The following is a 55484-nucleotide window of genomic DNA, read 5'->3' on the forward strand; positions in this document are numbered from 1 at the left end:
GAACGCCGGGTCGCGGTACAGCGCGGCCAGTTCGCGCGCGGTGGCGTACAGCGCCTCGCTGCCGCTGGCGCATTGCGCCATCCGCGCGCGCTGGCGCTGCAGTTCCGCGTCCAGCGCGGCGCGCGCCTGCGCCTGTTGCGTCGCCGTTTGCGTCGCCCTGGCCTGCGCCTGCTGCTGCTCGCGCTGTTGCGCGAGCGCCGCATCGCGTTCGCGGCGCGCCTGCTCGAGCTGGCGCTGCAATGCGGCCACGCGGCCGGAATCGGCGCTGGCCGCGGGCGGCGCCGGTGCCGCCCGCAGCGCATCGCGCTCGCGTTCGGCGGCCGCGGTGGCCAGCTGCTGCTGGACCAGGTCCGCTTCGGCCTTGCGCAGCCGCGCGCTGGTGTCGCGCAAGGCATCGCGCAAGCGGGTCTGCGCGCTGTCCTGGGCGTGCAGCGGCGCGCCGGCGAGCAGCGCGGCGGCGAACAGGCCGCAGGCCAGGCGGGAAGGTCGCTGGCGCATGCTCAGAACTCCGCGCCGAGATCGAGCTGCAGCAGGTCCACCGCGAACGGCGCGCCGGAGATCTCGTTGGCGCTGAGCCAGCGCAGGCCGACCCAGGTGTTGCGCGCCAGCGCGTAGTTGCCGCCGACGATGAAGCCGCGCGCATTGGTGCCGCCGAGATGGAAATCCGAATCGGTGAACCCGTCCGGCACCGCGTCCGATTCCAGGTACTTGTAGCCGACGCTGACGTTCCAGTCGCCCGGCTGCGTCGGCTTGGGCTGGCCGACGGTGAAGTTCAGGTAGTAGCCCATGTCGCCGCCGTCGAACACGCCCTGGTCGCCGAGGTTGTTGACCGGGCCGAGCGAGCGCACGCGCGCGACGTTGTAGCGGGTGTTCTTGACCACGTCGGCCTCGATCAGCATCGCCACCGGTGCGAACTGGTCGAGCTGCAGCTGCGCGCGCAGGTCGGCGACGCCGAACTTGCTGGCGTAGCCGTAGTACTGCAGTTGCGGGCCGTTGGGATTGGCCGGATCGGCGACGATGTCGCGCAGCGCGAACAAGGTGTTGCCGAACTGCTGGAATTGCGGCCGCGATCCATCGGTGTCGCAGCTGTCGGCGGAGGTCGGCGCCAGGCACGGCGAGGAGCGCTTGCCCTCGAACTGGTCGTACTGGAAGTAGCCCAGGCCCACGCGCAGGGTGGTGGCGTCGGCCATGCGCCAGCGCACGCCCAGCTGCGCGCCGTACATCCACTTGTCGCGGCTGCGGGTCTTGCTGGTGCTGGTGGAACCGAAGTCGAAGTCGGTGTTGTAGACCGGGAACAGGCCGGCGCTGGCCCACGGCGCGAGATCGGCGTCGGCGTCGCTGTCGGCCAGGTCGTAGCGCGCGGCCACGCCGTCGAAGTTGAGGTCGTTGTCGAACACCAGCTCGCTGCTCCAGAACGGATTGGCGAAGCGGCCGAAGGACAGGGTCAGCGCGTCGAGCGGGGTCAGCTGCAGCGCGGCGCGGTCCAGCCACAGCGAATACTTGGACAGGTTGCCGTTGCCGCCGAGGGTCTGGTTGGTGGACACCGGGCTGCGGTCGCTGCCGGTGGCCAGGCGCAGGTCCGCGCTGACCCAGTCGGCGATCTGCGCGCTCACCCCGAGCCGCGCCCGCACGCGCATGCGGCTGCGGTTGCGCGTGGTGTTGAGGAACGGCGCGTTGGTGGTGCCCACCGTGTCGAAGCCGGAGCCGGCGTTGATGGCGCCGAAGTTGGGGAAGGACGCATAGTTGCCGTCGTCGTTGAACACGCCTTCGCCGCGCACGCGCACATCGCCGTACACGCGCACGCGCTGGGTCCATTCGGGCAGCGCGCCGGGCGCGGCCCAGCCTTCGGCCTTGGCCTGCGCGGTGACTTCCGCGCGCAGTTCGTCCTTGATCTGCTGGCGCACCGGTTCGGGCACGTATTGCACCACCACCGCGCCGGGCTGGGTCGCGTACGGCGCCGCGGCCGCTGTCGGCGCGGCCTCCGCGGTGGCCGAGGCTTCGCGGATCAGGTCGTCGGCCTGGGCGCGGGTCATCACGCCCTTGGCGACCAGCAGGTCGATCAGCCGCAGCGTGACCTGCGGATTGAGCTGCGCCGGCGCGGCCGTGGTCGTGGTCGCGGCGGACTGGGCCATGGCCGCGGCCGGTGCCAGCAGCAGCGCCAGCAGCGCCAGGCGCAACCGGGACGGACGGTGGAGAGGAGACGGAATGGTCATGCGGGGGTCCTTGGTGCGAAACACGGCGTCAGCCCGGCGCCAGCGCGCCGATGCGCAACTGGATGGGCTGGGGAAGGGAGGCGGGCGGCGGTTGCGGCAGCGGCTGGTTCTGCAGCGCGCGCACGATCGCCGCGTCCAGGTCCGGCTTGCCGGCCGACTGCAGGATCTGCAGGCGGCCGATGCTGCCGTCCGGGTTCAGCCACAGCGCCACGGTGGCGCTGTAGCGGCCCTTGCGGGTGCGCTCGTCGCGCTGCAGCAACTGCTGCACCGCGCGCTGCACGCTGGCCGCGTAGCCGCCGAACGGACTGCCGCCGCCGCCCTTGCCGCCGATGCGGGTGCCGCCGCCCTCGCCGGCCTGCAGGCCGAAGGCGTTGTCGCCGGGGCCGGCCGGCGCGGTCAGCGGATCGCCCGGTGGCGTGGGCTCGGTGTCCGGTTTTGGCTGCGGCGTGGGCTCGGCGGCCTGCAGCGGCTGCGGCCGTTCCTGCGGCTTGGGCGGTTCCGGCGTGGGCTTGGGGGGCGGCGGAGGCGGGGGCGGCGGCAGCATCACCTGGGTGATGCGCGGCGGCTGCGCGCGCGTGGGCGGCGCCTGCTGCGGGCGCAGCAGGAGCGAGACCAGGAAGCCGAGCAGCAGCAGCGCCAACAGCGCGGCGCCGACTTTCAGCCAGCGCCGCGGCGGCTCGGTGTCGTGCAGCGGATCCATCGCGTTCACTCAGCCGGCCGCCGGGCGTTGCGTGGCCAGACCGATCGAGGCGATGCCGAGCCGGCTGCACAGGTCCAGCACCGCCATCACCTTCTCGTACTGCACGGTGCGGTCGCCGCGCAGCATCACCGGCAACTCGGCGTCGCTGGCCAGCGCGTTGCGCAACTGCTGTTCCAGCTCGCTCATGCTCACCGGCACCGCGTCCAGGCTGACCTGGCCGTTGTTGTCGATCGCGATGACCTTGGTCTTGGGTTCGGACAGCGGCTTGGCCGCGCTGGCCTTGGGCAATTCCACCTTGATGCCCTGCACCGCGGCGGTGGTCATGATGATGAAGATCACCAACAGCACGTACGCCAGGTCCAGCATCGGCGTGATGTTGATGTCGTCGTAGGGCTTTTTGCCTTGGACCTTCATCGGCTCAGCCCCCGACCGCGCGCGCCGGCGCGTCGCCGGCATAGTCTTCGGCGATGCGCTTTTCCAGTTCGTCGACGAACACCTGCATGTCCGCCGAGACCGCCTCGGCCTGGCTGAGCAGGTAGTTGTAGCCGAACAGCGCGGGGATCGCGACGGCCAGGCCGGCGACCGTGGCCAGCAGCGCGGCGGCGATGCCGGGCGCGATCGCGTTGATGTTGACGTCGCCGGCGGCGGCGACCGCGGCGAAGGTGATCATGACCCCGACCACGGTGCCGAGCAGGCCCAGGAACGGGCCGCCGGAAATGGCGATGGTCAGCAGCACCATGCCCTTGTGGATGCGCTGGCCTTCGCGCACTGCGGCCGCGTCCAGGGCCGAGCGGATCGCCGCGATCGACTGCGTGCGGACCACATTGGTGCCGCTGGCCTGCAGGCGCTCGCGCAGTTCCTGTTGCCCCACCTGCAGCAGCCGTGCCAGGTTGGAGCGCACTCCGGCCGTGCTGCCGAGCTGTTGCCACTGCGGCGCGTGCAGCGGATGCGCGGCCACCTGTTGCCGGTAGGCATCGAGGAAGCGCGCGTTGGCGCCGGCGGTGGCGTTGAGGTACAGGCCCTTGCGCACCATCACCCACCAGCTGATCAGCGCCATCACCGCCAGGATGCCGATCACCGCCCACGCATCCGGGGTCAGCGCGGCGATCAGGATGCCGAAGTAGTTGTGGCCGCCGTCGCCCGCGCGCTGCTCCACCGGGTCGAAGCGCAGCAGCCGCGCGTCCACGCCCTGGCTGCGCGCCGCCGCCTCGATCGCGCCGACCGCGCGCGCGGTCTTGGCGACTTCGACCTCGTCGAGCAGGCCGATGAAGTTCGGATGCGCTGCGCCGGGTTCGCCGCCGAGCAGCACGCCGCCGGTGCTGGGCGGCAGCGCCACCGCGGCGGTGCCGACCGGCTGGCCGTTGACGAACAGGGTCGCGCTCTTGCCATCGCTGCGCAGCGCCACGTGCGCCCAGGCATCGGCCGGCAGCGCGGCGGGCGCGGCGATCTGCGCGGCCGTGCCGAACTCGGCCAGCACGCGGCCGCCGTCCAGGCGCAGGGTCAGCGCGCCGGGTAGTGCCAACAGCACGCCGGATGCGTCGGCGCCTGCCGGCTTGGCCCACAGCGACAGCGTCGCCGGCTGCGCCGCCGGCCAGGTCAACGAGGCCGAGGCCGGTACCGCCACCGGCGCGCGCCCGTCCAGGCGCAGGCCGGCGCCGATCAACGCCGCGTCGGCCAGGTTCGCCGGGGAGGTGGCGTTGTTGGCGTAGGCGGTGCTGTCGCTGCCGGCGGCCTGCGCGCTGGCGAAGTGGTAGACCGCGACGGTGTCGGCGTCGTAGCTGCCCTTGGCGTCGCTGCCGCCGCTGGCCTCGGGATTGCCGAAATACACGTACAGCGGCGTGCTCGCGTTGGCCGGCAGATCGGGCAGGTCGACCCAGGCCAGCGCCACCTGGTCGACCAGGCCGTCGTACTTCTCGAAGTGGTACTTCAGCGGCGTGCGGTCGTCGCCGGCGACGAAGCGCACATCGCTGCCGTCGGCCTTGGCATCGGCGAAGTTGAAGTTGCCCGAATGCAGGCGCACCAGCACCTGCGTGCGGCCGGACGGCTGGCTCAGCGCGGCTCCGGTGGAGGTGGTGTCGAGGGTGAGCTTGGCCCGGTAGTTCCACTTGCCGTCCCACCAGGTCGCGGCCGATGCCGGCAGCGCGAGCAGCAACAGGCCCAGGAACAAGAAAGTACGCAATCTGATCACGATCCACCCCGATTGATGTTTGAACGACGCCGGCTTCAGAACTCGCTCCATAGCCGGAACAGCACGTTGATGTCCTTCTGTTTGCGCCCGCCGGGACTGGACAGCGGCGCGGCCACTTCCAGCGCGCCGTTGAGATGCGCGAACGCCTTGAACGCGGCGCCCACGCCGGTCGCGACCAGCGTTTCGCTCACCGTCTGCTCGGGCAGCGGATCGTGGATGCGCGTATAGCCGGCATCGAGGAACGCGTGCACGCGCGCCTCCTGCACCGTGCGTCCGGCCGCGGAGGCGAACGAGGGGCTGCGCAGTTCGAACTGGCCGGCGGCGCCGTAGTCGCCCAGGGCCTGGCTCTCGGGATAGCCGCGCACGCTGTCCATGCCGCCGATGCTGAATTGCTCGTTGCTGATCAGCGGTTCGGACGCCAACTGCGTCTGCAGCCGCGCGGACCACTGGTAGTCGCCGGCGAACGTGCGCATGCGCGAGGCGTCGGTGCGCAGGTGGAAGAAGTTGGAGCGCGCCTTGTAGCGCTTGATGTCGAAGTGCGCGCTGTCGTCGCCGACGCCACGCACGTTCAGCGTCGCGGTCGCTTCGAACGTGTCGATGCCGCGCGGCCGCATCCAGGTGGCGCTGTAGCTGGCGCTGAGCGGCAGGTAGCGGATCGGCGCGGAACTGCGGTCGCCGCCGAACAAGGTGTCCTCCTTGAAGTCCTTGTAGTCCGCGCCCACGCTCAGGGTGTGGAAGAAGCCTGCGTCGCCAGGCAGGGAGCGGATCAGGCGCAGCCCCAACAGGCTGCCGTTGCCGATCACGTTGAAGCCGCCGATCGCGGCGACCTCGCTGTCGCTGCGCACGCTGTAGCCGAGCAGCGACCACGGCGAGGCGCCGAAGCGCGCCAGGTACGACGCGGAGAACACCCGCGCATCGGACGGCCGCTGCGGCGCGGTCTGCGCCGAGAGCGTGATGCTGTGCCCGCGTTGCCAGAGATTCTCGTAGCGGACCGAACCGCCCAGCCGCAGTTCCGAGGTGTTGGCGCTGTTGCGGTTGTTGAGTTCCACGCTGCCGTGCAGCGGCAGCGTGTCCTCCACGTTCAAATCCACGTCCACCGTGTTCGGTTGCGCGCCGGCCTTGACGTCCGGCGTGACCCGGCGATCGGGCCACTGGTTCAGCGCGACGATGTCGCGTTGCACCGCGTTGAAGTCGGGCACGCCGCCTTCCTTCAAAGACGGCGCGCCGCGCTCGACCGCATCGGGAGAGAAATAGGTGGCGCCGTTGACGCGCAGCCGGCCGATGCGCTGTTCGCTCACCTGCAGGGTGACCAGGCCGTTGCCGGCATTCTGTTCGGGCACGCTCACCGCGACCGTGGCCAGGCCCCTGTCGGCGTACAGCGCCTGCAGTGCGGCGCGCGCCGCTTCCACATCGGCCTCGCTGCGCTGCGGGCCGAGAAACGGATACACCGCGCGCTCGATGTCCGCCGCGCTCAATGCGCTGTTGCCGACCACTTGGTAGGCCATCACGTCGAACCGCGCCGCCGGCGCGTCCGCGGCGCAAGCGCATGGCACGCCGCACACGGCCAGGCCGAGTGCCGCGAAGAGTCGCAACTCCATCTGAAAATGTCCCCTGACGTCGGCGCGCGGCGCGATGCCGCGAATGAAGGCCGCCGCAATGGGGGCAGGACGTTAGGGGCGATAAATGACTATTCGCGAACGCATTTGTGACCGTGCATGTCACGGTTTTGCCATGCGGCCGGAGAAAATGCCGGCACCTGAAACATAAATGCGCGATGTGCCGCGGCACCGGTCCCGAAATGCGTGGTGCGGCGCGTTGCGCGCCGGTGTCAGTCGGTCGTGAATGGCTCAGCGGTGGCGACGGAACCGACGCGCTCGCGCCCGCACTTGTCTACCGAATCGTCCGCGCCGCGCGCGCGGGACTACAGCAACCCGTCGCGCTTGACCGCGAGATAGCGTTGCACCAGCGCGCCCGGCAGTTCTATCGCGGCCATCCCAATCTGCTGCCGGCCGCGTTCGACGACGGCAGCGCGTTGCCGCCGGGTTTGGTCCGCAAGCCGCTGCATTCGCGCGAGGGCGACGTCCCCCCGGTTTTGAGTAGCATGGCGATTTGGAGTCCAATCCCCAACGAGACGGAGATTGGACGTGAAGAAGCGCTTTTCCGAAGAGCAGATCATCGGCTTCCTGCGTGAGGCCGAAGCCGGCGTGGCGGTGAAGGACCTGTGCCGGCGGCACGGGTTCAGCGAGGCCTCCTACTACTTGTGGCGCAGCAAGTTCGGCGGCATGAGCGTGCCGGAGGCCAAGCGGCTCAAGGAGCTGGAGGCGGAGAACACGCGGCTGAAGAAGCTGCTGGCCGAGCAGATGTTCGAGAACGACGTCATCAAGGACGCCCTGCGAAAAAAGTGGTGACCGCACCGGCGCGCAGGACGCTGGTGCGGCACCTGGTAGAACGCGGGCTCACTGAGCGCCGGGCGCTGGCCGTGGTGCGGATGAGCGCCAGCGCGCTGCGCTACGTCCCGCGTGCGGATCGCAACGTCGAGCTGCGCGAGCGGATCCTGGCGCTGGCGCAGCGGCACAAGCGCTACGGCGTCGGGATGATCTATCTGAAACTGCGGCAGGAGCAGTGGCCGGTGAACTACAAGCGGGTAGAACGGCTGTATCAGCAGGCCAGGTTGCAGGTGCGCCGGCGCAAGCGGAAGAAGGTGCTGCTGGGCGAGCGGCAGCCGTTGCTTCGGCCTGAAGCCGCCAACCAGGTCTGGTCGATGGACTTCGTGTTCGACCGCACCGCCGAGGGCCGGGTGCTCAAGGCCCTGACCATCGTCGACGATGCCACGCACGAGGCGGTGGCGATCGAGGTGGAGCGGGCCATCTCCGGCCACGGCGTGGCCCGGGTGCTGGATCGGCTGGCGCTGACACGGGGTCTACCGCAGGTGATCCGCACAGACAACGGCAAGGAGTTCTGCGGCAAGACGATGGTGACGTGGGCCCACGAGCGCGGTGTGCAGCTGCGCTTGATCCAGCCAGGCAAGCCGAACCAGAACGCCTACATCGAGAGCTTCAACGGCCGCCTGCGCGACGAATGCCTCAACGAACACTGGTTCCCGACGCTGCTGCACGCTCGTACCGAGATCGAGACCTGGCGACGGGAATATAACGAGGATCGACCGAAGAAGATCTTGGGCGGCCTGACCCCGGCCGCCTATGCCCGCCAGCTAGCGGCCAAAGCCGCTACGATGGAACCCGGACTCTAAAGAGCCCCGCTACTGAAAGCGGGGGGACGTCGCATGGTCGGCAGCTGGATCGTCGGCGATGCGGCGTGCGGCATCGGCATCCGCGAGGACGATGGTCCGATCACCCGCGACAGCGCGCGCTTCGTGCCGCACGCCATCGTCGAAGCGGGGCGGCCGGGCGTGCTGTATGCCTGAATGCCTGTCGCATCCGGAGCCCGCAGTGACGGTTCATTGCCCGAACGTTCCACTCCGGGCCTAGGTAGCCAGCAAGTGTCTCTGGACCGACGTTCGCGTTGCCCCAGGCATTTTGAACGGCCTCCGGAATGCTGATAGTCGTTGCCGTGCTCGAGCGGGTGCGCCTCCCAAGCGGAACGAAAGGAAGGACAGGCCTCAACGATGTAGAGCATGGCTCGATCATGTTCGATGCGGCGAACGCTTGAATTAAGGGCACCTCTAATAGCCCCCAAAAGCTACACATAAGCACTCGCAAGTGACGGATGTGCTTAGCGCGTAGCTTTCGAAATCGAGGTTACTAGAGGCGCCTACTAGTCGCCGCCCGCGCCGCCACTGTACCCATCAACGCCGCTGCAACCACAGATGCCGATGCCCGGGCCGTCAGGAACGCCACCGTCGGATGGCAAGTAGAGTGGGTCAACTGTGCCGGGTGATGCGGGATCAGGTGCCTGAGTAGAAGCAAACACTGCACAGACGACTGCGCCAATGATTGGAACGAGCCAGATAAGACCGAACTGCCACAGTCGTTGCGATGATGAGAAAACAGGGACACGTAGCACCACCACAGATGCAATGATGTTGACAATTGTAATAACTACGATTGCTAGCAGCATCAGTTGCATGGAAATATCCGAAACCGCCTAACGCCTGAATTAGTTCGACCCGCGAAGCGGGTTCGGCTTGTGCCATCACGCGTCACCGTTGAACACGACGCTTATGTACACCTTGTCGATGGGATCCCAGTACGCTTGGAAGTAGCAAGGATCCCCGTCAAAAACCACCACCATTTGTGCGGCGGCATACTGTGGAGGCGCGTCACAGAAAGCATTAACGAGAATGACTTGTCTGCCGTGGAGCTCCTGATCTTGGTACTGGAAGGTGTAGCTCCCCCAGTCTTGGAAGGATTTTGTGTGCTTGAGAAGCCTCGCGCGATACATAAGGCTCTATCTGCGATTTGGCCTCGGCTATAACTGGGTCACTCGGTCGCCATGATCCGCCGGGAACGGCCAGCCAGCTGCCGATTGCAATTGCTAAAGCTGCGAGATAATCCATATGGCACTTAAAGCCTGAATTAAGCCGCGCCGCGAAGCGGCGTCGGCTTGAATGAATTGTTAGGTTTCAACTACTCATCCTGCCACGTGAGAGCTGGTGTGCGTTCCTGCCGTGGCAGCCAATACTCCAGTGCATCAAACGTCTGCTCAACCGAGACGCCAGAGATGTGGAAACCCCTATGTTCCAGCGCCCGCAGATTGCAAGAGCTTGGGCTGGTGGCTTCTATGATGAAGTTCCCGTAGTCCACGTCAGTTCCAAGGCATGCGATAACTATTGTGATGCCCGGTTGAAGATTGCTCTTTGCAAAAGCAAGAGCTTCGTCGGCCCTCACGGTGCGGAATGGTTCGCGGACGTGGGTTCCGTCTGCTGCCTCGATCTCGATTTCAAGGTGGGCTCCAGGATGCATGCTGTTGAAACCTAACACCTGAGTTAAGCCGCGCCGCGAAGCGGCATCGGCTTGGACGAATTGTTAGGGGCGTGAGTCATAAATGCTATAGCCCTAAGTAGTGGAAAGCGTTGTGATACCCGCCAACGTGCAGCGTGCTGTGGCTTGGCGCTCCCAGCACAAGCTTTGATCCGTCAATAGTGCCGACCCAACGGCCGCGTTCGTCTAATGCATCCGACGTTAGCGTTTGACGCGCAACCTTGAATGGGATGACGTATGCATCGTTCTGGGTATGCGAGCCATTGATGATTAGGCAAAAGTCATCGCCATAGCGCTTGACGTAGTCGGTGACCTTGCCAGATGTGAAATCGAACCATCGGTTAGGCGCGGTAGCGTTGCGCAAGTAGTGGCGTCGGCGAAGCTTGGTCAGATGCTCATCTATGATTGCCACAGAAATCTCCCCACACCCCTAACGCTGGAAATAAGCCGCGTGCCGAAGGCACGTCGGCTTGATTGACTTGTTAGGCGGCGCCCGCCTGATGTGGCTCCTGCAGAAGTCGCTTTGCTTCTTCATGAATCCCCTGAAGGATAGTTGCAATAGAGTTGAATGATAGAGCGTGCTTTCCGATGCAGATGCTTTTCTGGTCATCCCCATAGCTCAAAACAACCATCTCGCCCCCTCCGAACTCGTTCTTGTTTATGGCGTCACCAACGTGCTCAAAAGAGTTCCTTATATCGATAAGCCACCCAGCGTGGGCATCAATCAGTCGGCGCCTGATTCTATCTTGAGCAGGAGCGCTCAGATCTGCGCGCAAGTGCTGAAGCAAGTCCAAGGCTCGGCGTGTTGCGTTTAGACAGTTCTCCATATGGTCAGTGAATCCGAACAGATAGATGATTCTGCCACCGATCATTTCCTCGTAGCTGCGTCGCGACTCCGCGATCTGATCGAGCACTGCCTGCCTGGCCAATGAGTACTCATAGACAGCCTTATCGACTAGTCGAATGAGATTTCTTCGGATCAAGGCGGCATTCTGACTGAGTGTACCGTTGCCAATGAAAGCAGCTAGAAGAATGAGTCTGGGTTGCAGCCGCTCCAACTCCGGGTAGAGCGATGGCATGTGACATTCGGTGGGGACCATCGTCATGTGTGCCGCCTAACTACTATTGGACCGCCTAAAAGCGGTGTTGCACCAAGTATCGACTAACGCCGGAGGTCTGGAAAGGGGCGAATTCCTAACCCGTAACAATGACCTGTCAGATGGTAGTCGCCGGTCTCGGGGTCGATGCTGGTTGTGTTATCCGACGTTTGAGCGGGCGTATGAGTTACGCCCGTGACGATGCAGGCTTAACGGCGCGCCTGTCCTCCAAGCTGCTGGATCAGGTACGTGGTCGGCTGTGGCTTCGACATTGCAGCCTGCGCACCGAGCAGGCGTAGGTGGGCCGCATGCGGCGTTTCATTCTGGCCAACGGCAAGCGGGATTCAATGCAGAGCGGCCGGAGACATCGCCATGGGCCGTGGCGTCGCGCTACAGCAACCCGTCGCGCTTGACCGCGAGATAGCGCTGCACCAGCGCGCCGGGCAGTTCCTCGGCGGTGACGTCGAGCACCATCACGCCGTGGCTGCGCAGCGCCTCGTGGGCGTCGCCGCGCTGCTGCAGGTAGCGGGCCACCGCGCCGGCCTGCACCGCTTGCTGCAGGTCGTCCACCTCCTGCGCCAGCACTTGGTCCAATTCGCGCTCGCGCAGGCTGGCCACGCAGACCAGGTGGCGGCGTTGCAGCATCCGCACCGCGGCCAGCAGGTCCTCGATGTCCTCGTCGCGCACGTTGCTGACCAGCATCACCAGCGAGCGCCGGCGCTGGCGCAGCGACAGTTCGGTCGCCGCGGCCAGGTAGTCGGTGGCCACCGCCTGCGGCTGCAGGTCGTAGCTGGCGCGCAGCAGCGTATCGACGGTGCCCATGCCGCGCTGCGGCGCCACCCAGCGCGCGTCGCCGCCGCTGGCCATCAGCCCGACCGCGTCGCCCTGGCGCAGCGCCAGGTACGACACCACCAGCGCGGCGTTGAGCACGTGGTCGAAATGCGACAGGCCGCTCTCGCTGGCCATCATCCGCCGCCCGGTGTCGATCAGCATCAGCAGTTGCTGGTTCTTCTCGTCCTGGTACTCGCGCGAAATCAGCTTGCGCGCGCGCGAAGTGGCCTTCCAGTCGATCTGGCGCAGGCTGTCGCCGACCCGGTACTCGCGCATCTGGTGGAAATCGGTGCCTTCGCCGCGGCGCCGCTTCAGGTGCGCGCCGACCAGCCGCGAGGCCTGTTCGGCGCTGAACAGCGCGAAGCGGGTCAGCGGCGCGAAGTTCGGATACACGCGCACGGTCTGCACCGGGCCGGCCACGCGCCGCTGCCGCCACAGGCGCCAGGCCGAGTGCAGGCGCAGGTGGGTGCCGGCGAATTCGAAACGGCCGCGCGCGGTCGGGCGCAGCCGGTAGCTGAGGTGGGTCTCGGTGGCGGCGGGCAACAGCACCCGCCGCGGCAGGCCGTGCAGTTCCCAGCCGCTGGGCACCAGATCGAACACGTCCACGGTCTGCCGCTGCGCGCTGTCGATGCGCAGCCCGACCTCGCGTTCGATGCCCAGCGGCAGCGCCTCGGGCAGTTCGCGGCGCAGCTGCGGCGTGGGCCGCCGCCACAGCCGCCATGCGTCCACCGCGGCGGCCACGCCGATCGCCCCGCCCAGCGCCTGCCACGACCACAGCGGCAGCGCCTCCAGCGCCGTGGCCAGGCCGTACAGCGCCCACAGGCCGAGCAGGGCCAGCAGTGGCGGGGCGGGTCTCATTGCTGGAGGGCCGGGATTGGGGAATGGGGAATGGGGAATCGCAACAGCGGGGCGCGTGCGTCTGAAGGCGTAATGGGAGCGATCTGGAGACGAGCAGGAAGCGCTTGCATTGCCGGCAATGCAGGCTTTTCCCATTCCCGATTCCCCACTCCCGAATCCCGGCTCATTTCCGCGGCGCCTCCACCTTCGCCAGCAACGCGCCCAGCGCGTCGTCGGCGCTCTGGCCTTCGATCTGCAGTTCCGGCGCCAGGGCGATGCGGTGGCGCAGCGCCGGCTTGGCGATGTCGCGGATGTCGTCGGGGGTGACGAAGTCGCGGCCGGACAGCACCGCCTGCGCGCGCGCGGCGCGGATCAGCGCGATGCTGCCGCGCGGGCCGGCGCCGAGCGCGATGCCCGGCCAGCTGCGGGTGGCGGCGACGATGCGTACCGCGTAGTCGATCACCTGCGGGTCCACCACGATCGCCGCGGTGCCGCGCTGCATCGCCACCACGTCGTCGGCGCCGAGCACGCGCGGCACCTGCGACAGGTCGAAATCGCCGGCGCTGCGTCCGGTGGTCACCGCTTCGACCATGCTCTTTTCGTCCTCCAGCTGCGGATAGTCGATCAGGACCTTCAGCAGGAAACGGTCCAGCTGCGCTTCCGGCAGCGGATAGGTGCCTTCCTGTTCGACCGGGTTCTGCGTGGCCAGGGCCAGGAACGGCGGCGCCAGCGGGAACGCCTTGCCTTCGATGGTGACCTGGCCTTCCTGCATCACTTCCAGCAGCGCCGACTGGGTCTTGGCCGGAGCGCGGTTGATCTCGTCGGCCAGCAGCAGGTGGGTGAACACCGGGCCGCGGCGGATCTTGAAGCTCTCGGTCTTGGGGTCGTACACGGCGTGACCGCTGACGTCGCTGGGCATCAGGTCGGGGGTGAACTGCACGCGCGCGTAGTTCAGCTCCAGCGCCTGCGCCAGCGCGCGCACCAGCAGGGTCTTGCCGAGGCCGGGCACGCCTTCGATCAGCACGTGGCCGCCGGCCAGCAGCGCGATCAGGATCTGGTCGAGGACGTCGGGCTGGCCGATGAAGGCCTGGCCGACCGCGTTGCGGATCGCCTCGACGCGTTCGATCAGGCCGGGGCCGGCGAGCGGCGCGATGGAGTCGGCGGGTGCGGTGGTCATAACTGGTTTCTCATCTGGACGAGGAGGCGAATGCGATCGCGGAAGGCGGCGTGTTGCTTGGGCGCCGGCATCTGCAGCGCCTGTTCGACCTGGGCCGGCGGCAGCCGCAGGCGTTCGGCGATGGCGGCGGCCTGGGCCGCTCCCTCCAGCGCGGCGGCGAGCGGCGCGCGCCGCCGCAGCCGGGTCAGGAACGCCTGGCGCACCGCCGTGTACAGCAGCGACGCCTTGCCGTAGCGGAACAGGTGCTCGCCGCTGGCGCGCACGTGCTCCAGCAGCGAGCGGCGGTCGGCCGCCGGCGCGGCCAGCAGCGGGCCGAAGCGTTGCTTGCGCGACCACAGCCAGGCCAGCAGCATCAGCAGCGCCGGCAACCACGCCGGCCAGCCACGGGTGAACAGGGTGCGCCACAGCGACGGCAGCTCGGCGGAATAGATCAGGTGGATGGTGCCGCGGCCGTAGTTGGGTTCCAGGATCTGCCGCGTCAGCAGGCGGTTGGCGTGGTCGCGCAAACCGCCATAGCGCAGTACCTCCGAGTCCTTCAGCGGCGAGTCCTTGCCGAACAGGGCGCGCAGGCTGCCATCCTCGTTCTGCAGGAACTCCATGTCGGCCAGCACGTCCACGCTGCCGTCGCCATGCGGCAGGCGCGCGTACGCGTAGTCCTCGTCGCTGCCCCACCAGTTGAGCGCGGCGTCCTCGTCGATCTGGAAACGCCGGCCCTTGCAGAACAGCTTCGCGGGCTTCTCGCCGTCGGCCAGCGCCAGGCAATGGCCGGGCTTGCCGTCCTCCAGGGTGACGTCGAGCGCATCGAAGATCGGCAGCTTGGGCGCGTCCTCGCCGGCGGAGGGCGTGCGCAGGATCAGGTGCCCGCCCTGTTCGACCCAGGCCAGCAGCGCCTCGGTGTCGGGCTTGCTCAGCGCGCGCGGGTCGCCGAACAGCAGCACGCTGTCGTGGGGCTGCAGGCGCATCGCCGACAGGTCCAGGCGCTGCCGCGATTCGGCGCGCACGCCGTCGGCGCGCAGGGTCTGGCGCAAGGCGTACAACGGGTTGTACGCGGCCTCGCCGCGCGGCGGCAGCGCCAGTTCGCGTTCGGCGCGTTCGTAGCGGCCCAGGAACCAGGCGGTGAGCACGCCGACCACGACCACGCCGAGCAGGAAGATCAGCGCATTGCGGGTTCCGCTGTTCATGCGCGCCACCGGTACTGCTGGTGCAGTTCGTCGAGCAGGGCGTCGAAGGCGGCATCGTCGGGCATGCGGCCGGCGTACGCGGCGTACTGCCAGGTGCGCACCATGCGCGCGAACAGGGTGCGGTCGGTGTCCTCGGGCAGGCGCCGGGAGGCGCGCAGGCACTGCGCTTCGGTGGCGCCAGGCGGCAGCACCAGGTTGGCGCGTTCGCACAGGGTCTGCACGCTGGCGCGGTACAGCAGCGCCAGCGCGTCGCGCTGGCGGCCTTCGCGCCACAGGCGCCGCGCGATGGTGGGCACGTCGTCGGGCAGCGGTTCCGGGGCCAGCACCGGCGCATGCGCCACCGGCGCCGCCTCCGGCGCCCGACGCCGGCCGCTGCCGCGCATCCAGGGCAGCCAGCGCTTGACGGTCAGCAGCAGCACCACCACCAGGATCGCGGCCAGCAACCACAGGCCCCATTCGCCGATGAACGCGAACGCCTGGGCGATGCCGGCCAGCAGCGGCTTGCCCGCGTTCGACGCGTTCTTGGCGGCGTCGCCCTTGCGCTGCTCCTTCTCCTTTTCCTTCTTCTTCGCCTCTTCGGCGCGGTCGCGCTGCTTCCAGTAGCTGACGCTGCGCTTGCCCGACAGCAACGGATCGTCGTAGGCGCGGTCGGCGGCGCGGTCGAAGCGGGTGTCGGCGGCCGGCACGGTGTCGAAGATGTCGTCCAGCGCGACCGGTTTTTCGTCGTCGCTGTCACCGTGGGCGTCGTCGTCCTCGCCATCGGCTTGGTGCGCGTGCGGATCGGCCATCGCCGCGCGGTCGTGGCCGGTCTCGGCCGTGTCGGGCGCCGATGCGTCGGCTGCCACCGCGCCATCGCCGTCCGCCGCGGCGGTTTGCGCGCGCAGCGCCGCCCCGGGCGCGGCAAGCAACACCACCGCCAGCAGCAACGCCAGCATCGGCGTCGCGCTGCTGAGCCGGTCGCGCAGCCGCCGCAGCGCCATCTCCACGTCCCAGGCTTCCAGTTCGGTGCGGCGGTTGAGGTACAGGCCGAAGCCGGCGCCGACGAAGAACGGTTCGATCAGGGTCATCGCCAGCCAGCCGAAGGCATTCAGGCCGATGTCGGCCCAGGCCGGCGTCTCCTCGCCGATCAGCGCCCAGGCCGCGCGGGCGGTTTCCGGCAGCAGGTCCACCGGCACGAACATCGCGATCGCGGCGATGCAGGCCAGGCACAGCATCAGTTCGAAGTGCCAGCACACCACGGCCAGCAGCAGCGCATGCCCGTAGACCGCGCCGCCCAGGGTGCGGCGGCGCTGCCGCTGCTGGTCGGCGCTGGCGCCCTCGAGCAGTTCCAACGGCAGGAACACGGTGCGTGCCGGACTCAGCCGGCGCCAGGTCAGGTAGCCGAACATTGGCGCCCAGCCCCACCGCCATTGCGCGCGCAGCGTCTCGCCGATGCGCGGCGCGTCGCCGAACACGCCGCGCGAGATCACGAACAGCGGGATCCGGTCCAGCGCCGGCTTCAGCCACCACAGCGCCAGCCCCGCCAGCCACAGGTGGCCGATCGCCCAGGCGCCGAGGTTGAGCAGCGCGAACAGCGGCAGGGTGCACAGCAGCCACGGCTTCCAGATCGCGCCGGCATGGCGGCGCACCAGCGCGTTGCCCAGCTCCATCGCCTCCCAGGCCGAGCGCGCGCGCAGCACCACGTCCAGGCGTTCAATCCGCATCGCCGGCCTCCGCCACGCCCCGCCCGCCGCGCCACAGCCACAGCAGCACCAGCGTCCACAACAAGCCGGACACGCCGTACTTCACCGGTGCCGGCAGCGAACCGATCGAGGACCAGAACGCTTCGATGAAGGCGGCGACCAGCAGCATGAAGGCCACGCCCAGGCACAGCTTGGCGCCGATCAGGCCGCCTTCGACCAGCGCGTCGATGCGCCGGCGCCGGCCCGGCGCCAGCAGCTTCAGGCCCAGTTGCAGGCCGGCGCCGCCGGCGATGACGATCGCGGTCAGCTCGAACGGCGCGTGCCCGGCGACGAAGCGCCAGAAGGTGACGCCGTAGCCGATCTGGTGCAGGTGCCCGGCCACCGCGCCGATGGTGATGCCGTTGAACAGCAGCACCAGCACCGTGCCGAGCCCGGCCAGCAGGCCGCTGGCGAAGGTGCGCAGGCCGATGCTGATGTTGTTCATGATGTAGTGGCCGAACATCTCCCAGTCGCCGCCGCTGTCGCGGCCGAGCTTCTGAAAGGTGGAGGCGGGATCGTACATCCGCTCCATCTGCGCGACCTGCAGCGGATCCATCAGCCCGTTGATCAGCTCCGGACGGTACTGCAGCAGCACGAAGATGGTGACCAGCGGCACCACGAACAGCGCGGTGGCCGCGGCCATGCACCAGGCCTGGCTGCGCACCAGTTGCGGGAAGTCGGCAAACAGGAATTCGACCGCGCGCCGCCAGCGCGGCCGCGGCGGCCGGTACAGCGCGATATGGCCCTGCTGCATCAGTTGCTGCAGGCGCGCGGTGACCAGCGGGCTGTAGCCGCGCTTGCGCGCCAGCGCCAGCTGTTGGCACAGCCGCCGGTAGCGCGCCGGCACGTCCTCGTCGGCGAGCGGCGCCGGGCCGCCGGTGGCGTCGGTCGCGGCGTCGCGCTTGCGGCCGTGGGTCTGCAACCAGGTGTCGAAGGCCTGCCACTCGTGCTCGTAGCGGGCGATGAACTGTTCCTGCTTCATCGCCGCCCCAGCAGCCAGTTGGCCATCGCGTACAGCCGCAGCACGCCGGCCTGGCCGGGCGTCTGGGTCAGCGGCAGCGCCAGCGTGGCCAGTTCCAGCTGCCGCGCCGGAGGCAGCCGCGGCACGCGCTCGGCGAAGGCGATCAGGGCGGCCTGTTCGGCCGGCAGCAGGCCCAGCGGCGGCGCGACCGCGCTGGCGATCGGCGGCAGGGCCGCGTCGTGGCGCGGCGCCTGGTGGATCACCAGGGTGCCGGCGACCATGTCGCCCAGGCGCCGCGCATGCGCGTCGAACAGGCAGGCGATCAGGCCGACGGCGTAGCCGAACGGCAGCATGTCCACGGTGCGCAGCAGGTTGCGGGTGATCGCCGCCATCCAGCCGGCCGGCGCGCCGTCGCGCGCGACCACGCGCAGGCCCAGCGCCTTCTTGCCCAGGGTCTGCCCCAGCCAGCCTTCGAGCACGATCGGGTAGGCCCAGAACACCAGGAACATCGCCACCAGGTACAGGCCCTGGCCGAAGCCGCCGAGCAGGCCGAGCAGCATGCCCATCACGGTGAGCACGCTGAACCGCACCGCCAGGTCGATCAACCAGGCCAGCGCGCGCGGTACCGCGCCGGCGGCCGGCAGGTGCAACGGCACGCCTTCGGGCGTGATCACTTCACGGTAGGTGTCGAGCATGCCGCTCATCGCCGGGTCCCGGCGCGGCGCGCGTGCGCGCCTGCGATGTAAGGAGGCCGTCCTTGCGTCCGGCCGGCTGCCTGTGGCGGCATGCGTGCTCTCGATTGCGTCCTGCTCCGACCCGCGACTTTAGCCGGCGCGGCGGCAATTGCCCAGCCGCGCGGCCATTGCGCCATCGCCGCGCGCGCAGCGCTGTCGGCGTGGCGGCGGCGCCGGCCGGGGCCGCCGCGGCGGTGGTCAGCGCACCGTGCCGCCGTCGCGCTTGCGCCCGGAGAACAGCTTGCCGATGCCGCCGACCAGCGCCATCAGGCCCAGCGCCACCAGCTTCCAGGCCTTGGCCAGGATCAGGCCGAGCTTGGCGAACAGGCCGGCCTTGGCCGCCAGGCCGCCGCCGATCAGCGTGGCCAGGCCGTAGCTGGCGATCTTGTCGGTGGACGGGTTGTGATCGGCGTAACGCGCGCCGCTGTCGAATTCGGCCATCGGCAGCAAGCGCTGCATGCCCTCGCGCACCTGCGGCAGTTCGTCCATGCCGGCGATCGCGTTGAGGCTCAGGTAGCCGTGGCGGCCGAGCACGCGGATGTCGTAGTTGAGGGTGTGGCCGTCGTTGCCCTGGAACGCCAGTTCGCGCGCCCAGTACAGCTTCTTGCTGGCGGCGTCGTAGCGCGGCGGCACCGCCCAGCCGATCAGGTCCACGGTCTCGTAGCCGGCTTCCTTGCGCTGGGCGTTCTCCTCGCGGGTTTCCTTCTGCATGTCCGCGAGCATGTCCTTGTAGTCGATCTTGCTGGCGTCCTCGTCGGACACGTAGCCGTCGTCGGCATAGGTGACCACCACGGCCCAGCTGCCGTCCTCATCGAGCGCGGGCTGGCGCGGCACGATCAGGCCCAGCACGCTGTCGTCGGGCGGATTGCCCCACATGTCCTCCAGCACGCGGCGCGCGTCGGCCTTGGCCAGAAAGCGGAAATCCTGGGTCAGGTCGAAATGCACCTTGGCCGGCGGGATCTCGATATGCCCGTCCTGGAAATGCAGCGAGGCGACGAACTGTTCGGCGGTCATGCCGTCCTCGCCATCCTCGGCCATGGCCGGGGCGGCGCTGGCGCACAGCGCGAGCAGGAAGGCGGCCAGCAGGCCGCGCAGCGAAAGCGTCTTGATCATGTTCGAGTCCGTTCGGTGGCGTCCCCACGCCAGAGGGCGATAGTTTCGCGCAAAGCGCCACGCGGTGCCAGTCGCCGCGCGCGCGTGGCCGGCGCAGGCTACTGCGGCGCCGGCATGCCCAGGTACTGGTCCTTCAGCCGCACGTAGTGCTGCGCGGAGTAGTGCAGGCTCTCGATCTCCTTGTCGCTGAGCCTGCGCGCCGGCCGCGCCGGATTGCCCAGCCACAGCTCGGCCTCGCCCACCGTCTTGCCCGGCCCGACCACCGCGCCGGCGCCGACGAAGCCGTAGCGCTTGACCGTGGCGCCGTCGAGCACGCGCGAGCCCATGCCGATCATGCACAGGTCCTCGACCGTGCAGGCATGCAGGATCGCGCCGTGGCCGATGGTGACGTCGGTGCCGACCAGGGTCGGATAGCCGGCGTTGTTGTACGGGCTGTGGTGGCTGACGTGGATGATGCTGCCGTCCTGGATGTTGCTGCGCGCGCCGATGCGCACGTGGTTGACGTCGCCGCGGATCACCGTGCCCGGCCATACCGACACGTCGTCGTCCAGCACCACGTCGCCAATGAGCGTGCAGGCCGGGTCCACGTAGACGCGCGCGCCCAGGTGCGGCGTCTTGTCCAGGTACGGGCGGATCGGATGCACGGCGTTTCTCCTGCGAAGCCAGCGGGGCGGCGCCGGATAGCGGCGCGGCTGCCGATGATAGCGCCTGCCTGCCGGAGCCTTCCTGCCACCGCCCGGTGCGCGCCGCGCCACGGGGCGGACGCGCGAGTCCGCGTCCATGCCGAACCCGGGCCGAGCGCCGATGCTGCAATGCAACTTGCCATAATGATTATTGTAAATAACTATTAATACAGGTAACGGATATGCGCGGTGCCCGCTTCGGGCACCGCGCGCGGGGCGAAGCGGACCAGGGCGATGCACCGCCGGTCCGGCGCCACGTCTCCATGGCATGTGGTCGGATCCGGGAGGATGCGGATGCAGCAGCAAGGCAGTGCATGGTGGGTGCCGGCCGTGGGCGTCGTCGCGGCGCGATGCGTCCGTGCGGCGCACGTCGCCGGGGCTCGCCTGCGCCTGCGCTATGCTGTGCGCACCACCTTCCCGTCATGGCGCGACGCCCTTGAGCACCACCGAACTCCCCGACAGCAGCGCCCCGGCCGATGCGATCGACCAGGCCCGGCTGACGCGGCTGCTCGGCTTCCGGCTGACCCGCGGCGAATTGCAGATCCGGCGCATGTTCCTGGAGTGCATGCGCGCCTACGATCTCAAGCCGGTCGACTTCTCGGTGCTGGTGCTGGTGGATGCGAACAGCGGCGCCAACCAGCGCCAGTTGGCCGAAGTGCTGGATGTCTCCCCGCCGAACCTGGCGATCGTGATCGCGCGCCTGATCAAGCGCCGGCTGCTGCGCCAGGTGCGCGGACGCCAGGACCGGCGCATGCAGCATCTGCATCTGACCGCGGCCGGCAAGACGCTGCTGGACGACGCCGAGGCCGCGGTGCAGCGCATGGAGGCGCAGTTGCTGCAGGCGTTGGGCGCACCGGCGGGACGCGCGTTGCTGCGCGCGCTCGACCTGCTCGCCAAGATCGAACCCACCTGATTCCCGCGGCGCTCGCGCGCCGCCTCGCCGCGACCCGTTCCACGCCGCCATCCGCATGGCCGGCGCGGGCGACCATGCGCGGCGTTCGTCTCCCCCCGCGCTCGGCCGTTCCATCCCCGCCAGGAGAACCCTCGCCGTGAGTCGCATGCCCGCCGCTGTCCCCGCCACGCCGCGTCCGCGTCACCTCGCCTTCGCCCTGCTGCTGTCGCTCGCCGCCATCCCGGCCTGGGCGCAGCAGGTGCCGCAGACGGTCCAGCTCACCAATGGACTGAACACCGGCGGCACCAGTTTTCTGGATGGTTTCACCAGTACCGAGCCCGGCTGGGCGATCGTGCAGTACGCGCGCTACTCGCACCTGGATGCGATCAACGATGCGCATGGCGACGACGTGCCCGCCTTCCGCGATCCGCGGATCGACTCCAGCCTGCTGCTGACCCAGTTCGTCTATGCCACCCGCTACAAGCCCTTCGGCGGCGTGCTCGGCTTCACCGCGCTGCTGCCGTTCGTGAACCTGGACGCCTCGTTCGCCGCCGAAAGTCCGGTGCACCTGCGCGACAACGGCTTCGGCCTGGGCGATGTCACCTTCGGCCCGTATCTGCAGATGCTGCCGACGATGCGCGATGGCCGCCCGGTGTTCGTGCAGCGCTTCGAGTTCGACGCGATCGCGCCGGTCGGCAAGTTCGACCGCGACCGCGATCTCAATCAGAGTTCGGGCTATTGGTCGTTGGTGCCGAGCTGGGCGTTCACCGTGCTGCCCACGCCGGAGTGGGAGATCAGCGCGCGCCTGAATTACGTCTACAACTTCCGCGCCGACAAGGCCGCCAACGTGCCGCCGCTGGAGGGCTTCCGCTTCCGCAACGGCCAGGCCGGCGACGCGGCCTGGATCAACTTCGCCACGTCCTATGCGCTGACCCCGGCGTTCCGGTTGGGCGTGAACGGCTACTACCTGACCCAGCTGCGCGACAACCGCACCAACGGCGAGCGCGTGGCCGACAGCAAGCAGAGCCAGTTCTATCTCGGCCCGGGCGTGTCCTGGCGGATCGATGCGCACAACCTGTTCAACGCCAATCTGTACCTGCCGGTGGAGGTGAAGAACGCCGCCTCCGGCAACAACATCAACTTCATGTTCGTCCACGTGTTCTGACTCGGATGCCTCAACCTATGAACCTGCACAACAAGACCCTGGTGGTGACCGGCGTGGCCTCGGGCATCGGCGGCGAGGTGGCGCGGCTGGCGCGCTTCCACGGCGCGCGCGTGATCGGCGTGGACCGCAACCCTGTCAACATGACCCTGGACGGCTTCCACCAGGCCGACCTCGGCGATCCGGCAGCCATCGACGCGCTGGTCGCGCAGCTGCCCGCGCGTATCGATGCGCTGGCCAACATCGCCGGCGTGCCCGGCACCGCGCCGGTGCAGCTGGTGGCGAAGGTCAACTATCTGGGCCTGCGTCATCTCAGTCAGGCGCTGCTGCCACGCATCGCCGCCGGTGGCAGCATCGTCAATGTCGCTTCGATCCTCGGCGCGGAATGGCCGCAACGCGTGGAGCTGCATCGCGCACTGGCGCAAACGCCGGACTATGCAGCCGGCGAACGCTGGCTGCAGGCGCATCCGGTGGCGCAGGCGACCTGCTACCAGTACTTCAAGGAGGCGCTGATCGTGTGGAGCGCGCTGCGCTCGCAGGACTGGTTCGCGCGCCACGACGTGCGCGTCAACAGCGTCGCGCCGGGTCCGGTGTTCACTCCGATCCTGGGCGACTTCGTGACCATGCTCGGACCGGAGCGGGTGCAGGCCGATGCCGGCAAGATGAAGCGCCCGGCCTACGCCGACGAGGTCGCCGAGGCGATCGTGTTCCTCGTCTCCGATGCCGCGCGCTGGATCAATGGTGTCAATCTGCCGGTCGATGGCGGCCTGGCCGCCACCGCGATCTGACACCCCGTTCTCCCGTCCCTCTTTTCGAGACCACGCACCATGAATGTCCCCAGCACTCCCCTGGCCCATGCCGCCACCTGGCAAGGCACGCTGTTCGACGGCGACTGGATCGCCGCGGCCGACACCATCGAGGTGATCGAACCGGGGTCCGGCCAGCCGCTGCACACGGTCGGCAAGGCCGGGCCGGCCGAGGTCGCGACGGCGGTGGCGAAGGCCCGCGCCGCACAGCGCGCCTGGGCGGCGACGCCGCCGCGCGAGCGCGCCGCGGTGTTCCATCGCGCCGCGGCGATCCTGCAGGAGCAGGCGCCCGCCGCGGCGGCGCTGATCGCGCGCGAGACTGGCGGCATCCTCGCCAAGGGCGAGCACGAGGTGCGCGAGGCGATCGTGCTGCTGCAGCGCGCCGCGGCGATGCCGCTGCAGTCCAGCGGGCAGGTGCTGCCGAGCGCGCCGGGCTGCCTGAGCCTTGCGCGGCAATTGCCGCTGGGCGTGATCGGGGTGATCTCGCCGTTCAATTTCCCGCTGGTGCTGTCGTTGCGCTCGGTGGCGCCGGCGCTGGCGGTCGGCAATGCGGTGGTGCTCAAGCCCGATCCGCGCACGCCGTACGCCGGTGGCTTCGTCATCGCCGAGGTGCTGGCCGCCGCGGGCTTGCCCAAGGGCCTGCTGCACGTGCTGCCCGGCGGCGCCGATGCCGGCCAGGCGCTGGTCGAGGCGCCGGGCGTGCCGATGATCGCGTTCACCGGCTCCACCGCCGCGGGCCGCAAGATCGGCGAACTGGCCGGCAGGCACCTGAAGAAGGTGTCGCTGGAACTGGGCGGCAAGAACGCGCTGATCGTGCTGGAGGACGCCGACCTCGACCGCGCGGTGTCGGCGATCGCCTTCGGCGCCTACTTCCACCAGGGCCAGATCTGCATGGCCACCGGCCGCGTGCTGGTCCAGCGCGGCATTGCCGTCGAACTGACGCGGCGCCTGGCCGAGAAGGCGCGGCACCTGCCGGTCGGCGACCCGGCCAGCGGCCAGGTGGCGCTCGGGCCGATCATCGACCAGCGCCAGTTGCAGAACGTGGTGGACATCGTCGACGCATCGGTTGCCGCCGGTGCGGTGGTCGAGGCCGGCGGTCGCCATGACGGCCTGTTCTATGCGCCGACGGTGCTGTCCAACGTGCAGCCGGGCATGCGCGCGTTCGACGAGGAAGTGTTCGGCCCGGTGGCCAACATCATCGTCTTCGACAGCGACGACGAGGCGGTGGAACTGGCCAACCGTACCGAGTACGGGCTGTCGGCCGGCGTGATCTCGGCCTCGGTGGGCCGCGCGCTGGCGATCGGCGAACGCCTGCATACCGGCCTGCTGCACATCAACGACCAGACAGTGGCCGACGAGGTGGTCAACCCGTTCGGCGGCACCGGCGCCTCCGGCAACGGCACCAGCGTCGGCGGCCCGGCCGACTGGGAGCAGTACACCCACTGGCAGTGGGTCACGGTCAAGGATGCGGTGCCGCAGTACCCGTACTGATCTTAAGCCCCTCTCCCTCCGGGAGAGGGGTTGGGGTGAGGGTACGGCGCGAAAGCGACGCGCGGATTCAATTGCACGAGGCTGCGCCCGTACCCTCATCCGCCCCTTCGGGGCACCTTCTCCCGAAGGGAGAAGGGAGCCCCCATTCTTCCCCCACTGAGGTCGATTCCCATGAGCAGCAACCCCGAACACGACACCGTCGCCTACGCCGTCGAGGACGGCGTGGCCTGGGTGAAATTCAACCGCCCGGAGAAGCGCAACGCGATGAGTCCGGCGCTCAACCGCAGGATGATGGAGGTGCTGGACGCGCTGGAGTTCCACGACGACGTGCGCGTGCTGGTGCTGAGCGGCGAAGGCAGCGCCTGGACCGCCGGCATGGACCTGCAGGAATACTTCCGCGACACCGAGGCGCACGGCCTGGCCGGCACGCGCAAGGCGCAGCGCGAGAGCTACGGCTGGTGGCGGCGCCTGCGCTGGTACCAGAAGCCGACCATCGCGATGGTCAACGGCTGGTGCTTCGGCGGCGGCTACGGACCGCTGTTCGCCTGCGACCTGGCCTTCGCCGCCGAGGAGGCCAAGTTCGGCCTGTCGGAGATCAACTGGGGCATCCTGCCCGGCGGCGGCGCCTCCAAGGTGGCGGCCGAACTGCTCTCGTTCCGGCGCGCGATGTACCACGCCATGCTCGGCGAGCCGATCGATGGCCGCACCGCGGCCGAGTGGGGCCTGGTCAACGAGGCGCTGCCCGGCGCCGGCCTGCGCGCGCGCGTGGCGGAGGTGGCGCAGGCGCTGTCGAAGAAGAATCCGGTGGCGCTGAAGGCGACCAAGGACGCGATCCGGCGCGTGCGCGAGATGACCTACGAGAACGCCGAGGACTACCTGGTGCGCGCGCAGGAGGCGGCCAACAGCTACGACAACGAGGGGCGCAAGGAAGGGCTGAAGCAGTTCCTGGACGAGAAGACCTACAAGCCCGGCCTGGGCGCCTACGACCTGTCGCGGCAAGGCCGCGGCGCCTGACGCGCGCGAGGGCACGATGGACATGAGCACGACTTCCGCCGCGCCGACGCCCGGCGCGGTCCGCACGCCGGTGCAGCGCCTGCTGGAACCGGCCTCGATCGCCATCGTCGGCGCCTCGCCGACGCCCGGCGCGCTCGGCGCCTCGGTGCTGCACAACCTGGAGCGCAACCACTATGCCGGGCAGATCCACCTGATCAATCCCAAGCGCGAGGAGATCGGCGGGCGCCCGTGCCTGGCCTCGATCGCGCAGCTGCCCGACGGCGTGGACGTGGCGGTGCTGGCGATTCCGCAAGCGGCGGTGCTCGACGCGGTGCGCGCGCTGGCCGCGCGCGGCGTCGGCGCGGTGGTGATCTTCTCCGCCGGCTTCGCCGAGGCCGGCGCCGAAGGGCAGGCGCAGCAGCGCGAGATCGCACGCATCGCGGCCGCGTCCGGCATGCTGGTGGAAGGGCCGAACTGCCTGGGCTGCATCAATTATCTGGAACGCATCCCGTTGACCTTCATCGCCGCCCAGGTCGGCGTCGAACAGGCCGCGCGCAACCGCGCGACGCCGGCGATCGGCATCCTCTCGCAGAGCGGGGCGATGATGACCGTGCTCAACACGACGCTGGCCAGCCGCGACCTGCCGTTGTCCTACGCGATCTCCACCGGCAACGAGGCCGCCAGCCACATCGAGGACTACGTCGAGTTCATGCTCGACCACGCGGGCACGCGGGTGATCGCGATGATCGCCGAGCAGTTCCGCCAGCCGCGGCGGCTGCTGGCGCTGGCGCGGCGCGCACGCGCCGCCGGCACGCGCCTGGTGCTGCTGCATCCGGGCAAGAGCAGCGCCGCGCGCGCATCGGCGGCCACCCACACCGGCGCGCTCGCCGGCGACTACCAGGTGATGCGCACGCTGGTCGAACGCGCCGGCGTGATCCTGGCCGAGACCCTGGAAGAACTGGGCGACATCGCCGAGATCGCGCTGCGTTGCGCGGCGCCGGCGGCGGCCGGTACCGCGATCCTGGGCGAGTCCGGCGCGTTCAAGGCGCTATGCCTGGACCTGTGCGAGGACCTGGGCCTGGCCCTGCCGCCGATGGACGACGCCGATGCGCCGGCGCTGCGCGCGGCGCTGCCGCCGTTCGTGGCGGTCAGCAATCCGCTCGATCTCACCGCGCAGGGCCTGGTCGATCCGGATCTGTACTACCGCACGCTGGCGGCGCTGTTCGAGGACCCGCGCTGCGCCTCGATCGTGATCGGCATGATCCAGACCGATCCGGGCACCTGCGCGATCAAGCTGCCGCCGGTGCTGCGCGCGGTGCGCGACCTGCGGCCGCGCAAGGCGGTGATCTTCGCCGGGCTGGACGAAGGCGCGCCGCTGCCGGCCGAGTACCTGGCGCAACTGCGCGACCTGGGCGTGCCGTACTTCCCCAGCACCGAGCGCGCGCTGCGCGCGCTCGCGCGCCTGACCGCGCGCACGGCGGGCGACGCCGATGCCAGCGCGGCGACGCCGGTGCCGCTGGCATTGCCGGACCAGGGCGGGGTGATTCCCGAGTACCGCGCCAAGGCGCTGCTGGCCCCGCTGGGGTTGCCGTTCGCGCGCGGCGAGCTGGCCACCACCCTGGCGCAGGCGCAGGACGCCGCGGATCGGATCGGCTACCCGGTGGCGCTGAAGGTGCAGTCGGCCACGCTGGGCCACAAGAGCGATGTCGGTGGCGTGATCCTCGGCCTGGCCGACGCGCAGGCGCTGGCGCAGGGCTGGGAGCGGCTGCACGCCAATCTCGCCGTGCATGCGCCGGACGCGACGCTGGACGGCGTGCTGGTCGAGGCGATGGCCGAGCGCGGCCTGGAGATGATCGTCGGCGCGCGCCACGACCCGCAGTGGGGGCCGGTGCTGCTGGTCGGCTTCGGCGGCGTGACCGCCGAGGTCCTGCGCGACGTGCGCCTGCTCGCGCCGGATCTGTCGGCGGCCGCGGTGATCGACGAACTGGAGCGGCTCAAGGGCGCGGCACTGCTGCACGGCCATCGCGGCGCGCCGGCGCTGGACGTGGCCGCGCTGGCGGATCTGGTGGTGCGGCTGGGCGCGCTGCTGCGCGCGCAACCGCGCATCCGCGAGATCGACCTCAATCCCGTGATCGTCTATCCGCGGGGCCAGGGCGTGCGCGCGCTGGACGCGCTGATGCTGATCGACTGAGCCGGCGCGACGCCGGTGTTCCCACCACGCACGCAGACACGGAGCGCATGATGCAAGCAGACCCCTTCGATCCCACCCGGCTGACGCCCGACGCCCTGCATGCGCTGAGCATCGGCGCCGCCGCGGCCGCCGACGCACCGCCGATGCACACCTTGCCGATGCCGGTGATGCGCCAGGCCTACAAGGAGGCCACCCGCGCGCTCGGCGGCGAGGCATGGCTGATGCGGGACGTGCGCGATTTCCAGGCCGACGGCCCGCTGGGGCCGATCCCGTTGCGGCGCTACGTGCCTGATGGGGCGGCGGCGCCGTACCCGACCATCGTGTACCTGCACGGCGGCGGCTGGAGCCTGGGCGACCTGGACAGCCACGACAAGGTGTGCCGTCGCCTGGCGCAGGCCGCCGGCTGTGCAGTGGTCGCCGTGGACTACCGGCTGGCGCCGGAGCATCCGGCGCCGGCCGGTCCCGACGATGTGCTGGCGGCGATCCGCTGGCTGGCCGCGCACGGCGACACGTTGGAGCTGGACACGGCGCGCCTGGCGGTGGCCGGCGACAGCGCCGGCGGCGGCCTGGCGGCGATGGCCTGCCAGTTGCTGCGCGGCCAGGTGCCGCTGCGCGCGCAGGTGCTGTTCTACCCGGGCACCGACCTGTCGCCGGATGGCGACGCGCTGCCCTCGCGGCGCCGCAATGGCGCGGTGCCGCCGCTGACGCTGGAGCTGATGCAGGCCATGGCCGGGCCCTTCCTGCATCCGGGCGTGGACACGCGCGATCCGCGCCTGTCGCCGCTGCAGGCCACCGATTTCGCCGGACTGCCGCCGGCGCTGATCTTCACCGCCGAATGCGATGCCTTGCTCGACGACGGCCGCCTGTACGCCGAGGCGCTAAGCGGCGCCGGCGTGCCGGTCGACTACGTCGAACTGCCCGGCATGGTGCACGGCTTCATCGAGATGACCGGCGTGATCCCGGCCGCGGCGCAGGCGCTCGAGCGCAGCGGTGCGTTCCTGCGCGCGCACCTGGCATAGCCCGGTGCGCAGCGGTCGCGTCGCCGGCGCGTGCCGGCGATGGCCTGGACCTGCCTAGCCTGGCTGCGGGACACCGCCGCGTCCCTGCTGCGCGCGGCGGAACGCATTCGGCGCGCAGCCGGCGTTGCGGGTGAAGTAGCGGCTGAAGTACGCCGCATCGGCGAAGCCCAGCCAGGTGGCGATCTGCTGCACGCTCATCGAGGTGTAGATCAGGCTGCGCTGCGCTTCCAGCATCACCCGCCGCTGCAGCAGCTGCAGCGGCGCGGCGCCGGCATGCTGCCGGCACAGGGCGCCGAGGTGGCTGGCGCTGAGTCCCAACTGGTCGGCATAGCGCTGCAGTGGCCAGTGATCGCGGTAGTGCCGGTCCACCAGCGCCAGGAACGCGCGGACGTGTTCGCCGCCGCGGTCGTGGCCGCCGTCCGGCGTCGGCACGCGGTGCTGCAGCGCCCGCCGCGCGGTCCACACCAGCAACTGGCCGGCCAACGCGTGCAGCATCGGCACGCGGCCTTCGCGCCGCTGCGCGTGTTCGCTGGCGAGGCTGGCGAAACAGGCATCGAGCATGGCGCGGTCGCGCCCGACGTCCAGGCAAGTCGGCCGTGCCAGCGCCTGCGCCATCTGCGGCCATTGTCCCTGCCAGGCCTGCAGCAGCGCGGCGGACAGGGTGACGATGTGGCCGCGGATGCGCCGGTGGAAGTCGAAGCCGTGCACGCACGGTGGCGGCATCCACACCAGCGTGGCGCGGTCCACGCGTTGGCTGCGGCCGTCGATATGGAGCCCGGCCGGGCCGTTCTGCACGTACAGAAGTTGCGACAGGTCGTGGTGCCGGTGCGGCCGGATCCGCCAGCCGTGCAGGCGGCTGCGCGCGGCGATCGACTCCCAGTGCAGCGCATCGGCGACCGCGCGGTCGCCGGTTTCGCCGTACAGGCGGAACGCGGGGACGGGGTGGGCCTGAACGGTCGGTTCGGTGATCGCAGCCATCGTCGAAAAGTGCAGAAAATCCCGTGGTTAGTCCATTGGCATCGGCGGTTGCCGGCGGAAGACTGGCGGAAAGTACCGTAATCCAGTCCGGGAGGACAGCATGAAGACCACCGTGGCCATCATCGGCGCGGGTCCCGCGGGGCTGCTGCTCGGCCAGTTGTTGCTGCGCCAGGGCATCGACACCCTCGTCATCGAACGGCGCACGCCGGAGCACGTGCTTTCGCGCATTCGCGCCGGGGTGCTGGAGCAGGGCACGGTGGCGTTGCTGCACGCGGCCGGCGCCGGCGCGCGGCTGCAGCGCGAGGGCGTGGTCCACCACGGTTTCGAGCTGCTGCTCGATGGCCGCCGCACGCGCATCGACCTGGCCGAGGCCAGCGCCACGCGCGCGGTCACCATCTATGGCCAGACCGAGGTCACCCGCGACCTGATGCAGGCGCGCGCCGAGGCCGGCGGGGCGAGCGTGTACGCGGCCGAGGACGTGACGCTGCACGGTCTGGACGGCATGCGGCCGTGGGTGGAATACGTGCACGACGGCGCGCGGGTGCGGGTGGACTGCGACTACATCGCCGGCTGCGATGGCTTCCATGGGGTCAGCCGCGCGTCGATTCCGGCCGGGGTGCTGCGCGAGTACGAGCGGGTGTATCCGTTCGGCTGGCTCGGCGTGTTGGCCGAGACCGCGCCGGTCAACGAGGAACTGATCTATGCGCGGCACGCGCGCGGGTTCGCGCTGTGTTCGATGCGTTCGCCCACGCGCAGCCGCTACTACGTGCAGGTGCCGAGCGGGGAGCGGGTCGAGGACTGGTCGGATGCGCGGTTCTGGGACGAGTTGCGGGCGCGCCTGCCGGAGGCGGTGGCGGCGCGGCTGCACACTGGGCCGTCGATCGAGAAGAGCATCGCGCCGCTGCGCAGCTATGTGGCCGAGCCGATGCAGTACGGGCGGCTGTTCCTGGCCGGCGATGCGGCGCATATCGTGCCGCCGACCGGGGCCAAGGGACTGAACCTGGCGGCGGGCGATGTCGGGCTGCTGGCGGCGCTGTTCGCGCAGGCGCGGGAGACGGGGAGTGAAGCGCCGTTGTCGCGGTATTCGGAACTGGCGTTGAAACGGGTGTGGAAGGCGGTGCGCTTCTCGTGGTGGATGACGACGATGTTGCATCGCTTCCCGGACGAGGAGGCGTTCGAGCGGCACCTGCACGATGCGGAGCTGGATTATCTGCTGGGGAGCCCGGAGGGGCGGGCGACGATTGCGGAGAACTACGCTGGCTTGCCGTTGGAGACGGGGGTGGGAGTCGACTAGGGTGGGCGAATGACCAAATGACAGGGGGGGCTTTGGCAGTCCTTCGCAATGTGCACGATCACCGCAGCCAACCCCCTGTAGGAGCGACTTCAGTCGCGACGAACGAAGTCGCATCAAATCAGGTGCCGTTCCCTGTGAGGACGGGGAATCTCTGTGCTGGGGCAGGTATGCCTAGCGTGCTCCGGCGCTATTGCGGCTGCCATTGCGGTTGCAATTTTGAGAGCCAAAGACAGAGCCAAAAGCCAAAAGCCAAAAGCCAAAAGCCAAAAGCCAAAGCTTTCGCCTGGCGGCGAGTTTTCTTTTCTTTGCTTGTGCAAAGACAAAGTAACCAAAAGAAGCGCGTCACCACACGCATGTAGGCGCCAGCCTCTGCGGTTGGTGCTGGGACTACAGTGGCGCTGGAACTATGCCGGAGCACGCGCTTAGCCCCTCTCCCATCGGGAGAGGGGTTGGGGTGAGGGTACGGGCGCAGCGTTCTGTTGCCGATCGAACGAGATCGCACGTCCGCGCGTCCGCGCAAGCATGATGCAATGTGCGCAGATTCCCATCTGCGACGCGATCGCCCCCAACCCGCGTCAGAGCGCGTCAGTGCGATAACCGGTATCGATACTCACGGTGCCGCCCAGGGCGCGCGAGACGCAAGCACAGAGTTTGTGGTTCTCTCGGCGCTGTTCGTCGCTGAAGAACACATCGCGGTGGTCCAGGTCGGCATCGGCGTCCAGCACGTTCACCTGGCACAGGCCGCATTCGCCGCGGCGGCAGTCGGCCATCATCTCCACGCCCGCCGCCTGCAGAGCGTCGAGCATCGATTCGTTCTCCGCCACTGGCACCTCCAACCCCAACGCCGGCAGGCGCACCACGAACGGCTGCGCCGGGGCGCTGCCGCTGTTGCCGAAGGTCTCGAAGTGCAGTCGCGCGCGCGATCGCCCGGCGGCATGCCAGTGGCGGCGCACCGCGTCGAGCATGCCCAGCGGGCCACAGACGTAGATCTCCGCCGCCGGGGAGAGTGCGGCGATTTCCGCTTCCAGGTCGGGTGCGCCGGCTTCGTCGTCGCAGTGCACCTGTAGGCGTGCGCCCAAGGTGTCCTGCAATTGCGGCAGGTAGGCCATCGCGCGGCGCGAGCGGCCCACGTACAGCAGGCGGAACGCCGGGTGACGCTGCGCCAGCCGTTGCGCCATGCCCAGGATCGGGGTGATGCCGATGCCGCCGGCTACCAGCAGGATCTCCGCGGCGCGCTCGTCCAGCGCGAAGTTGTTACTGGGCGCGGATGCCTCCAGCACATCGCCCGGCGCCAGCGTCCACATGTGGCGCGAGCCGCCGCGGCTGTCGGGCATCGCCCGTACCGCGATCAGGTAATGGCCGTCCGCGCGCGGTTCGCCGACCAGCGAGTAGGAGCGGATGTCCTCGCGTCCGTGCAGGCGCAGGCGGAAGTCGAGGTGGCTGCCGACCGCGAACGGGCGCGCGTGCGCGCCGGGGTCGAGCAGGAGTTCGCGCACGCCATCGCAGGCATCGGCGACGGCGGCCACGCGGACGGGGTACCACTGGGTGTCCTTGCGCATGGCGGGGTCCAGGTGTGGAGAAAGGGAAATCGTCGGCGCGGCGCCGCTCAGGCGCTGCCGGTACGTGCCGGTCCTTCGCGCTGGATCAGCGTGCCGCCGTGGACGCGGTCGATCGCGCGCTGGTCGTCCAGGGCGTAGCGGAAATTGCGCTGCGCCAGGTGCGCGTGTTCGCGCATCAGCGCCTCGGCGCGCGCGCCCTGGCGGCGTTCGATGGCGTCCACCACCTGCCGGTGCTGGTCCTGCGCCAGGGTCAGGATCAATCGCGCTTGCGGCAGCGCGGCCTGCGCCATCACGAAGCCGTTGGGCGAGGCGAACGGCAGTTGCACCGTGCGCGCGAACTCGCGCGCGAGCAGGTCGCTGCCGGCCATCGCGATCAACACCGCATGCAGCCGTTCGTTGCACTGCACGTAGTCGGCGAAGTCGTCCTCGCCCAGCTCCGAGGCGAGTACCGTGTCCAGTCGCGCCAGCAGCGCGTGCGCGTGTTGCAGGTCGGCGGCGCTGGCGCCGCGTTCGGCGGCCAGCCGCGCGGCCAGGCCTTCCAGGGTGCCGCGCAGTTCGATGGCGTCGTGCACGTCGCGTTCGCTGAAGGCCTTCACCGCGTAACCGCCGCCGGGCAGGGCGGTGGTCAGGCCTTCCTCGCACAGGCGTTGCAGCGCGGCACGGACCGGCGTGCGCGAGACGCCCAGGCGCTCGACCACGGCCAGTTCGGACAGGCGCTCGCCCGGCGCCAGCGCGCCGCCGAGAATCAGGTCGCGCAGTTCGAGCAGCGCGCGGGTGGTCTGCGCGGCGCTGGAGCGGAAAGGGGGCGTGGCGTTCATGGCGCTCCGGAGAGGAAAGGCGGTGTCAGCCGACCATGCGCAGGTCCAGGTCGCGGCTGCGCTGTTCGCGCGCGATCATGCGCTCGATCAGTCGCCGCGCCCACATCCCGCCGGCATCGACGTTGAGGTTGTAGAACGCGTGGTCCGGATGCGCGTCGATGGCGCGTTGCTGCGCTTCCAGGATCGCCTCGTCCTCGCCGAACACGCCGCTCACCGCCTCGCGCAGCCGCGTGGTCATCGATTGCTCGTGCAAGGAATGGTTGCGTGCGAATGCCCAGAAGTAGTGGCAGGTCGTCTCGGTCTCGGGGGTGATGGTATTGAGCACGTAGCCGTTCACGCCCCGGCTGCGGTCGCCTTCCGGCGCACCGCTGCCGGCGACCGCCACGCCGACGTCGATGGCGATGGTGCACGGCGCCTCGAAGCGGATGATCTGCCAGCGGTCGACCTTGCCGCGATAGCCCAGCGCGTGCTCGATCTGCATCGCCCAGAACGGCGGCGGGTCGATGTCGCGCATCCAGCGCGAGACGGTGACGGTGCGTTCGCCATGCACCACCTCGAACGGCGCCTCGGCCACCGCGTCCTGGCCGATGCTGGAACCGTGCACGAAGGTCTCGTGGGTCAGGTCCATCAGGTTGTCCAGCACCAGCCGGTAATCGCACTTGACCGGGATGGTGCGGCCGTCGCCGGCCCAGGCCGGGTCGCTGTTCCAGTGCAGGTCCGGGATCAGCGTCGGGTCGGCCAATGCCGCATCGCCGGGCCAGATCCACACGTAGCGATGCTTTTCGGCGACCGGGAAACTGCGCACGCAGGCCGATGGGTTGATCGTGTCCTGCGACGGCATGTGCACGCAGCGGCCTTGCGCGTCGTAGACCAGGCCGTGGTAGCCGCAGACCACGTCGTCGCCGCGCAGCCTGCCCATCGACAGCGGCACCAGCCGATGCCAGCAGGCGTCCTCCAGCGCCACCAGGGCGCCGGCGCTGGTGCGATACAGGACCAGGGCGAGATTGCAGGCCTTGCGTGGCAGCAGCGCGTGGCGAACCTCGTGGTCCCAGGCGACGGCGTACCAGGCATTGAGCGGGAAGCGCGGGGCGGAGGCGAACATGACGGACTCCTGTATACCGAGGATGGCGTGCTGTGGCGCGTGCGATCGGAAATCTACGGCTTTTTGGCGTTAATGGGGAGTTGGGGATCCCGCCGAGCCTGCTGTTTGTATACAGCATTTTCCCGGGAGGCCTCCGGCGATGGAGCGAGTTTCGTGCGATTATCGAACTAACTAACCGATAATCGAATTGACCGACCGGGGCGCCGCCCCTAACGTGTGGCGTCGTTGGGTGGAGAGGCGGCTTGGCGCAGCGTCTCGTCGCACCAGCGTTCCGATCCATCAGGCAGCGGCCCCGGCGCCGCTGCGCGTCCCGCGGAGACCGCACCCATGTCGGCACAGCTTCGCCGCCCCGCCACCGAACCGCGTCCGCCATCCGCGAACGGCCGCGCAGGAACGGCGCGATGATCGACAAGACCGTCGCCTCGTACGCGGCTGCCGTGGCCGACATCCACGACGGCGCCACGGTGATGATCGGTGGCTTCGGCAGCGCCGGCATGCCGGACGAATTGATCGATGCGCTGATCGCGCAGGGCGCGCGCGCATTGACCATCGTCAACAACAACGCCGGCAACGGCGAGACCGGGCTGGCCGCGCTGATCAAGCACAAGCGCGTGCGCAAGATCGTCTGCTCGTTCCCGCGGCAGAGCGACTCGCAGCACTTCGACGCCGCCTACCGCGCCGGCGAGATCGAACTGGAGCTGGTGCCGCAGGGCAACCTGGCCGCGCGCATCCACGCCGCCGGCAACGGCCTGGGCGCGATCTTCACCCCCACCGGCTACGGCACGCAGCTGGCGCAGGGCAAGGAAACGCGCGAGATCGACGGCAGGCACTACGTGCTCGAGTATCCGATCCATGCCGATGTCGCGCTGATCAAGGCGCATCGCGGCGATCGTTGGGGCAACCTGGTGTACCGCAAGACCGCGCGCAATTTCGGCCCGCTGATGGCGATGGCGGCCACGCGCACCATCGCCCAGGTCGACGAGGTGGTCGAACTCGGCGCGCTCGATCCCGAAGCGGTCGTCACTCCCGGCATCTTCGTCCAGCGCGTGGTCGCGGCCGGCCACGGGGAGGCGCGCGCATGAGCGGCCACCAGCGCATGACCCGCGAGCAGATGGCCGCGCGCGTCGCGCGTGACATTCCCGAAGGCGCCTACGTCAACCTGGGCATCGGCCTGCCCACGCAGGTCGCCAACTACCTGCCCGGGGACAAGGAGATCTTCCTGCATTCGGAGAACGGCGTGCTCGGCATGGGGCCGGCGCCGGCGCCCGGCGCGGAGGATCCGGACCTGATCAACGCCGGCAAGCAGCCGGTGACGCTGCTGCCCGGCGGCTGCTACTTCCACCATGCCGACTCGTTCGCGATGATGCGCAGCGGCCGCCTGGACGTGTGCGTGCTCGGCGCGTTTCAGGTCTCGGTGCAGGGCGACCTGGCCAACTGGAGCACCGGCGAACCCGACGCGATCCCGGCAGTCGGCGGCGCGATGGACCTGGCGATCGGCGCCAGGGACGTGTTCGTGATGATGGACCTGCTGACCAAGCGCGGCGACAGCAAGCTGGTCGCAGAGTGCACGTATCCGCTGACAGGCCTGCGCTGCGTGTCGCGCGTGTACACCGACCTGGGCGTGTTCGCGGTCGGCAAGGATGGCGCCTCGGTCATCGAACTCGTCGACGGCGTGTCGCTGGACGAACTGCAACGCCTGACCGGCCTGCCGCTGGCCTGACCTGGAGATCGCGCAATGAGCGACGTGTACATCATCGACGGCATCCGCACCCCGATCGGCCGCTACGGCGGCGCGCTCGCCGGCGTGCGCGCCGACGATCTCGGCGCGCTGCCGATCAAGGCGCTGCTGGCGCGGCATCCGCAAATGGATCCGGCCTTGATCGACGATGTCTATCTCGGCTGCGCCAACCAGGCCGGCGAGGACAACCGCAACGTGGCGCGGATGAGCCTGCTGCTGGCCGGCCTGCCGGCGACGGTGCCAGGCAGCACCGTCAACCGCCTGTGCGGCTCGGGATTGGACGCGGTCGGCACCGTCGCGCGCGGCATCCGCGCGGGCGAGCTGGGGCTGGCGATCGCCGGCGGCGTGGAGTCGATGTCGCGCGCGCCCTACGTGATGGGCAAGGCCGCCGCGCCGTTCGCGCGCGAGCAGCGCATCGAGGACACCACCATGGGCTGGCGTTTCGTCAATCCCGAGATGGAACGCCGCTACGGCGTGGAGCCGATGGGCGAGACCGCCGAGAACGTCGCCGCGCGCTACGGCGTATCGCGCGAGGACCAGGATGCGTTCGCGCTGCGCAGCCAGCAACGCGCCGCCGCGGCGCAGCGGCGCGGCTTCTTCGACGGCGAGATCGCGCCGGTGACGGTGGCCGGCCGCAAGCGCGGGGAGACGGCCGAGGTCGCCCGCGACGAGCATCCGCGCGCGGACACCACGGCCGAAGCGCTGGCCACGCTCAAGCCGATCTTCCGCCAGCCCGGCACGGTCACCGCCGGCAACGCCTCGGGCATCAACGATGGCGCCGCGGCGCTGCTGCTGGCCTCGGCCGCGCAGGCGCAGGCCCTGGGCCTGACCCCGCGTGCGCGCGTGCTTGGCTTCGCCGCCGCCGGCGTGGAGCCGGCCTACATGGGCATCGGCCCGGTGCCGGCCACGCGTGCCTTGCTGGCGCGGCTTGGCCTGGGCATCCACGATTTCGATGCGATCGAACTCAACGAGGCCTTCGCCGCGCAGGGGCTGGCCTGCCTGCGCGAGCTGGGCCTGGCCGACGATGCCGCGCACGTCAACGCCAATGGCGGGGCGATCGCGCTCGGCCATCCGCTGGGCATGAGCGGCGCGCGCCTGGCGCTGACCCTGCTGCGCCAGCTCGAGGCCGGCGGCGGTCGTCGCGGCCTGGCGACGATGTGCATCGGCGTCGGCCAGGGCGTGGCGCTGGCGATCGAGCGGGTCTGAGCGATGATCGCGCAGGCGCGGCGTCTCGTCCCGGCCATCGAGGCCGGTGCGTCCGCAGGCCACCGAACACCAACCGGCTCCGGTGCGGAGCCAGCGGAAGGAACACGATGAACGAGTCCACCCCCCCGCCCTTGCTCGGCTATCGCAAGCCCTATCCGGGCACGCAGCCGCCGTACCTGCATCCGGTCTACGCCTCGACCGTGCGCCGCGGCCCCAGCCGCGATCCGATCGCGATCCCGGCGACGCTGTCGGAAGTCACCGGTCCGACCCTGGACCGCATCACCCTGGGCGCGCATGCCGCCGACCTCACCGCCGGCTTCCCCGGCGAGCCGCTGGGCGAGCGCATCGTCGTCTCCGGCCGCGTGCTCGACGAGAACGGCCAGCCGGTGCGCGACAGCGTGGTCGAGGTGTGGCAATGCAATGCCGCCGGCCGCTACCTGCACGCCGGCGACCAGCACGACGCGCCGCTGGACCCCAACTTCACCGGCACCGGCCAGGTGTTGACCGACGCGCACGGCCGCTACCGCTTCAAGACCATCAAGCCCGGTGCCTACCCGTGGCGCAACCACTACAACGCCTGGCGCCCGGCGCACATCCATTTCTCGCTGCATGGCGACGGCATCGGCCAGCGCCTGGTCACGCAGATGTACTTTCCGGGCGATCCGTTGCTGGCCCACGACCCGATCTTCAACTGCGTGGACGACGACAAGGCCAAGGCGCGGATGGTGTCGGCGTTCGACTGGGAGAACGCGATCAGCGAATACGCGCTGGCCTACCGCTTCGACATCGTGTTGCGTGGCCGCAAGCAGACCGTCTGGGAGTGAGCGCATGAGTCTTCAGGCAACCCCTTCGCAAACCGTCGGCCCGTACTACCGCCTGGGCCTGGAACCGCTGTACCGGACCGAGGTCGCGCCAGCCGCGGCGCGCGGCACGCACGTGCAGGTGAGCGGCAGCGTGTTCGATGGCGCCGGCGTGCCGGTCGCCGACGCCGTGCTGGAGATCTGGCAGGCCGATGCGGCCGGCATCTACGCCCATCGCGAGGATCCCCGCCACGACGCCCACGATCCGGCCTTCCACGGCTGGGGCCGCGTGCCCACCGATGCGCAGGGCCGGTTCGCCTTCGGCACGGTCGTGCCGGGCCGGGTGCCCGGGCCCTTGGCTACGCCGCAGGCGCCGCACCTGGTGGTGCTGGTGTTCATGCGCGGGCTGTTGCGCGCCGCCTGCACCCGGCTGTACTTCGCCGATGCCGTGGGCAACGACGCCGATCCGATCCTGGCGCTGGTGCCGCCGGAGCGCCGCGGCACGCTGCTGGCGCGGCCTGCCGCGCCGGGCCGGTATGCGTGGGACGTCCATATGCAGGGCGAGCAGGAGACGGTGTTCTTCAGTTATTGAGCGGCCGGCGCTTTTTTGTAGGAGCGGCTTCAGCCGCGACAGGCCTTACCGAGAGATCCTGTCGCGGCTGAAGCCGCTCCTACGGCCCGGCGTTGGCGACCATCCGGCGCAGCCCGCATCCGTCGTGGCGTAGGCGCTACCCTTGCCTGGCCCGCCGCGCCGGCGCGGCCTGCACAGAGATCCCGCATGCATTCCAGCTTCTCCCTGCTCAACCCCCTGTTCGGCGACCCGGAGATCGACGCGCTGTTCGACGACGCCGCGCGCGTGCAGGCCATGCTCGATGTCGAGGCCGCGCTGGCGCTGGCCGAGGTGCGCTGCGGGGTGATTCCGGAAGCGGCGCTGGCCGCGATCCAGGCGGCCTGCCAGGTGCGCCACTACGACCTGACCGCGCTCGGCCAGGGCGCCGCGCTGGCCGGCAACCCGGCCATCCCGCTGATCAAGGCGTTGACCGCGCAGGTCGAGGCCGCAGATGCGGACGCGGCGCGCTGGGTGCACTGGGGCGCGACCAGCCAGGACGTGATCGACAGCGGCAGCATGCTGCAACTGCGCGCGGCGCTGGACCTGCTGCAGCCGAAGCTGGCGGCGCTGTGCGCTGCGCTGCGCGCGCTCGCCCAGCGCGAGCGCGATACCGGGCTGCCCGGCCGCACCTTGCTGCAGCAGGCGGTGCCGGTGACCTTCGGGCTGAAGGCGGCCGGCTGGCTGGACGCGCTGCAGCGCGCGCAGCGCCGGTTGCAGGCATTGCGCGAGGACGCGCTGGTGCTGCAGTTCGGCGGCGCCGCCGGCACCCTGGCCGCGCTGCAGTCGCAGGGCCTGGCGGTGGCGCAGGCGCTGGCGCAGGCGCTGCGCCTGCCGCTGCCGGCGCTGCCGTGGCATGCCGCGCGCGACCGCATCGTCGAGATCGGCAGCGCGTTCGCGCTGTTGGCCGGTACGCTGGGCAAGATCGCCACCGACATCGTGCTGCTGATGCAGTCGGAGGTGGCCGAGGCGTTCGAGCCGGCCGCGGCCGGCAAGGGCGGTTCCTCGGCCATGCCGCACAAGCGCAATCCGGTGGGCTGCGTGGCCGCCATCGCCGCGGCCACGCGCGTCCCCGGCCTGGTGTCCACGCTGTACGCGGCGCTGCCGCAGGCGCACGAGCGCGCCGCCGGGCAGTGGCATGCCGAGTGGGACACGCTGCCGCAGATCGTGCGCCTGACCGCCGGCAGCCTGGCGCAACTGCGCGGGGTCATCGACGGCCTGGAACTGGATCGCGCGCGCATGCGCGCGCACCTCGATAGCCACGGCGGCCTGCTCTACGCCGAAGCGGCGGCGGTCGCGCTCGCCGCGCACCTGGGCAAGCCCATCGCGCACGCGCTGGTGGAAGACGCCGCGCGCCAGGCGCTGCAGCAGGGCCGGCATCTGCGCGACGTGCTGGGCGCCGACCCGCGGGTGAGCGCGGTGCTGGACGCCACGCAGCTGCAGGCCTTGTTCGCCGCCGACAGCTGGCGCGGCATGGCCGCGACCTGGATCGACCGGGTCCTCGCCGACGCCTGACCTCGCCTCGCTGCGCGCCGCCGCCATGCTGTCGCGCGCGGACCTGGCGGCATCCCCCATTCTCAACTCGGAGTCCCCATGGACGAGAAACAACGCTACGAGGCCGGACTGCAGGTCCGCAAGGCCGTGCTCGGCGAGGACCACGTGCAACGTGCGCTGGACGCACGCACGGACTTCACCGGCGAGTTCCAGGAGTTCATCACCCGCACGGCCTGGGGCACGGTGTGGACCCGCGACGGGCTGTCGCGGCACACCCGCTCGTTGCTGACCCTGGCGATGATGGTGGCGCTGGGCCACGACGAGGAATTCAAGCTGCACGTGCGCGCCGCGCGCAACAACGGGGTCAGCGCGGACGAGATCAAGGAAGTGCTGCTGCAGGCGGCGATCTATTGCGGCGTGCCCGCGGCCAACCACGCCTTCGCGCTGGCCAAGCCGATCCTGGAAGAGCAGGCGGCCGAGGGCTGAGGCGCCACGCCGTTGGCGCGACGCCGCGGGGAAGATCCGGCGCGAATCGACACGCTGGTGGCGGCTTAGCGGCCAGCGCCGCCCCACGGCTTCGTACGGCGGCCCAGACGCCTGGGGCCGGCCGTCAGGTTCATCGCCGCTGGATGCGGATCACCAGCGTGTCGTCCTGCAGCATCGACACCGCGCGGGTGGGCGTGTCGGCGACGCGCAGGCAGGCGGGGGCGTGTGCCGAGATCCTGGAGGACAGCTCGGGAACCTGCGCCAGCACCTGCTCGCGCTCCATCATGTGCCCGCCGCGTTGCTCGCAGCTGCGCAGCAGCGTGTCCGCCAGCGACGCCGGCAACCGATACCCCTGGGTCACGACGGTGCGCTCTCCCAACAGTCCCCTGTCGCGGGTCTGCCAGGCCGGGTGCAGGGTGTCGGGCATATCGAAGCCGGCGATGGCCTCGGCGCGGGCGCGTAGCGCACTGGAGGCGCGGCTACCGCTGACGACCATGGCCAGCAGCAGCGCCGCCAGCGCGCCGAACACGATCCAGCGCGCACGCCGCGTCCGGGGATTCACCCGAAACCCGAAAAATTCAATGCCGCCTTCTTCCCGCATGTACGCTCCCTGCCTGGATGCATGACGCCGCGCACGAACGGCGTGGCACGGGCGCCTTGCCCGCAGCGGGGAGGATACGCGACCCGCCCATGCCGTCGCCGGCATACGCGCCTTGCTCAGCCGAGCAGGGCGCCCAGGCGTTGCGCCGCGTCGCGCAGCGGCGGCAGCAGCTGCGTCTGCATCGTCTGCAGGTTGACGCGACCGGCCTGGGTGCCGATGTTGAGCGCGGCGACCACCTCGCCGCGGCGGTTGCGGACCGGTACCGCGATGGAGCGCAGGCCGATTTCCAGTTCCTGGTCGGTGAGCGAGGCGCCCTCGCGGCGTACCCGCGCCAGCAGTTCCAGGAACGCGCGCTGGTCGGTGACGGTGCGCCCGGTACGCGGACGCAGCGGATTGCGCTCCAGGTAGCTCTCCAGCGTGTCGTGCGGCAGCGCCGCCAGCAGCACCCGGCCCATCGAGGTGCAATAGGCCGGCAGCCGGCTGCCGGCGCGCAGCCCGATCGACATGATGCGCACGGTTTCGGCGCGGGCGATGTAGAGCAGGTCGTCGCCGTCGAGCACGCCCATCGAGCAGGATTCGTGCACGGCGTCGCGCAGCGCGTCCAGCACCGGCTGCGCCGCGGCGGTCATCGACGAGGCGGCCACGTAGGCGCCGCCCATGCCCAGCACGCGCGGCAGCAGCACGTAGCCGCGGCCCTGCTCGCCGACGTAGCCGAGCCGGGTCAGGGTGTAGAGCACGCGTCGCACCGCCGCGCGCGAGATGCCGGTCGCGGCGCTGATCTGCGACATGGTGACCTCGCGCGGATGCTGCGCGAACACGCTGAGCACGGCCAGGCCGCGCGCCAGCGAGGTCATGAAGTCGGGATCGCCCTGCAGTCCGTCGATCTGCTGCATCAGCTCGTGGGTGAGCCCGCGCTCGGCGCGCGGCGTGCGCGGGCCTGCGGGTGCGGGGGAGTCGGCCATCGGCGGATCGGGCGCCCTGCGTGCGCGGCGTTGGAAACCCCGCCATGGTAAGCGCTGCGCGTGGCCTGCGTGGGCCATGGCGGGGCAGGTGCCGGCCGATGCCGCCATGGCGGACAGCGGCCGGCTGGATGGCGACGGACCGGCGCTCGCGCCGCTTGCCTGAACCCGTCCGTGCCGGGGCAACGGCAGTCCGGCGCGCCCGCGGCGCGGCACGCCGACGCCTACTTCTTCTTCTTTTCCTGCTTGGCCGCGCGCTTTTCCTTCAGCGTCTTGGTCGGCTGCTTCTTTTCGCTCTTCTTCTGATCCATGCCCTTGCTCATGACACCCTCTGGACGATTTACACGTGAATGGCCGGCGGCGACCGCCGTGGCGGCGATCGCCGCCGCCACCTTACTCCGTTGGCGGACGCGCATCCCGCAATTTGTCGCCTGGCATCGATCCAGGCATGGGCCATAATCCGGTTTTCCCCAGAAGGTCACCCGCGTCCGATGAAAACCCCCCAGGGCCTGCAGCCCTTGCTCGAGGACGGCGTCATCGACAGCGTGCTGCGCCCGCTCAAGAGCGGCAAGGAGGCCGCCGTGTACGTGGTCCAGGCCGGCGACGAGGTGCTGTGCGCCAAGGTCTACAAGGACATGGCGCAGCGCAGTTTCCAGGCGCGCGTGCAGTACCAGGAAGGGCGCAAGGTGCGTGGCAGCCGCCAGGCGCGGGCGATGGGCAAGGCGACCAAGTTCGGCCGCCGCGAACAGGAAGCGGCCTGGAAGGACACCGAGGCCAACACCCTGTATCAGCTGGTGGACGCCGGCGTGCATGTGCCGCAGCCGCGCGGCTACTTCCACGGCGTGCTGCTGATGGACCTGGTCACCGATGCCGACGGGCAGAGCGCGCCGCGGCTGGGCGAGGTGGAGCTGGAGCCGGAGCAGGCGCGCGCGTTCCATGCGCAGTTGGTCGGCGATGTGGTGAAGATGCTGTGCCTGGGCCTGGTGCACGGCGACCTGTCCGAATACAACGTGCTGGTCGCCGCCGACGGCCCGGTCGTGATCGACTTCCCGCAGGTGGTCAGCGCCGGCGGCAACAACGCCGCGCGCGCCATGCTGCTGCGCGACGTGCACAACCTGCGCGATTGCCTGGGCCGCTTCGCCCCCGAGCTCAACCAGACCTACTATGGCGAGGAGATGTGGGCGCTGTACGAGAAGGGCGAGCTGCGCCCGGACAGCGCGCTCACCGGCCGCTTCGTGTTCGACACCCACCGTGCCGACGTGCGCGCGGTGCGCGAGTCGATCGAGGACGCGCGCCAGGAAGCGATCATCCGCCAGCAGGGGCGCGAGGCCGCGGCCGAGGACTGAGGTCGCGCGGCGGCGCGCGTCGCTGCGGCGTGGAGGGATGCCGCGTGGGATGCGCCGAGGCGCAGGCGTGGTGACGCAGGCGGGTGGTTGTCCTGGTTTCGACAGATCGGGTGCGTGCGGGGTTTCTCGCTTCGATCGTCGCGGCTGAAGCCGCTCCTACAGGGGTGGGGAAGTGGGTGTGCAGGCCTCTGGCTGTTTGCGAGAGGCTTCCTTCCCGAAACATCGAAACGTCGAAACATGCATCGGCCGCGCTGCGGAGAGGCATCGTTGCGGCCATTTGCAACGCGATGAAGATACCGCGGCGCTGGCACAGCACAGGACCGGTCGGCGCTCGACGGCCGTGCGCGAAAGCGCCCGAGGCAGCGAAAAATTCCTCCGGCGATCCCCCTCCGATACCGCCTCGTTGCAGCGCAGCAATGCCTATCTTTCGTCAATCTTTCTGCGCGCCGACAAAATTTGAAGCGGCAGCTGACTGGCATTTCGCAGCGGATATATCGCGGGAATATGTTTCATGTAGCGTTGCGCGCTTCGATCTTCCACGCCCTCGATTCGACGCTCATGTTCGACGCCTTCGCCGCGCCTCGCTGTTTCATTTTCTATGGTTCCCTGCTGGTTCTGGCGATGGCGGCGGGCTGTTCGTCCACCGCGCCGGCGCCGGCGCCGGTCAAGGTCGGCGTGCTGACGGTGCGCGCGCGGACCCTGCCGGTGGAACAGACCCTGCCTGGCCGCACCGTCGCCTACGAAGTGGCCGACGTGCGTCCGCAGGTCAACGGCCTGGTGCGGCAGCGGCTGTTCACCGAGGGCCAGGAGGTGCATGCCGGACAGGTGCTCTACCAGATCGATCCGGCGCCGTACCAGGCGGCGTACGACACCGCGCGCGGACAACTGGCGCAGGCGCAGGCCGCGGTGCGCGCGGCGCGTCCCAAGGCCGAGCGCTACCGCACCCTGGTCGGCCTGGACGCGGCCAGCAAACAGGACGCCGACGACGCGACGGCCGCGCTGGAGGAGGCGCAGGCCAACCTGGTGGCGGCGCAGGCCGCGCTGCAGGCGGCGCGGATCAATCTCGACTACACGCGGATCGCCGCGCCGATCTCCGGCACCATCGGCACCTCGGCCTACACCGCCGGCGCGCTGGTGACCGCGCAGCAGGACGCGGCGCTGACCCGGATCCAGCGGCTGGATCCGATCTACCTGGACGTGAGCCAGTCCAGCACGCAGCTGCTGGCCTTGCGCGAGCAACTCGACGCCGGCCGGATCCGGGCCGCCGACGGCAAGATCTCGGTGCAGGTGCGCTTGGAGGACGGCCGCCTCTATCCGCAGCCGGGCACGCTCGCCTTCGTCGGCAGCGCGGTCGATCCCGGCACGGGTGGCGTCACCCTGCGCGTGGTCGTGCCCAATCCGCAGCATCTGCTGCTGCCCGGCATGTACCTGCGCGCGGTGCTGCCGATGGCCACCGACGCGGGCGCGATCCTGGTGCCGCAACAGGCGGTGACCCGCGACAGCAAGGGCGAGCCGGTGGTCAAGCTGCTCGATGCGCACGACCGGGTGGTGGAGCGCCACATCCGCACCGGCGACGCGATCGGCCACGACTGGGTGGTGGAGGACGGGCTCAAGCCGGGCGAGCGGCTGATCGTGGTCAACGGCAGCCGCGCCGAGATCGGCAAGCCGGCGCTGCCGCATGCGATCGATGCCGCCCAGCTCGCCGCCGCGCCGGCGGTGCCGGGCGACGCCCAGGCCGACTGAGGACGCCCGCATGTCGCGTTTCTTCGTCAACCACCCGGTGGTGGCCTGGGTCCTGGCCATCGTCGTCGTCCTGGTCGGCATGCTCGCCATCCACGCGCTGCCGATCGAGCGCTATCCGCAGATGGCGCCGCCGACCATCACCGTGCGCGCCACCTACACCGGCGCCTCGGCGCAGACCGTGGAGAACACCGTCACCCAGCTGATCGAGCAGTCGCAGCAGAGCCTGGACCACCTGCTGTACATGACCTCGACCAGCGCCTCGGACGGCACCGCGCAGGTCAACCTGGTGTTCGAGACCGGCACCAACGCCGACACCGCGCAGGTGCAGGTGCAGAACCAGTTGCAGTCGGTGATGTCGGTGCTGCCGCAGGCGGTGCAGCAGAACGGGCTGGTCATCACCAAGTCCAGCGGCTCGCTGTTCGAGGTGGTCGCGTTCACCTCCGACGACGGCAGCATGGACAACTTCGATGTCGCCAACTACATGGAATCGAACATCGACGACCAGATCAGCCGGGTCAGCGGCGTCGGCAACATCCAGCCGATGGGCTCGGAGTACGCCATGCGCATCTGGCTGGATCCGGAGAAGCTGCGCCAGTACGCGCTGATGCCCTCGGACGTGGAGAACGCGCTCCAGGCGCAGAACACCGACGTGTCGGCCGGCGAGATCGGCGGCCAGCCGGCGCTGCGCGGGCAGCGCCTGGACGCCACCGTGACCACCCGCAGCCGCCTGCACACGCCGGCGCAGTTCGGCGCGATCGTGCTCAAGAGCGATGCCGGCGGCGCGGTCGTGCGCCTGTCCGACGTGGCCCGGATCGGCCTGGGCCCGGAGACCTACGACAGCATCACCCGCTTCAACGGCAAGCCCTCCGCCTCGCTCGGCATCGAGCTCAACGCCGACGCCAACGCGGTGGAAACCTCCAAGGCGATCGATGCGCGCCTGCAGGAACTCAAGCAGTACTGGCCGCACGGCTTCAACTACCACATCGCCTTCAGCACCACCCCGTTCGTCACCACCTCGATCAAGGAGGTGGTCATCACCCTGATCGAGGCGGTGCTGCTGGTGGTCGCGGTGATGTACCTGTTCCTGCAGAACTGGCGCGCCACGCTGATCCCGACCATCGCCGTGCCGGTGGTGCTGATGGGCACCTTCGGCGTGCTCGCCGCGTTCGGCTATTCGATCAACACCCTGAGCATGTTCGCGATGGTGCTGGCGATCGGTCTGCTGGTCGACGACGCCATCGTGGTGGTGGAGAACGTGGAGCGGGTGATGGGCCAGGAAGGCCTGCCGCCGAAGGAGGCCACGCTGCGCTCGATGCAGCAGATCGGCGGCGCGCTGGTCGGCATCGTGCTGGTGCTGACCGCGGTGTTCGTGCCGATGGCGTTCTTCAACGGCGTCACCGGCGTGATCTATCGGCAGTTCTCCATCACCATCGCCGCGTCGATGATCCTGTCGGTGCTGGTGGCGATGACCCTGACCCCGGCGTTGTGCGTGACCATCCTCAAGCCGCTGCACCAGGGCGAGGCGCCGATCGGCTCGCATGGCCGCCTGGGCTGGTTCTTCATCTGGTTCAACACCCGCTTCCGGCACCTGTCCGAGCGCTACCGCGCGCTGGTCGAGCGGGTGCTGGGCAGGCGCGCGCCCAGCGTGATCGCCTATGCGCTGCTGATCGCGGTCACCGGCGTGCTGCTGTGGCGCCTGCCCGGCGCGTTCCTGCCCGACGAGGACGAAGGCATGCTCAACGTGCTGGTCAAGTTGCCGGCCGGCGCCACCCTGGAGCAGACCCTGGCGGTGACCGATCGGCTGACCAAGGCCGCGCTGCACGAGCCGGGCGTGGGCTCGGTGCTGTCCTCGGCCGGCTTCAGCGTCACCGGCGCCGGCCAGAACGTCGGCATGGCGTTCGTGCGTTTGAAGGACTGGGACGAGCGCGACGACGATGCCACGACCATCGCCGACCACCTCAACAAGGCGCTGGCCGACGTGCCCGACGCGGAACTGTTCGTGACCTCGCCGCCGGCGATCACCGGCCTCGGCGACGCCTCCGGCTTCACCTTCGAGCTGATGGACTACGAAGGCGCCGGCCACGCCGCGCTGGTGGCGGCGCGCGACCGTTTGCTGCAACTGGCCGCGCACGACCCCAAGCTGCGCGACGTGCGCTACGCCAGCCTGGAGGACGCGCCGGTGTACGCGGTCAAGATCGACGACGCCAAGGCGCAGGCCCTGGGTGTGGATCCGGGCGACATCAACGCCACGCTCAACAGCGCGCTCGGCGGCGACTTCGTCAACAACTTCATCTACAAGGGCCGCATCAAGAAGGTCTACGTGCAGGGCGACGCGCAGGCGCGCATGGCGCCGCAGGACCTGCCGCGCTGGACGGTGCGCAACGCCGCCGGCGGCATGGTGCCGATGTCCGCCTTCACCACCGCGCACTGGACCAGCGCGCCGGCGGCGCTGGAGCGCTACAACGGCGTGTCGGCGATGGAGCTCACCGGCCAGGCGGTGCCCGGGGTCAGTTCCGGCGCGGCGATGGACGCGATGGCCGAACTGAGCAAGCAACTGCCGCACGGCTTCGGCTTCGCCTGGTCGGACATGGCCTATCAGGAGAAACTGTCGGCCAACCAGGCACCGGCGCTGTACGCGATCTCGCTGCTGTTCGTGTTCCTGTGCCTGGTGGCGTTGTACGAGAGCTGGTCGATCCCGTTCGCGGTGATGCTGGCGGTACCGGTGGGCGTGTTCGGCGCGGCGCTGCTGATGACCGCGCGCGGGCTGGAGAACGACGTCTACTTCCAGGTGGGCCTGCTGACCACGGTCGGCCTGTCGGCCAAGAACGCCATCCTGATCGTGGAGTTCGCGCGCGACCTGGAGCGTCGCGGCGAAGCGCTGCTGGCGGCCACCCTGCACGCGGTGCAGATGCGCCTGCGGCCGATCCTGATGACCTCGCTGGCGTTCCTGCTCGGCGTGCTGCCGCTGGTGTTCAGTCACGGCGCCGGCTCGGCCGCGCGCCGTTCGCTGGGCACCGGCGTGACCGGCGGCACGCTGGCGTCGATCACCCTGGGGCTGTTCTTCGTGCCGTTGTTCTACGTGCTGGTGCGGCGCCTGTTTCCGGGGCCTGCGCGCGTGCCGCAGGAGGCCACGCCATGAGTTCTCGCGCGCACCGCCTGCTCGGCCTGGCCTGTGCCGTGGCGATGACCGGCTGCAGCCTGGCCCCGTCCTACGTGCGCCCGGCCACGCCGGTGCCGGCGCGCTTCGACAATGCGGCCGTCGCCACGCCCGCCGCGGACGACACGCTGCCGGCGTTGCCGGACTGGCGCGCGGTGTTTCTGGATCCGCGCCTGCGCCAGGTCATCGCCCAGGGCCTGGAGCACAATCGCGACCTGCGTGTGGCCATGCTCAGCATCGACAAGGCGCGGGCGCAGTACCGGATCCAGCGCGCCGCGCTGGCGCCGTCGCTGGATGCCACCGCCAGCAGCGGTCGCCAGCGCACCAGCGCCAGCGCCAGCGACAGCGGCAGTGCGCAGGTCGACAGCAGCGACACCCTGCAGGTCGGCATCAGCAGTTGGGAGCTGGATTTGTTCGGGCGCCTGCGCAGCCTCAACAACGAGGCGCTGGAGACCTGGCTGGCCAGCGCCGAGACCCAGCGTGGCGTGCGCCTGAGCCTGATCGGCCAGATCGCCGATGCCTGGCTGACGGTGGGCGCCGACCAGCAACTGCTTAACCTCGCGCGGCAGACCCTGGACAGCCAGGAGCAGACGCTGCGGCGCAGCCGCGACCAGCACGCCAACGGCATCGGCTCGGGCCTGGACCTGGCGCAGATCGAGAGCAGCGTGGACGCGGCACGGGTCGCCGTGGCGCGCGATGCCGCGCAACTCGCGCAAGACCGCAACGCCTTGCAGTTGCTGGTCGGCGTGCCGGTAGACGCGGCCTTGGTGCCGTCTGCCGACGTGATCGACGACGGCGTCGCGCTGGCACCGGTCCCGGCGCGCCTGCCGGCCGCCGTGCTGCTGCAGCGCCCGGACGTGCTCGCCGCCGAGCATGCGCTGAAGGCGGCCAACGCCGACATCGGCGCGGCGCGCGCGGCGTTCTTCCCGAGCCTGACCTTGACCGCATCGAGCGGACGCGGCAGCGATGTGCTGTCCACGCTGTTCTCGGCCGGATCGCGGACCTGGTCGTTCGTGCCCAGCATCACCGCGCCGATCTTCCATGCCGGCGCGCTGAAGGCCTCGCTGGACGCATCGAAGATCGGCAAGGACATCGCCGTGGCCCAATACGAGAAGGCGATCCAGAGCGCCTTCGCCGACGTCGCCGATACGCTGGCGCAGCGCGACCAGCTCGACGCGCAACTGGCCGCGCAACAGGCGCTGGTCGAGGCGACGCGGCGCAGCCACGACCTGGCCGAGGCGCGTTATCGCGTCGGCGCCGACGGCTATTTGCAGGTGCTGGACGCGCAGCGTTCGCTGTTCGCCGCACAGCAGGACCTGATCGCCCTGCGGCTGCAGGACGACAGCAACCGAGTCGCGCTGTACACGGCGCTGGGCGGCGGCGCGGACGCGACGGCGCGATGAGCGCCGAGCCAATGCCAATGCCGCGCACCGTTCCGATCTGGCCGTCCTGGCCGGCGCGGCGCTGCCTGCTGTAGGAGCGGCTTCAGCCGCGACAGGCCTTGCCGATACCCCCTGTCGCGGCTGAAGCCGCTCCTACAGGGAGCGGCGCGGGCACTCGCAAAAACGCACGCGGCATCTGCCCCGCGCTCACGCTACCCGGCTGCGCCGCGCCCGCTCCAGGTGCACCAGCAGCAGCGAGATCGCCGCCGGGGTCATGCCGGGGATGCGCTGCGCCTGGCCCACGCTCTGCGGGCGCACGCGCTCGAGCTTCTGCTGCACTTCGGCCGACAGCCCGCGCACCTGCGCGTAGTCGAACGTCGCGGGAATCGGCGTGTCCTCATGGCGCTGCTGGCGGGCGATCTCCTCGCGCTGACGCTCCAGATAGCCGGCGTACTTGATGCCGATCTCCACCTGCTCGGCCACCTGCGTATCGGCCACGCCCGGACCCAGCGACGGCACCCGCATCAGCGCGGCGTAGTCCAGCTCCGGGCGCTTGATCAGGTCCAGCACATTCGTTTCGCGGCTCACCGCCACGCCCAGCGTGGCCGCGACCTCGCGGCCCAGCGCGTTGCCCGGCGTGGCCCACAGCGCGCGCAGGCGCGCGTTCTCGCGTGCCACCGCGTCCTGCTTGGCCTGGAAGCGCGCCCAGCGGGTGTCGTCGACGATGCCCAGGTCGTGGCCGATGCCGGTCAGGCGCGCGTCGGCGTTGTCCTCGCGCAGCTGCAGCCGGTACTCGGCGCGGCTGGTGAACATGCGGTACGGCTCGCTGGTGCCGTGGGTGATCAGGTCGTCGATCAGTACACCGATGTAGGCCTGGTCGCGGCGCGGCGACCACGGTTCCAGCCCGCGCACCTGGCGCGCGGCGTTGAGGCCGGCGATCAGGCCCTGCGCGGCGGCTTCCTCGTAGCCGGTGGTGCCGTTGATCTGCCCGGCGAAGAACAGCCCCGGCATCGCCTTGGTCTCCAGCGAGGCCTTGAGCCCGCGCGGGTCGAAGAAGTCGTATTCGATGGCGTAGCCGGGGCGGGTGATGTGCGCGCGCTCGAAGCCGCGGATCGAGCGCACCAGCTCCAGCTGCACGTCGAACGGCAGCGAGGTGGAGATGCCGTTGGGGTAGATCTCGACCACGTCCAGGCCTTCCGGCTCGACGAAGATCTGATGGCTGGCCTTATCGGCGAAGCGCACCACCTTGTCCTCGATCGAGGGGCAGTAGCGCGGGCCGATGCCCTCGATCTGCCCGGTGTACAGCGGTGAGCGATCGAGCGCGCCGCGGATGATGGCGTGGGTGCGCTCGGTGGTGTGGGTGATCCAGCACGAGACCTGGCGCGGATGCTGGGCGACCTCGCCCAGGAAGGACATCACCGGTAGCGGATCGTCGCCGGGCTGTTCTTCCATCGCCGCGTAGTCCAGGCCGCGCCCGTCGATGCGCGGCGGGGTGCCGGTCTTGAGCCGGTCCACGCCGAAGCGGCCGTCGCGCAGCGCCTGCGCCAGCGCGGTGGCTGGCGGATCGCCGGCGCGGCCGCCGGCGTACTGGGTCTGGCCGATATGGATCTTGCCGGCCAGGAAGGTGCCGGCGGTCAGCACCACCGCCGCCGCCTCGAAGCGCAGCCCGGTCTGGGTGACCACCCCGCGCACGCGCTCGCCGGCCACGATCAGGTCGTCCACCGCGGCCTGGAACAGGGTCAGGTTCGGCTGTGCCTCGACGATGCGCCGGATCGCGCCGCGGTACAGGTTGCGGTCGGCCTGGCAGCGGGTCGCGCGCACCGCCGGACCCTTGGAGGCGTTGAGCGTGCGCCACTGGATGCCGGCCAGGTCCGCGGCGTGCGCCATCGCTCCGCCCAGCGCGTCGATCTCCTTGACCAGGTGGCCCTTGCCGATGCCGCCGATGGCCGGGTTGCAGCTCATCGCGCCCACCGTCTCCACGTTGTGGGTCAGCAGCAGGGTGCGCGCGCCGGCGCGGGCGGACGCCAGCGCCGCCTCGGTGCCGGCATGGCCGCCGCCGATCACGATGACGTCGTAGCGGTAGAAGGAATCGCTCATCTGAGACTCGTCAGCCGGGTCGTGGGGACCGGAATGGGCGCGCCCACGGATGGCGGACGCCGGAAAGAAGAAATTTTAGCGGTTGCATCACAGTTTGCGGATCCCGCCCTAAAGTTGGCACGCCATCTGCAGATATCCACATTGCACCCGAGGTGGCATTGCGTCAGGGGCGTACGACTGGAATTGGAACAGGGGCCAGTCACGCGCACCTCGGGGGAGCTGGGGGCCGGTAGTCGGGGGACTGCCGGCCCTTTTTTATGCCTGCGTTGCGGCCACGCGCCAGCAAGCGCAAGGCCCGAACGCGAAAAGCCCCGGCGGACCGGGGCTTTTCGTTTTAGGCGCCGACGCCCGACAGGGCCGGAACAGGGGGGATCCAGATTTCCCTGTCGGACATCGACATAGACGGTGGGGCGATCCCTTGCGGGTCATAAAGCGACGCAGTGGGTCACCCCGTACGACGTAGAGTGCGTCCTGTGCCCGTGTGAAAGCAAGCGATTTCTTAGGGCTCTAGTGTGCGGCGCGTCCCATTGCCGCGACCCAGATTGCCGGGACGGGGCGCGGCCGGGCGTGGCGCCGCCGCCGGCCGCGGCGCGGCGGCGGGGCGCGGCATGGCCGCCGGGCGGGCCGGCTGCATCGCCTGCGGGCGCGGCCCGGCATTGGCCGCGTCCGGACGCCGCAGCCGGTCCATGTCGCGCCATGGCGACTTGACCCGGTCGCGGTCGCCGATCGCCGGCGGTGGCGGCCGGTCCGGCGGGCGGCCATTGTCCGGGCGCGGGCGCGGCGGCGGACGATGCCGCGGCGGGCCGTAGTAGTCGCGGTAGTAGTACGGACCGCCGTAACCGTAGTAGCCGTACCCGTAGTAACCGGCGCCGTAGCCGTAGGGCACGGCGCCATAGGGGCCGTACGGGTAGTAGCCATCGGAATAGCCCGCCGGATAGCGGTATTCCACCGACGGCGAGCCGCGGTAGTAGCCGCCGCCGTTGTCGGCGTAGTCGTACGTGGCGCAACCACCCAGCGTGGCCAGCAGTCCGGCGGCCAGTAGCAGGCGCATGTTCATGGCGAATCCTCTCCCTGAGGCTGACCGACAGGTTCGGCGCGTTGCATTGAATGCCCCCTTAACTCGCTTGGTCGTGAATTGAACGCTTAAGTCGCGCGCAACGGCCGCCTCGCGCCGGTCGCCGGCGGCGCTGCGAATCCATGGCGATACGTTAACCTTTTGCGCATGGTCTCATCTTCACTGCCCACGTTCGCCGATGTCGCCGCCGCCGCCGCGCGCCTGGCGCCGCATGCCCAGGTCACCCCGGTGCTGCGCTCGCGGACATTGGACGCGCTGACCGGCGCGACCCTCCACTTCAAGGCCGAGCACCTGCAGCGCGGCGGCGCATTCAAGTTCCGTGGCGCCTGCAATGCGGTCTGGTCCCTGGACGCGGCGCAGGCCGCGCGCGGCGTGGTCACCCATTCCTCCGGCAACCACGGCGCGGCGCTGGCCCTGGCCGCGCGTACCCGCGGCATCGGCTGCCACGTGGTGGTGCCGGACGGGGCGGTGGCGGCCAAGCTGGCCAACATCGTCCGCCAGGGCGCCACCCTGTGGCAGTGCGAGGCCAGCATCGCCGCGCGCGAGGCGATGTGCGCGCAGGTTCAGGAGCGGACCGGGGCGACCCTGGTGCATCCCTACGCCGACCCGGCGGTGATCGCCGGGCAGGGCACCGCGACGCTGGAACTGCTCGGCGCCAGCGGCCCGCTGGACCTGCTGGTGGTGCCGGTCGGCGGCGGCGGCCTGGCCGCCGGCAGCCGCCTGGCACTGTCGGCGCTGGCGCCGCAGGCGCAGCTGGTGCTGGCCGAGCCGGCTGGCGCCGCCGACACCGCGCGCTCGCTGGCCGCGGGCGAGCGGCGTGTGGACTTCGTTCCCGACACCCTGTGCGACGGCCTGCGCGGCACCCTGGGCGTGCCCAACTTCGCGCTGCTGCGCGGCCAGGCCGAGACCATCGTGGTCGACGACGCCGCCACCGTGGCGGCGATGCGGCTGCTGTGGCAGGTGCTCAAGCAACTGGTGGAACCCTCGTCGGCGATCGCCCTGGCGGCGGTGCTGGCGCAGCCGCAGCGTTTCGCCGGACGCCGGGTCGGGCTGATCCTGTCCGGCGGCAACGTCGACCTGGACGCCCTGCCGTGGGGCGCGGCTTGAAGCCGCGGCGACGGCGCGGCTGGCTGGGCTGGATCGGCCGGCTGGGCGCCTTGCTGGTGCTGTGGCTGCTGGGCGTGGCGATCTACATCGTGTGGGTCGGCGACCGCGACCAGGCGGCGCCGGCGGACGCGATCATCGTGCTCGGCGCGGCCGCCTACGACGCCAAGCCCTCGCCGGTGTTCGAGGAGCGCATCCGCCACGGCCTGGACCTGTACCAGCGTGGCTACGCGCCGACCCTGATCTTCACCGGCGGCTTCGGCGGCAACGGCGCGCGCTTCGCCGAATCGCAGGTGGCGCGCCGCTACGCGCTGCGCCACGACGTGCCGGCCGACGCGATCCTGATCGAGACGGTCTCGCGCACCACCCGGCAGAACCTGATCCAGGCGCGCGCGCTGATGCGCGCGCACGGCCTGCACCGGGCGATCGTGGTCAGCGATCCGCTGCACATGGCGCGCGCGCTGCGCCTGTGCCGCGAACTGCAGATCGACGCGCTGGCGTCCTCGACGCCCAGCACCCGCTTCCGCAGCTTCCAGACCCGCTGGCGCTTCCTGGTGCAGGAGGTCTACTTCTTCCACCGCGACCTGATCGCGCCGGGCGCCTGAGCGCGGCCGGGCCGCCGTATCATGGGCCTCCCCGCAGCGCAGGAGGTGGTGGCGATGAAGATCGACGGAACCCGTGAGCAAGACCGCGCCATCGAACTGGTGCTGTCGTACTACGACGCGTTCAACCGTGGCGACTGGGCGGCCATGCTCGACAAGCTCAGCGACGACGTGGCGCACGACCTCAACCAGGGCGCGCGCGAGACCGGCAAGGACGCCTTCGCCGCGTTCCTGCAGCGGATGAACGCCAGCTACCGCGAGCAGCTGCGCGACATCGTCGTGCTGGGCGGGGAAGACGGCCGCCGCGCCGCCGCCGAATACGTCGTGCACGGCGAGTACCACCACACCGACGAAGGCCTGCCGCCGGCGCGCGGGCAGACGTATGTACTGCCGGGCGGCGCGTTCT

Annotated in this window: 51 protein-coding genes and 2 pseudogenes (2 of these 53 only partly in view); 27 read left to right on the plus strand and 26 right to left on the minus strand. The window is 70.0% G+C overall.

Annotation, left to right across the window (positions count from 1 at the left end; all coding sequences use genetic code 11):
* The 6 genes in view from AB3X07_RS02250 to AB3X07_RS02275 are tightly spaced (at most 44 nt apart) and all read right to left on the minus strand, a layout consistent with a single transcriptional unit that may run on beyond the window.
* On the minus strand, nt 1-498 hold the 5' portion of the coding sequence (locus AB3X07_RS02250) for a hypothetical protein (RefSeq protein WP_369942376.1). It extends 168 nt beyond the left edge of the window; the window shows 498 of its 666 coding nt (coding positions 1-498); it begins with the start codon at nt 496-498; its stop codon lies beyond the left edge, outside the window.
* 2 nt (nt 499-500) lie between these two features.
* Nucleotides 501-2213 carry a putative porin gene (locus tag AB3X07_RS02255; protein ID WP_369942378.1) on the minus strand — a complete coding sequence of 571 codons (1713 nt, stop codon included), beginning with the start codon at nt 2211-2213 and terminating at the stop codon, nt 501-503.
* A gap of 28 nt (nt 2214-2241) precedes the next feature.
* Nucleotides 2242-2913 carry a TonB family protein gene (locus tag AB3X07_RS02260; protein WP_369942380.1) on the minus strand — a complete coding sequence of 224 codons (672 nt, stop codon included), beginning with the start codon at nt 2911-2913 and terminating at the stop codon, nt 2242-2244.
* A 9-nt stretch (nt 2914-2922) separates the two neighbouring features.
* Nucleotides 2923-3327 (minus strand): ExbD/TolR family protein, encoded by a 405-nt coding sequence (locus AB3X07_RS02265; RefSeq protein WP_185814983.1) that lies wholly within the window; start codon nt 3325-3327, stop codon nt 2923-2925.
* Nucleotides 3328-3331: 4 nt separating this feature from the next.
* Nucleotides 3332-5092, minus strand: a complete 1761-nt coding sequence (locus tag AB3X07_RS02270; protein WP_369942382.1) for a DUF2341 domain-containing protein — start codon at nt 5090-5092, stop codon at nt 3332-3334.
* 44 nt (nt 5093-5136) lie between these two features.
* Nucleotides 5137-6699: a ShlB/FhaC/HecB family hemolysin secretion/activation protein gene (locus tag AB3X07_RS02275; RefSeq protein ID WP_369942384.1), complete on the minus strand. Its 1563-nt coding sequence runs from the start codon at nt 6697-6699 to the stop codon at nt 5137-5139.
* A 107-nt stretch (nt 6700-6806) separates the two neighbouring features.
* On the opposite strand from AB3X07_RS02275, the gene AB3X07_RS02280 reads away from it, so the two are divergent.
* The 3 genes and pseudogenes from AB3X07_RS02280 to AB3X07_RS02290 form a co-directional block, all read left to right on the plus strand.
* Nucleotides 6807-7292, plus strand: coding sequence for a hypothetical protein (locus tag AB3X07_RS02280; protein ID WP_369944865.1), 486 nt, complete (start codon nt 6807-6809; stop codon nt 7290-7292).
* A protein-coding gene (locus AB3X07_RS02285) for an IS3 family transposase (protein WP_369942386.1) occupies nt 7246-8351 on the plus strand; the annotation gives its coding sequence in 2 pieces (ribosomal slippage) (nt 7246-7504 and nt 7504-8351; 1107 coding nt in all). The genes AB3X07_RS02280 and AB3X07_RS02285 overlap by 47 nt, the downstream gene beginning before the upstream one ends.
* Before the next feature lie 21 nt (nt 8352-8372).
* A pseudogene (locus AB3X07_RS02290) lies at nt 8373-8525 on the plus strand (glutathionylspermidine synthase family protein); the annotation flags it as partial.
* A 350-nt stretch (nt 8526-8875) separates the two neighbouring features.
* Here AB3X07_RS02290 and AB3X07_RS02295 read toward each other — a convergent pair.
* Nucleotides 8876-9187 carry a hypothetical protein gene (locus AB3X07_RS02295; protein WP_369942388.1) on the minus strand — a complete coding sequence of 104 codons (312 nt, stop codon included), beginning with the start codon at nt 9185-9187 and terminating at the stop codon, nt 8876-8878.
* A gap of 608 nt (nt 9188-9795) precedes the next feature.
* Between AB3X07_RS02295 and AB3X07_RS02300 the strand changes: the two genes are divergently transcribed.
* Nucleotides 9796-10038: a hypothetical protein gene (locus tag AB3X07_RS02300; protein WP_369942390.1), complete on the plus strand. Its 243-nt coding sequence runs from the start codon at nt 9796-9798 to the stop codon at nt 10036-10038.
* 70 nt (nt 10039-10108) lie between these two features.
* On the opposite strand, the gene AB3X07_RS02305 is transcribed toward AB3X07_RS02300, so the two are convergent.
* Nucleotides 10109-10453 carry a hypothetical protein gene (locus AB3X07_RS02305; RefSeq protein WP_369942391.1) on the minus strand — a complete coding sequence of 115 codons (345 nt, stop codon included), beginning with the start codon at nt 10451-10453 and terminating at the stop codon, nt 10109-10111.
* Nucleotides 10454-10523: 70 nt separating this feature from the next.
* Complete coding sequence (locus AB3X07_RS02310; protein ID WP_369942393.1) at nt 10524-11147, minus strand: hypothetical protein; 624 nt, start codon at nt 11145-11147, stop codon at nt 10524-10526.
* Nucleotides 11148-11320: 173 nt separating this feature from the next.
* Between AB3X07_RS02310 and AB3X07_RS02315 the strand changes: the two are divergent.
* Nucleotides 11321-11500: pseudogene (locus AB3X07_RS02315) on the plus strand (recombinase XerD); the annotation flags it as partial.
* Nucleotides 11501-11528: 28 nt separating this feature from the next.
* Here AB3X07_RS02315 and AB3X07_RS02320 read toward each other — a convergent pair.
* The 8 genes from AB3X07_RS02320 to AB3X07_RS02355 form a co-directional block, all read right to left on the minus strand.
* Nucleotides 11529-12827: a DUF58 domain-containing protein gene (locus tag AB3X07_RS02320; protein ID WP_369942395.1), complete on the minus strand. Its 1299-nt coding sequence runs from the start codon at nt 12825-12827 to the stop codon at nt 11529-11531.
* Between the two features lie 163 nt (nt 12828-12990).
* Nucleotides 12991-13983, minus strand: a complete 993-nt coding sequence (locus tag AB3X07_RS02325; protein WP_369942397.1) for an AAA family ATPase — start codon at nt 13981-13983, stop codon at nt 12991-12993.
* The gene (locus AB3X07_RS02330) at nt 13980-15164 is read right to left on the minus strand and encodes a DUF4350 domain-containing protein (protein ID WP_369942399.1); all 1185 of its coding nucleotides are present in this window, start codon (nt 15162-15164) and stop codon (nt 13980-13982) included. The genes AB3X07_RS02325 and AB3X07_RS02330 overlap by 4 nt, the downstream gene beginning before the upstream one ends.
* Nucleotides 15161-16867 (minus strand): DUF4129 domain-containing protein, encoded by a 1707-nt coding sequence (locus AB3X07_RS02335; protein ID WP_369942401.1) that lies wholly within the window; start codon nt 16865-16867, stop codon nt 15161-15163. The genes AB3X07_RS02330 and AB3X07_RS02335 overlap by 4 nt, the downstream gene beginning before the upstream one ends.
* A complete protein-coding gene (locus tag AB3X07_RS02340) occupies nt 16857-17867 on the minus strand; it encodes a stage II sporulation protein M (protein ID WP_369942402.1) in 1011 nt (336 codons plus the stop codon). The genes AB3X07_RS02335 and AB3X07_RS02340 overlap by 11 nt, the downstream gene beginning before the upstream one ends.
* A complete protein-coding gene (locus AB3X07_RS02345) occupies nt 17864-18550 on the minus strand; it encodes an RDD family protein (protein WP_369942404.1) in 687 nt (228 codons plus the stop codon). Before AB3X07_RS02345 ends, AB3X07_RS02340 begins: the two co-directional genes overlap by 4 nt.
* Before the next feature lie 228 nt (nt 18551-18778).
* Entirely contained in the window at nt 18779-19693 is a 915-nt protein-coding gene (locus AB3X07_RS02350; RefSeq protein WP_369942405.1) for a DUF2167 domain-containing protein, read from the minus strand.
* A 98-nt stretch (nt 19694-19791) separates the two neighbouring features.
* Nucleotides 19792-20337 (minus strand): gamma carbonic anhydrase family protein, encoded by a 546-nt coding sequence (locus AB3X07_RS02355; protein WP_369942407.1) that lies wholly within the window; start codon nt 20335-20337, stop codon nt 19792-19794.
* A 436-nt stretch (nt 20338-20773) separates the two neighbouring features.
* Here AB3X07_RS02355 and AB3X07_RS02360 point away from each other — a divergent pair, with 436 nt between their 5' ends.
* From AB3X07_RS02360 to AB3X07_RS02390, 7 genes are all read left to right on the plus strand, one after another.
* Nucleotides 20774-21289 carry a MarR family winged helix-turn-helix transcriptional regulator gene (locus AB3X07_RS02360; RefSeq protein ID WP_369942409.1) on the plus strand — a complete coding sequence of 172 codons (516 nt, stop codon included), beginning with the start codon at nt 20774-20776 and terminating at the stop codon, nt 21287-21289.
* Nucleotides 21290-21434: 145 nt separating this feature from the next.
* Nucleotides 21435-22433, plus strand: coding sequence for a SphA family protein (locus AB3X07_RS02365; protein ID WP_369944625.1), 999 nt, complete (start codon nt 21435-21437; stop codon nt 22431-22433).
* A gap of 17 nt (nt 22434-22450) precedes the next feature.
* On the plus strand, nt 22451-23218 hold the full coding sequence (locus AB3X07_RS02370) for a coniferyl-alcohol dehydrogenase (protein WP_369942411.1): 768 nt from the start codon (nt 22451-22453) through the stop codon (nt 23216-23218).
* 39 nt (nt 23219-23257) lie between these two features.
* Nucleotides 23258-24727: a benzaldehyde dehydrogenase gene (locus AB3X07_RS02375; protein WP_369942413.1), complete on the plus strand. Its 1470-nt coding sequence runs from the start codon at nt 23258-23260 to the stop codon at nt 24725-24727.
* A 171-nt stretch (nt 24728-24898) separates the two neighbouring features.
* Nucleotides 24899-25741, plus strand: coding sequence for a p-hydroxycinnamoyl CoA hydratase/lyase (locus AB3X07_RS02380; RefSeq protein WP_369942415.1), 843 nt, complete (start codon nt 24899-24901; stop codon nt 25739-25741).
* Between the two features lie 22 nt (nt 25742-25763).
* Entirely contained in the window at nt 25764-27911 is a 2148-nt protein-coding gene (locus tag AB3X07_RS02385; RefSeq protein WP_369942417.1) for an acetate--CoA ligase family protein, read from the plus strand.
* Between the two features lie 50 nt (nt 27912-27961).
* Nucleotides 27962-28930, plus strand: a complete 969-nt coding sequence (locus tag AB3X07_RS02390) for an alpha/beta hydrolase (protein WP_369942419.1) — start codon at nt 27962-27964, stop codon at nt 28928-28930.
* A 54-nt stretch (nt 28931-28984) separates the two neighbouring features.
* Here the strand turns inward: AB3X07_RS02390 and AB3X07_RS02395 are convergent, their stop codons facing one another.
* The gene (locus tag AB3X07_RS02395; protein WP_369942421.1) at nt 28985-29908 is read right to left on the minus strand and encodes a helix-turn-helix domain-containing protein; all 924 of its coding nucleotides are present in this window, start codon (nt 29906-29908) and stop codon (nt 28985-28987) included.
* Between the two features lie 100 nt (nt 29909-30008).
* Between AB3X07_RS02395 and pobA the strand changes: the two genes are divergently transcribed.
* The gene (gene pobA / locus AB3X07_RS02400; protein ID WP_369942423.1) at nt 30009-31202 is read left to right on the plus strand and encodes a 4-hydroxybenzoate 3-monooxygenase; all 1194 of its coding nucleotides are present in this window, start codon (nt 30009-30011) and stop codon (nt 31200-31202) included.
* Nucleotides 31203-31777: 575 nt separating this feature from the next.
* On the opposite strand, the gene AB3X07_RS02405 is transcribed toward pobA, so the two are convergent.
* Genes AB3X07_RS02405 through AB3X07_RS02415 form a run of 3 tightly spaced genes read right to left on the minus strand, consistent with a single transcriptional unit; the run spans nt 31778 to nt 34681 of the window.
* The gene (locus AB3X07_RS02405; protein WP_369942425.1) at nt 31778-32761 is read right to left on the minus strand and encodes a PDR/VanB family oxidoreductase; all 984 of its coding nucleotides are present in this window, start codon (nt 32759-32761) and stop codon (nt 31778-31780) included.
* 47 nt (nt 32762-32808) lie between these two features.
* The gene (locus AB3X07_RS02410; RefSeq protein ID WP_369942427.1) at nt 32809-33579 is read right to left on the minus strand and encodes a GntR family transcriptional regulator; all 771 of its coding nucleotides are present in this window, start codon (nt 33577-33579) and stop codon (nt 32809-32811) included.
* Between the two features lie 25 nt (nt 33580-33604).
* Nucleotides 33605-34681, minus strand: coding sequence for a Rieske 2Fe-2S domain-containing protein (locus AB3X07_RS02415; protein WP_369942429.1), 1077 nt, complete (start codon nt 34679-34681; stop codon nt 33605-33607).
* A gap of 401 nt (nt 34682-35082) precedes the next feature.
* On the opposite strand from AB3X07_RS02415, the gene AB3X07_RS02420 reads away from it, so the two are divergent.
* From AB3X07_RS02420 to pcaC, 7 genes are all read left to right on the plus strand, one after another.
* A complete protein-coding gene (locus tag AB3X07_RS02420) occupies nt 35083-35763 on the plus strand; it encodes a 3-oxoacid CoA-transferase subunit A (protein ID WP_369942431.1) in 681 nt (226 codons plus the stop codon).
* Entirely contained in the window at nt 35760-36401 is a 642-nt protein-coding gene (locus AB3X07_RS02425; protein WP_369942433.1) for a 3-oxoacid CoA-transferase subunit B, read from the plus strand. Before AB3X07_RS02420 ends, AB3X07_RS02425 begins: the two co-directional genes overlap by 4 nt.
* Before the next feature lie 15 nt (nt 36402-36416).
* A complete protein-coding gene (gene pcaF, locus AB3X07_RS02430) occupies nt 36417-37625 on the plus strand; it encodes a 3-oxoadipyl-CoA thiolase (RefSeq protein ID WP_369942435.1) in 1209 nt (402 codons plus the stop codon).
* 107 nt (nt 37626-37732) lie between these two features.
* Nucleotides 37733-38449 carry a protocatechuate 3,4-dioxygenase subunit beta gene (gene pcaH / locus AB3X07_RS02435; RefSeq protein WP_369942437.1) on the plus strand — a complete coding sequence of 239 codons (717 nt, stop codon included), beginning with the start codon at nt 37733-37735 and terminating at the stop codon, nt 38447-38449.
* Between the two features lie 4 nt (nt 38450-38453).
* Entirely contained in the window at nt 38454-39017 is a 564-nt protein-coding gene (gene pcaG, locus AB3X07_RS02440; protein WP_369942439.1) for a protocatechuate 3,4-dioxygenase subunit alpha, read from the plus strand.
* A gap of 186 nt (nt 39018-39203) precedes the next feature.
* Nucleotides 39204-40547: a 3-carboxy-cis,cis-muconate cycloisomerase gene (locus AB3X07_RS02445; RefSeq protein WP_369942441.1), complete on the plus strand. Its 1344-nt coding sequence runs from the start codon at nt 39204-39206 to the stop codon at nt 40545-40547.
* A gap of 78 nt (nt 40548-40625) precedes the next feature.
* The gene (gene pcaC, locus AB3X07_RS02450) at nt 40626-41012 is read left to right on the plus strand and encodes a 4-carboxymuconolactone decarboxylase (protein ID WP_369942442.1); all 387 of its coding nucleotides are present in this window, start codon (nt 40626-40628) and stop codon (nt 41010-41012) included.
* 130 nt (nt 41013-41142) lie between these two features.
* Here the strand turns inward: pcaC and AB3X07_RS02455 are convergent, their stop codons facing one another.
* From AB3X07_RS02455 to AB3X07_RS02465, 3 genes are all read right to left on the minus strand, one after another.
* Nucleotides 41143-41574, minus strand: a complete 432-nt coding sequence (locus tag AB3X07_RS02455) for a hypothetical protein (RefSeq protein WP_369942443.1) — start codon at nt 41572-41574, stop codon at nt 41143-41145.
* Between the two features lie 155 nt (nt 41575-41729).
* Nucleotides 41730-42575, minus strand: coding sequence for an IclR family transcriptional regulator domain-containing protein (locus AB3X07_RS02460; RefSeq protein ID WP_369942444.1), 846 nt, complete (start codon nt 42573-42575; stop codon nt 41730-41732).
* Nucleotides 42576-42796: 221 nt separating this feature from the next.
* On the minus strand, nt 42797-42988 hold the full coding sequence (locus tag AB3X07_RS02465; protein ID WP_369942446.1) for a hypothetical protein: 192 nt from the start codon (nt 42986-42988) through the stop codon (nt 42797-42799).
* Between the two features lie 75 nt (nt 42989-43063).
* Here AB3X07_RS02465 and AB3X07_RS02470 point away from each other — a divergent pair, with 75 nt between their 5' ends.
* From AB3X07_RS02470 to AB3X07_RS02485, 4 genes are all read left to right on the plus strand, one after another.
* A complete protein-coding gene (locus AB3X07_RS02470) occupies nt 43064-43918 on the plus strand; it encodes a PA4780 family RIO1-like protein kinase (protein ID WP_369942447.1) in 855 nt (284 codons plus the stop codon).
* A gap of 621 nt (nt 43919-44539) precedes the next feature.
* The gene (locus AB3X07_RS02475; RefSeq protein ID WP_369944626.1) at nt 44540-45661 is read left to right on the plus strand and encodes an efflux RND transporter periplasmic adaptor subunit; all 1122 of its coding nucleotides are present in this window, start codon (nt 44540-44542) and stop codon (nt 45659-45661) included.
* Nucleotides 45662-45671: 10 nt separating this feature from the next.
* Nucleotides 45672-48800, plus strand: a complete 3129-nt coding sequence (locus tag AB3X07_RS02480; RefSeq protein ID WP_369942449.1) for a multidrug efflux RND transporter permease subunit — start codon at nt 45672-45674, stop codon at nt 48798-48800.
* Entirely contained in the window at nt 48797-50221 is a 1425-nt protein-coding gene (locus AB3X07_RS02485; RefSeq protein ID WP_369942451.1) for an efflux transporter outer membrane subunit, read from the plus strand. The genes AB3X07_RS02480 and AB3X07_RS02485 overlap by 4 nt, the downstream gene beginning before the upstream one ends.
* A 186-nt stretch (nt 50222-50407) precedes the next feature.
* Here the strand turns inward: AB3X07_RS02485 and mnmG are convergent, their stop codons facing one another.
* Nucleotides 50408-52297 carry a tRNA uridine-5-carboxymethylaminomethyl(34) synthesis enzyme MnmG gene (gene mnmG, locus AB3X07_RS02490; protein ID WP_369942453.1) on the minus strand — a complete coding sequence of 630 codons (1890 nt, stop codon included), beginning with the start codon at nt 52295-52297 and terminating at the stop codon, nt 50408-50410.
* Nucleotides 52298-52796: 499 nt separating this feature from the next.
* Nucleotides 52797-53354, minus strand: coding sequence for a hypothetical protein (locus AB3X07_RS02495; protein ID WP_369942455.1), 558 nt, complete (start codon nt 53352-53354; stop codon nt 52797-52799).
* A 165-nt stretch (nt 53355-53519) separates the two neighbouring features.
* On the opposite strand from AB3X07_RS02495, the gene AB3X07_RS02500 reads away from it, so the two are divergent.
* The 3 genes in view from AB3X07_RS02500 to AB3X07_RS02510 are tightly spaced (at most 54 nt apart) and all read left to right on the plus strand, a layout consistent with a single transcriptional unit that may run on beyond the window.
* Nucleotides 53520-54479, plus strand: a complete 960-nt coding sequence (locus AB3X07_RS02500; protein WP_369942457.1) for a pyridoxal-phosphate dependent enzyme — start codon at nt 53520-53522, stop codon at nt 54477-54479.
* Nucleotides 54464-55081: a YdcF family protein gene (locus AB3X07_RS02505; protein ID WP_369942459.1), complete on the plus strand. Its 618-nt coding sequence runs from the start codon at nt 54464-54466 to the stop codon at nt 55079-55081. Before AB3X07_RS02500 ends, AB3X07_RS02505 begins: the two co-directional genes overlap by 16 nt.
* A 54-nt stretch (nt 55082-55135) precedes the next feature.
* Nucleotides 55136-55484, plus strand: partial view of a ketosteroid isomerase-related protein gene (locus AB3X07_RS02510; protein ID WP_369942461.1) — the 5' portion only. The gene runs 80 nt beyond the window's last position; 349 of the gene's 429 nt are visible here — the first part of the coding sequence; its start codon is at nt 55136-55138; its stop codon lies off the right edge, out of view.

The organism is Xanthomonas sp. DAR 35659 (assembly GCF_041242975.1).
GTDB classification, from domain to species: domain Bacteria; phylum Pseudomonadota; class Gammaproteobacteria; order Xanthomonadales; family Xanthomonadaceae; genus Xanthomonas_A; species Xanthomonas_A medicagonis.

Bases quoted from the DNA above. Each gene is read 5' to 3' on its own strand.
- AB3X07_RS02255 (WP_369942378.1), bottom strand. From the start codon at position 2,213: ATGACCATTCCGTCTCCTCTCCACCGTCCGTCCCGGTTGCGCCTGGCG.
- AB3X07_RS02260 (WP_369942380.1), bottom strand. From the start codon at position 2,913: ATGGATCCGCTGCACGACACCGAGCCGCCGCGGCGCTGGCTGAAAGTC.
- AB3X07_RS02265 (WP_185814983.1), bottom strand. From the start codon at position 3,327: ATGAAGGTCCAAGGCAAAAAGCCCTACGACGACATCAACATCACGCCG.
- AB3X07_RS02275 (WP_369942384.1), bottom strand. From the start codon at position 6,699: ATGGAGTTGCGACTCTTCGCGGCACTCGGCCTGGCCGTGTGCGGCGTG.
- AB3X07_RS02295 (WP_369942388.1), bottom strand. From the start codon at position 9,187: ATGCAACTGATGCTGCTAGCAATCGTAGTTATTACAATTGTCAACATC.
- AB3X07_RS02300 (WP_369942390.1), top strand. From the start codon at position 9,796: ATGTTCCAGCGCCCGCAGATTGCAAGAGCTTGGGCTGGTGGCTTCTAT.
- AB3X07_RS02310 (WP_369942393.1), bottom strand. From the start codon at position 11,147: ATGACGATGGTCCCCACCGAATGTCACATGCCATCGCTCTACCCGGAG.
- AB3X07_RS02320 (WP_369942395.1), bottom strand. From the start codon at position 12,827: ATGAGACCCGCCCCGCCACTGCTGGCCCTGCTCGGCCTGTGGGCGCTG.
- AB3X07_RS02325 (WP_369942397.1), bottom strand. From the start codon at position 13,983: ATGACCACCGCACCCGCCGACTCCATCGCGCCGCTCGCCGGCCCCGGC.
- AB3X07_RS02330 (WP_369942399.1), bottom strand. From the start codon at position 15,164: ATGAACAGCGGAACCCGCAATGCGCTGATCTTCCTGCTCGGCGTGGTC.
- AB3X07_RS02335 (WP_369942401.1), bottom strand. From the start codon at position 16,867: ATGCGGATTGAACGCCTGGACGTGGTGCTGCGCGCGCGCTCGGCCTGG.
- AB3X07_RS02340 (WP_369942402.1), bottom strand. From the start codon at position 17,867: ATGAAGCAGGAACAGTTCATCGCCCGCTACGAGCACGAGTGGCAGGCC.
- AB3X07_RS02345 (WP_369942404.1), bottom strand. From the start codon at position 18,550: ATGAGCGGCATGCTCGACACCTACCGTGAAGTGATCACGCCCGAAGGC.
- AB3X07_RS02350 (WP_369942405.1), bottom strand. From the start codon at position 19,693: ATGATCAAGACGCTTTCGCTGCGCGGCCTGCTGGCCGCCTTCCTGCTC.
- AB3X07_RS02360 (WP_369942409.1), top strand. From the start codon at position 20,774: ATGCTGTGCGCACCACCTTCCCGTCATGGCGCGACGCCCTTGAGCACC.
- AB3X07_RS02365 (WP_369944625.1), top strand. From the start codon at position 21,435: ATGCCCGCCGCTGTCCCCGCCACGCCGCGTCCGCGTCACCTCGCCTTC.
- AB3X07_RS02370 (WP_369942411.1), top strand. From the start codon at position 22,451: ATGAACCTGCACAACAAGACCCTGGTGGTGACCGGCGTGGCCTCGGGC.
- AB3X07_RS02375 (WP_369942413.1), top strand. From the start codon at position 23,258: ATGAATGTCCCCAGCACTCCCCTGGCCCATGCCGCCACCTGGCAAGGC.
- AB3X07_RS02380 (WP_369942415.1), top strand. From the start codon at position 24,899: ATGAGCAGCAACCCCGAACACGACACCGTCGCCTACGCCGTCGAGGAC.
- AB3X07_RS02385 (WP_369942417.1), top strand. From the start codon at position 25,764: ATGAGCACGACTTCCGCCGCGCCGACGCCCGGCGCGGTCCGCACGCCG.
- AB3X07_RS02390 (WP_369942419.1), top strand. From the start codon at position 27,962: ATGCAAGCAGACCCCTTCGATCCCACCCGGCTGACGCCCGACGCCCTG.
- AB3X07_RS02395 (WP_369942421.1), bottom strand. From the start codon at position 29,908: ATGGCTGCGATCACCGAACCGACCGTTCAGGCCCACCCCGTCCCCGCG.
- pobA (WP_369942423.1), top strand. From the start codon at position 30,009: ATGAAGACCACCGTGGCCATCATCGGCGCGGGTCCCGCGGGGCTGCTG.
- AB3X07_RS02405 (WP_369942425.1), bottom strand. From the start codon at position 32,761: ATGCGCAAGGACACCCAGTGGTACCCCGTCCGCGTGGCCGCCGTCGCC.
- AB3X07_RS02410 (WP_369942427.1), bottom strand. From the start codon at position 33,579: ATGAACGCCACGCCCCCTTTCCGCTCCAGCGCCGCGCAGACCACCCGC.
- AB3X07_RS02415 (WP_369942429.1), bottom strand. From the start codon at position 34,681: ATGTTCGCCTCCGCCCCGCGCTTCCCGCTCAATGCCTGGTACGCCGTC.
- AB3X07_RS02420 (WP_369942431.1), top strand. From the start codon at position 35,083: ATGATCGACAAGACCGTCGCCTCGTACGCGGCTGCCGTGGCCGACATC.
- AB3X07_RS02425 (WP_369942433.1), top strand. From the start codon at position 35,760: ATGAGCGGCCACCAGCGCATGACCCGCGAGCAGATGGCCGCGCGCGTC.
- pcaF (WP_369942435.1), top strand. From the start codon at position 36,417: ATGAGCGACGTGTACATCATCGACGGCATCCGCACCCCGATCGGCCGC.
- pcaH (WP_369942437.1), top strand. From the start codon at position 37,733: ATGAACGAGTCCACCCCCCCGCCCTTGCTCGGCTATCGCAAGCCCTAT.
- pcaG (WP_369942439.1), top strand. From the start codon at position 38,454: ATGAGTCTTCAGGCAACCCCTTCGCAAACCGTCGGCCCGTACTACCGC.
- AB3X07_RS02445 (WP_369942441.1), top strand. From the start codon at position 39,204: ATGCATTCCAGCTTCTCCCTGCTCAACCCCCTGTTCGGCGACCCGGAG.
- pcaC (WP_369942442.1), top strand. From the start codon at position 40,626: ATGGACGAGAAACAACGCTACGAGGCCGGACTGCAGGTCCGCAAGGCC.
- AB3X07_RS02460 (WP_369942444.1), bottom strand. From the start codon at position 42,575: ATGGCCGACTCCCCCGCACCCGCAGGCCCGCGCACGCCGCGCGCCGAG.
- AB3X07_RS02465 (WP_369942446.1), bottom strand. From the start codon at position 42,988: ATGCGCGTCCGCCAACGGAGTAAGGTGGCGGCGGCGATCGCCGCCACG.
- AB3X07_RS02470 (WP_369942447.1), top strand. From the start codon at position 43,064: ATGAAAACCCCCCAGGGCCTGCAGCCCTTGCTCGAGGACGGCGTCATC.
- AB3X07_RS02475 (WP_369944626.1), top strand. From the start codon at position 44,540: ATGGCGGCGGGCTGTTCGTCCACCGCGCCGGCGCCGGCGCCGGTCAAG.
- AB3X07_RS02480 (WP_369942449.1), top strand. From the start codon at position 45,672: ATGTCGCGTTTCTTCGTCAACCACCCGGTGGTGGCCTGGGTCCTGGCC.
- AB3X07_RS02485 (WP_369942451.1), top strand. From the start codon at position 48,797: ATGAGTTCTCGCGCGCACCGCCTGCTCGGCCTGGCCTGTGCCGTGGCG.
- mnmG (WP_369942453.1), bottom strand. From the start codon at position 52,297: ATGAGCGATTCCTTCTACCGCTACGACGTCATCGTGATCGGCGGCGGC.
- AB3X07_RS02495 (WP_369942455.1), bottom strand. From the start codon at position 53,354: ATGAACATGCGCCTGCTACTGGCCGCCGGACTGCTGGCCACGCTGGGT.
- AB3X07_RS02500 (WP_369942457.1), top strand. From the start codon at position 53,520: ATGGTCTCATCTTCACTGCCCACGTTCGCCGATGTCGCCGCCGCCGCC.